Annotated in this window: 41 protein-coding genes; 20 read left to right on the forward strand and 21 right to left on the reverse strand. The window is 74.1% G+C overall.

Annotated features, from left to right (window positions below):
* From ACZ4XX_RS33695 to ptsP, 3 genes are all read left to right on the forward strand, one after another.
* Positions 1–204: hypothetical protein (locus ACZ4XX_RS33695; RefSeq protein WP_361408731.1), on the forward strand; the 204-nt coding region annotated here is incomplete at its 5' end.
* A 311-nt stretch (positions 205–515) separates the two neighbouring features.
* Positions 516–965, forward strand: coding sequence for a PTS sugar transporter subunit IIA (locus ACZ4XX_RS33700; protein ID WP_468511660.1), 450 nt, complete (start codon positions 516–518; stop codon positions 963–965).
* Between the two features lie 80 nt (positions 966–1,045).
* Positions 1,046–2,716, forward strand: coding sequence for a phosphoenolpyruvate--protein phosphotransferase (gene ptsP, locus ACZ4XX_RS33705; RefSeq protein WP_468511661.1), 1,671 nt, complete (start codon positions 1,046–1,048; stop codon positions 2,714–2,716).
* Positions 2,717–2,787: 71 nt separating this feature from the next.
* Here ptsP and ACZ4XX_RS33710 read toward each other — a convergent pair whose 3' ends face one another.
* Positions 2,788–3,687 carry a hypothetical protein gene (locus ACZ4XX_RS33710; RefSeq protein ID WP_468511662.1) on the reverse strand — a complete coding sequence of 300 codons (900 nt, stop codon included), beginning with the start codon at positions 3,685–3,687 and terminating at the stop codon, positions 2,788–2,790.
* A gap of 24 nt (positions 3,688–3,711) precedes the next feature.
* Entirely contained in the window at positions 3,712–4,998 is a 1,287-nt protein-coding gene (locus tag ACZ4XX_RS33715) for an MFS transporter (RefSeq protein ID WP_468511663.1), read from the reverse strand.
* Between the two features lie 46 nt (positions 4,999–5,044).
* Here ACZ4XX_RS33715 and ACZ4XX_RS33720 point away from each other — a divergent pair, with 46 nt between their 5' ends.
* A complete protein-coding gene (locus ACZ4XX_RS33720) occupies positions 5,045–6,364 on the forward strand; it encodes an aminotransferase class I/II-fold pyridoxal phosphate-dependent enzyme (RefSeq protein ID WP_468511664.1) in 1,320 nt (439 codons plus the stop codon).
* Positions 6,365–6,478: 114 nt separating this feature from the next.
* Here ACZ4XX_RS33720 and ACZ4XX_RS33725 read toward each other — a convergent pair whose 3' ends face one another.
* Entirely contained in the window at positions 6,479–8,089 is a 1,611-nt protein-coding gene (locus tag ACZ4XX_RS33725; protein WP_468511665.1) for a serine protease, read from the reverse strand.
* Positions 8,090–8,232: 143 nt separating this feature from the next.
* Here ACZ4XX_RS33725 and ACZ4XX_RS33730 point away from each other — a divergent pair, with 143 nt between their 5' ends.
* Together ACZ4XX_RS33730 and ACZ4XX_RS33735 are read left to right on the forward strand one after the other, a co-directional pair.
* A complete protein-coding gene (locus ACZ4XX_RS33730; RefSeq protein ID WP_468511666.1) occupies positions 8,233–9,069 on the forward strand; it encodes an RNA polymerase sigma factor in 837 nt (278 codons plus the stop codon).
* The gene (locus ACZ4XX_RS33735; protein WP_468511667.1) at positions 9,066–10,169 is read left to right on the forward strand and encodes a CU044_5270 family protein; all 1,104 of its coding nucleotides are present in this window, start codon (positions 9,066–9,068) and stop codon (positions 10,167–10,169) included. Before ACZ4XX_RS33730 ends, ACZ4XX_RS33735 begins: the two co-directional genes overlap by 4 nt.
* Positions 10,170–10,300: 131 nt before the next feature.
* Here ACZ4XX_RS33735 and ACZ4XX_RS33740 read toward each other — a convergent pair whose 3' ends face one another.
* Positions 10,301–12,271: an acetoacetate--CoA ligase gene (locus ACZ4XX_RS33740; protein ID WP_468511668.1), complete on the reverse strand. Its 1,971-nt coding sequence runs from the start codon at positions 12,269–12,271 to the stop codon at positions 10,301–10,303.
* A gap of 215 nt (positions 12,272–12,486) precedes the next feature.
* Between ACZ4XX_RS33740 and ACZ4XX_RS33745 the strand changes: the two genes are divergently transcribed.
* Complete coding sequence (locus ACZ4XX_RS33745) at positions 12,487–14,922, forward strand: glycoside hydrolase family 31 protein (RefSeq protein WP_468511669.1); 2,436 nt, start codon at positions 12,487–12,489, stop codon at positions 14,920–14,922.
* Between the two features lie 238 nt (positions 14,923–15,160).
* Here ACZ4XX_RS33745 and ACZ4XX_RS33750 read toward each other — a convergent pair whose 3' ends face one another.
* Positions 15,161–15,721, reverse strand: coding sequence for an NUDIX domain-containing protein (locus tag ACZ4XX_RS33750; RefSeq protein WP_468511670.1), 561 nt, complete (start codon positions 15,719–15,721; stop codon positions 15,161–15,163).
* Between ACZ4XX_RS33750 and ACZ4XX_RS33755 the strand changes: the two genes are divergently transcribed.
* The 3 genes from ACZ4XX_RS33755 (at position 15,720) to ACZ4XX_RS33765 (ending at position 18,279) form a co-directional block, all read left to right on the forward strand.
* Positions 15,720–16,547 (forward strand): M15 family metallopeptidase, encoded by an 828-nt coding sequence (locus tag ACZ4XX_RS33755; RefSeq protein WP_468511671.1) that lies wholly within the window; start codon positions 15,720–15,722, stop codon positions 16,545–16,547. The two genes, ACZ4XX_RS33750 and ACZ4XX_RS33755, sit on opposite strands and share 2 nt — an antisense overlap.
* Positions 16,548–16,630: 83 nt before the next feature.
* Complete coding sequence (locus ACZ4XX_RS33760) at positions 16,631–17,095, forward strand: Zn-ribbon domain-containing OB-fold protein (protein WP_468511672.1); 465 nt, start codon at positions 16,631–16,633, stop codon at positions 17,093–17,095.
* Positions 17,092–18,279 (forward strand): lipid-transfer protein, encoded by a 1,188-nt coding sequence (locus ACZ4XX_RS33765; protein WP_468511673.1) that lies wholly within the window; start codon positions 17,092–17,094, stop codon positions 18,277–18,279. The genes ACZ4XX_RS33760 and ACZ4XX_RS33765 overlap by 4 nt, the downstream gene beginning before the upstream one ends.
* A 169-nt stretch (positions 18,280–18,448) precedes the next feature.
* Here ACZ4XX_RS33765 and ACZ4XX_RS33770 read toward each other — a convergent pair whose 3' ends face one another.
* From ACZ4XX_RS33770 to ACZ4XX_RS33785, 4 genes are read right to left on the reverse strand one after another with little or no spacing between them, the layout of a single operon-like run.
* Positions 18,449–19,054, reverse strand: a complete 606-nt coding sequence (locus tag ACZ4XX_RS33770; protein ID WP_468511674.1) for a GTP-binding protein — start codon at positions 19,052–19,054, stop codon at positions 18,449–18,451.
* On the reverse strand, positions 19,035–19,487 hold the full coding sequence (locus ACZ4XX_RS33775; RefSeq protein WP_468511675.1) for a DUF742 domain-containing protein: 453 nt from the start codon (positions 19,485–19,487) through the stop codon (positions 19,035–19,037). Before ACZ4XX_RS33775 ends, ACZ4XX_RS33770 begins: the two co-directional genes overlap by 20 nt.
* 11 nt (positions 19,488–19,498) lie before the next feature.
* Entirely contained in the window at positions 19,499–19,948 is a 450-nt protein-coding gene (locus ACZ4XX_RS33780; RefSeq protein ID WP_389034921.1) for a roadblock/LC7 domain-containing protein, read from the reverse strand.
* Positions 19,945–22,989: a sensor histidine kinase gene (locus ACZ4XX_RS33785; protein WP_468511676.1), complete on the reverse strand. Its 3,045-nt coding sequence runs from the start codon at positions 22,987–22,989 to the stop codon at positions 19,945–19,947. The genes ACZ4XX_RS33780 and ACZ4XX_RS33785 overlap by 4 nt, the downstream gene beginning before the upstream one ends.
* Before the next feature lie 435 nt (positions 22,990–23,424).
* Here ACZ4XX_RS33785 and ACZ4XX_RS33790 point away from each other — a divergent pair, with 435 nt between their 5' ends.
* Positions 23,425–23,793 carry a hypothetical protein gene (locus ACZ4XX_RS33790; protein WP_468511677.1) on the forward strand — a complete coding sequence of 123 codons (369 nt, stop codon included), beginning with the start codon at positions 23,425–23,427 and terminating at the stop codon, positions 23,791–23,793.
* A gap of 112 nt (positions 23,794–23,905) precedes the next feature.
* Here ACZ4XX_RS33790 and ACZ4XX_RS33795 read toward each other — a convergent pair whose 3' ends face one another.
* From ACZ4XX_RS33795 to ACZ4XX_RS33815, 5 genes are all read right to left on the reverse strand, one after another.
* On the reverse strand, positions 23,906–28,597 hold the full coding sequence (locus ACZ4XX_RS33795; RefSeq protein WP_468511678.1) for a hypothetical protein: 4,692 nt from the start codon (positions 28,595–28,597) through the stop codon (positions 23,906–23,908).
* A 94-nt stretch (positions 28,598–28,691) separates the two neighbouring features.
* Positions 28,692–29,618 carry a hypothetical protein gene (locus ACZ4XX_RS33800; RefSeq protein WP_468511679.1) on the reverse strand — a complete coding sequence of 309 codons (927 nt, stop codon included), beginning with the start codon at positions 29,616–29,618 and terminating at the stop codon, positions 28,692–28,694.
* Positions 29,615–30,412, reverse strand: a complete 798-nt coding sequence (locus ACZ4XX_RS33805; protein WP_468511680.1) for a hypothetical protein — start codon at positions 30,410–30,412, stop codon at positions 29,615–29,617. The genes ACZ4XX_RS33800 and ACZ4XX_RS33805 overlap by 4 nt, the downstream gene beginning before the upstream one ends.
* Complete coding sequence (locus ACZ4XX_RS33810; protein ID WP_468511681.1) at positions 30,409–31,953, reverse strand: hypothetical protein; 1,545 nt, start codon at positions 31,951–31,953, stop codon at positions 30,409–30,411. The genes ACZ4XX_RS33805 and ACZ4XX_RS33810 overlap by 4 nt, the downstream gene beginning before the upstream one ends.
* 80 nt (positions 31,954–32,033) lie before the next feature.
* Positions 32,034–32,744, reverse strand: a complete 711-nt coding sequence (locus ACZ4XX_RS33815; protein WP_468511682.1) for a GntR family transcriptional regulator — start codon at positions 32,742–32,744, stop codon at positions 32,034–32,036.
* Positions 32,745–32,854: 110 nt separating this feature from the next.
* On the opposite strand from ACZ4XX_RS33815, the gene ACZ4XX_RS33820 reads away from it, so the two are divergent.
* From ACZ4XX_RS33820 to ACZ4XX_RS33830, 3 genes are read left to right on the forward strand one after another with little or no spacing between them, the layout of a single operon-like run.
* Positions 32,855–33,643 carry a LamB/YcsF family protein gene (locus ACZ4XX_RS33820; RefSeq protein WP_468511683.1) on the forward strand — a complete coding sequence of 263 codons (789 nt, stop codon included), beginning with the start codon at positions 32,855–32,857 and terminating at the stop codon, positions 33,641–33,643.
* On the forward strand, positions 33,640–34,290 hold the full coding sequence (locus ACZ4XX_RS33825; protein ID WP_468511684.1) for a 5-oxoprolinase subunit B family protein: 651 nt from the start codon (positions 33,640–33,642) through the stop codon (positions 34,288–34,290). Before ACZ4XX_RS33820 ends, ACZ4XX_RS33825 begins: the two co-directional genes overlap by 4 nt.
* The gene (locus ACZ4XX_RS33830) at positions 34,287–35,162 is read left to right on the forward strand and encodes a 5-oxoprolinase subunit C family protein (RefSeq protein ID WP_468511685.1); all 876 of its coding nucleotides are present in this window, start codon (positions 34,287–34,289) and stop codon (positions 35,160–35,162) included. The genes ACZ4XX_RS33825 and ACZ4XX_RS33830 overlap by 4 nt, the downstream gene beginning before the upstream one ends.
* Before the next feature lie 55 nt (positions 35,163–35,217).
* On the opposite strand, the gene ACZ4XX_RS33835 is transcribed toward ACZ4XX_RS33830, so the two are convergent.
* From ACZ4XX_RS33835 to ACZ4XX_RS33860, 6 genes are all read right to left on the reverse strand, one after another.
* A complete protein-coding gene (locus tag ACZ4XX_RS33835; protein WP_468511686.1) occupies positions 35,218–38,877 on the reverse strand; it encodes a hydantoinase B/oxoprolinase family protein in 3,660 nt (1,219 codons plus the stop codon).
* Positions 38,874–39,935 carry an SGNH/GDSL hydrolase family protein gene (locus ACZ4XX_RS33840; RefSeq protein WP_468511687.1) on the reverse strand — a complete coding sequence of 354 codons (1,062 nt, stop codon included), beginning with the start codon at positions 39,933–39,935 and terminating at the stop codon, positions 38,874–38,876. The genes ACZ4XX_RS33835 and ACZ4XX_RS33840 overlap by 4 nt, the downstream gene beginning before the upstream one ends.
* Complete coding sequence (locus ACZ4XX_RS33845; protein WP_468511688.1) at positions 39,932–41,110, reverse strand: glycosyltransferase; 1,179 nt, start codon at positions 41,108–41,110, stop codon at positions 39,932–39,934. Before ACZ4XX_RS33845 ends, ACZ4XX_RS33840 begins: the two co-directional genes overlap by 4 nt.
* On the reverse strand, positions 41,107–42,228 hold the full coding sequence (locus tag ACZ4XX_RS33850; protein ID WP_468511689.1) for a glycosyltransferase family 4 protein: 1,122 nt from the start codon (positions 42,226–42,228) through the stop codon (positions 41,107–41,109). Before ACZ4XX_RS33850 ends, ACZ4XX_RS33845 begins: the two co-directional genes overlap by 4 nt.
* Before the next feature lie 320 nt (positions 42,229–42,548).
* The gene (locus tag ACZ4XX_RS33855; RefSeq protein ID WP_468511690.1) at positions 42,549–43,964 is read right to left on the reverse strand and encodes a HEAT repeat domain-containing protein; all 1,416 of its coding nucleotides are present in this window, start codon (positions 43,962–43,964) and stop codon (positions 42,549–42,551) included.
* 256 nt (positions 43,965–44,220) lie between these two features.
* Complete coding sequence (locus ACZ4XX_RS33860; RefSeq protein WP_073919086.1) at positions 44,221–44,613, reverse strand: ankyrin repeat domain-containing protein; 393 nt, start codon at positions 44,611–44,613, stop codon at positions 44,221–44,223.
* A 308-nt stretch (positions 44,614–44,921) separates the two neighbouring features.
* Between ACZ4XX_RS33860 and ACZ4XX_RS33865 the strand changes: the two genes are divergently transcribed.
* Both ACZ4XX_RS33865 and ACZ4XX_RS33870 read left to right on the forward strand, forming a co-directional pair.
* A complete protein-coding gene (locus tag ACZ4XX_RS33865) occupies positions 44,922–45,116 on the forward strand; it encodes a hypothetical protein (protein WP_015032212.1) in 195 nt (64 codons plus the stop codon).
* 37 nt (positions 45,117–45,153) lie between these two features.
* On the forward strand, positions 45,154–46,800 hold the full coding sequence (locus ACZ4XX_RS33870; RefSeq protein ID WP_468511691.1) for a hypothetical protein: 1,647 nt from the start codon (positions 45,154–45,156) through the stop codon (positions 46,798–46,800).
* A gap of 78 nt (positions 46,801–46,878) precedes the next feature.
* Here the strand turns inward: ACZ4XX_RS33870 and ACZ4XX_RS33875 are convergent, their stop codons facing one another.
* A complete protein-coding gene (locus ACZ4XX_RS33875; protein WP_468511692.1) occupies positions 46,879–48,378 on the reverse strand; it encodes an SCO1417 family PLP biosynthesis transcription factor in 1,500 nt (499 codons plus the stop codon).
* Between the two features lie 64 nt (positions 48,379–48,442).
* On the opposite strand from ACZ4XX_RS33875, the gene yczE reads away from it, so the two are divergent.
* The 4 genes from yczE (at position 48,443) to ACZ4XX_RS33895 (ending at position 51,973) form a co-directional block, all read left to right on the forward strand.
* Positions 48,443–49,150, forward strand: a complete 708-nt coding sequence (gene yczE / locus ACZ4XX_RS33880) for a membrane protein YczE (RefSeq protein WP_468511693.1) — start codon at positions 48,443–48,445, stop codon at positions 49,148–49,150.
* Positions 49,147–49,911, forward strand: a complete 765-nt coding sequence (locus tag ACZ4XX_RS33885) for a glycerophosphodiester phosphodiesterase (protein WP_468511694.1) — start codon at positions 49,147–49,149, stop codon at positions 49,909–49,911. The genes yczE and ACZ4XX_RS33885 overlap by 4 nt, the downstream gene beginning before the upstream one ends.
* Positions 49,912–49,981: 70 nt before the next feature.
* Complete coding sequence (locus ACZ4XX_RS33890; protein WP_468511695.1) at positions 49,982–51,343, forward strand: MFS transporter; 1,362 nt, start codon at positions 49,982–49,984, stop codon at positions 51,341–51,343.
* 255 nt (positions 51,344–51,598) lie between these two features.
* Positions 51,599–51,973, forward strand: a complete 375-nt coding sequence (locus tag ACZ4XX_RS33895) for an RNA polymerase-binding protein RbpA (protein WP_015032218.1) — start codon at positions 51,599–51,601, stop codon at positions 51,971–51,973.
* Positions 51,974–52,172 lie beyond the last annotated feature (199 nt).

Genomic DNA, 52,172 nt, shown 5'->3' on the forward strand with positions numbered 1-52,172 from the left:
CTGGCGTTGATTTTTGGCACGCTGTTGAGTTCTCAAGGAACGGACGCTTCCTTTGTACTCACCCTCTCGGGCTTTCCTCCGGGCTTCCCTTCGGTATTTCGTGTTTCCAGCCTAGCAGATCCGATTTCCCGTTTCTGCCACCCGCTGGAGCGGGTTCGCTGGGCAGGAATTCACTTTCGTGTTTTCCGTTCCCGGCGGGGTTGAACATTACCAGGCTTTCTCGGTCCCCCCGACCACATCCCTGCGAGCATGCAGAGGTGTAGACCACTGGGGTTAGGATCTGGCTTGATAGGTGCTGCCGACCCGCGACTCAAGGCCGCGTTGGGGTCAAGCAGGAGTACGACAGTACATCCCACCGTCAGCTGAGGCAAATCGTTTCCGGTAGTCCCTAGCTCCGCCCAACTGGTACGTCTCGTGCGGAACTAGGACTTCTTATGACTTACGCTTCTGAACAGTACGCCGTCCAGGACAGGTAGTGACGGCGCCACACAATCTCCGCCCCTGGGAGGCTTCCCATGACAACCGTGACGTCGCCGCTTGCCGGACGCGCCATCGGTCTCGCCGCAGTTCCCGACCCGGTCTTCTCCGGTGCGATGGTCGGGCCCGGCACCGCCATCGATCCCGTACGTGAGCCCTCGGAGGCCGTCTCCCCCATCGACGGGGTCATCGTCTCCATGCACCCGCACGCCTTCGTCGTCGTCGACGGTGAGGGCCACGGTGTGCTGACCCACCTCGGTATCGACACCGTTCAGCTCAACGGAGAGGGCTTCGAGCTCCTCGTGAGCAAGGGCGACACCGTCCAGCGCGGACAGGCTGTCGTGCGTTGGGACCCCGCCGCGGTCGAGGCCGCCGGCAAGTCCCCCATCTGTCCCATCGTGGCCCTCGAGGCCACTGCGGACTCGCTCTCCCAGGTCGTCGAGGACGGCGAAGTGAAGGCCGGCGACCAGCTCTTCGGCTGGAGCTGAGCCGGATCGTCCCCGTGACGACCGCGAGTTCGACATTCAACGCGGCGGCAGGTGCCGCCGCTCTATCGGAGACGGGTGAGATGGAGACAACGCTGCGAGGCGTCGGCGTCAGCCACGGTGTGGCGATCGGCGAGGTCCGGCACATGGGCACGGCGGTTCTCGAGCCGCCGGCCAAGCAGATTCCGGCGGACGAGGCGGAGCGCGAACAGGGGCGCGCCCGTCAGGCCGTCGAGGCTGTCGCCGCCGACCTCAATGCACGCGGCAACCTGGCCGGCGGCGAGGCTCAGCACGTGCTCGAGGCCCAGGCGATGATCGCCCAGGACCCGGAGCTCATCGCCGATGTGGACCGCCGTATCGCCGTGGGCAGCACGGCCGAGCGCGGCATCTACGACGCGTTCTCGCACTACCGCGAGCTGCTCGCCGGTGCCGGTGAGTACATGGCCGGGCGGGTCGCCGACCTCGACGACGTGCGGAACCGGATCGTGGCGCGCCTCCTCGGCGTGCCGATGCCGGGTGTGCCGGACAGCGACGAGCCGTACGTGCTGATCGCGCGGGACCTGGCGCCCGCCGACACGGCGCTGCTCGACCCGACCCTGGTCCTCGGCTTCGTGACCGAGGAGGGCGGGCCGACCAGCCACAGCGCGATCCTCGCGCGGGCGCTGGGTGTGCCGGCCATCGTCGCGCTGCCGGGTGCGGGTGAGCTCGCCGAGGGTACAATGATCGCGGTCGACGGTTCGACCGGCGAGATCTTCGTGGACCCGAGCGAGGAGAAGAAGGCGGAGCTGACCAAGGCCGCCGCCGCGCGCAAGGCGGCGCTGGCGACGTCCAGCGGTCCGGGCGCCACCTCGGACGGGCACAAGGTGCCGCTGCTCGCCAACGTCGGTGGTCCGGCGGACGTGCCGGCGGCGGTGGAGGCCGGTGCCGAGGGTGTCGGTCTGTTCCGTACGGAGTTCCTCTTCCTGGACGACAGCGCGAAGGCTCCGTCCGAGGAGAAGCAGGTCGAGGCCTACCGCAAGGTGCTCGAGGCGTTCCCCGAGGGCCGTGTGGTCGTGCGGGTGCTCGACGCCGGTGCGGACAAGCCGCTGGACTTCCTGACCCCGGCGGACGAGCCGAACCCGGCGCTCGGTGTGCGGGGTCTGCGGTCGCTCCTGGATCACCCGGAGGTGCTGCGGACCCAGCTGACCGCGCTGGCGAAGGCGGCCGAGGGGCTGCCGGTCTACCTCGAGGTCATGGCGCCGATGGTGGCCGACCGTACGGACGCGAAGGCCTTCGCCGACGCGTGCCGTGAGGCGGGGCTGCGGGCGAAGTTCGGTGCGATGGTCGAGATTCCCTCGGCCGCGCTGCGGGCGCGCTCGATCCTCCAGGAGGTCGAGTTCCTCTCGCTCGGCACCAACGACCTGGCGCAGTACACCTTCGCGGCCGACCGTCAGGTCGGTGCGGTGTCGCGGCTCCAGGACCCGTGGCAGCCCGCGCTCCTCGACCTGGTGGCGCTGTCCGCCGAGGCGGCGAAGGCCGAGGGCAAGAGCTGTGGTGTCTGTGGTGAGGCAGCCGCCGACCCGCTGCTCGCCTGTGTGCTGACGGGTCTGGGGGTCACCTCCCTCTCCATGGGTGCTGCCTCGATTCCGTATGTGCGGGCGACGCTGGCCAAGTACACGCTGGCGCAGTGCGAGCGTGCCGCGGCCGCGGCACGTGCCGCGGACACGGCGCACGAGGCGCGCGTGGCCGCGCAGGCGGTGCTGTCCGGGGAGTGATTCCCGGGCGTGCTTGACGAAGGGGCTCTCCGTCACCGAGGTGGCGGGGAGCCCCTTCGGCGTGTGCGGGGTCAGTGGTGGGTGGTCCAGTCGTCGTCGGGGTCGGGGGTGAGGGGGAAGCCGGCCCGGTGGTCGACGCCCGGTTCCGGGGAGAGGGGTTCGCCGGTGCGGGCGTCGGTGCAGTAGGCGGCGAAGACCTCGGCCTCGGTGAGGGGGGTGAGGGTGCCGGCGGTGAGGCGCCAGCCGTGGAGTCGGTCGCGGGCGCCGGGGGTGGAGGTGCGCAGGACGAGTCCGCCGGGTGCTCCGAGGGCGATGCCCGCGGCGAGGACGGCGGTGAACTCGGCGGCTGCGGTGTCCTCGACGTCCGTGGGTGAGGTCGTGGCGTCGGCGTGGAGGACGGCGAGGAGGTGGTCGTCGGCGGCCGGGACGCTGCAGACGAGGTGGTGGGTGCCGGGGCCGGCGGCGTCCAGGAGCCGGGCGAGGAGCCGGGCGGCGCGCTCGAAGGCGGCCCTGCCGATGTCCTTGCCGCAGGTGGCGCAGTCGCCCGCGGTGGCGAGGACGGTCGTGGCGTACTCCCAGGTGGCGTGGCGGACTGCGGTGTCGACCAGTTCGGGGAGGAGGGTGCTGAGCGGTTGGCCGGTGTAGGTGACCCGGGCGCCGGTGGCGGCGAGGTGGGCGGTGAAGCGGCTGCGGCTGGCGGGGTGGTCCGGGTCGAGGGCGGTTTCGGCGCAATAGGCCGCGTACTCCTCGGGGTCGAAGAGGGTGACGGTGGTGTGGCCGCCCTGGGTGGCGAGGGACCTGAGGAGGGCCTCCACCTGGCGGAGATAGGTGGTGTGGTCGTCGAAGGCGAAGGTGCGGTACCGGCGCATGGCCGTGAAGTCGTGCTCGTCGGCGAGGAGGCCGACGGTGCTGGGGACTTCGCGGCGCAGGGCGCGGCGGAGGTTCGCCGGGGTGGTGTCGGTCCGTGTCATGTCTCCCCCTGGAATGCGTTCCGATCAATGCTCACTCACCGTAACCTTCGCCACTGACAGTGACGGTTCGGGGAGGCGTCGACGGACGAGGCGGTTCTGGGCGGCGCTGGTGGCGACGAGCGCCGCGCCGAGGAAGGGCCAGGCCAGGGGGCCGGCGGAGACGAGGCCGGTCATGAGGAGGGGGCCGACGAAGCGCTGGGTGGACTGGGCGAGGCCGTGGACGCCGAGGTAGGCGCCCTGCGCGTCGTCGGGGGCGAGGGCGACGGAGATCTCCCAGGACGCGATGGTGTGGATCATCTCGGCGAAGGTGAGGACGACGGCCGCGGTGATCAGGGCGGCGATGGCGAGGGGCCGGCCGCCGAGGGCGGAGACGGTCAGGGCGAGCGTGCCGACGGCGAAGAGGACCGCGAGGGGCGCGAGCAGGCGGCGGGCGGCTTCGGTGGAGGAGCCGAAGCGCGAGAGCGGGACCTGGAAGATCACGACGAGCGCGCTGTTGGCGACCATCAGGAGCGGGGCGAGGCCGACCGGGGCGTCGGTGGCGTGGACGATCCAGAGCGGCAGGGCGACCTGGAGGATCGAGTCATGGAGGAAGAAGACCGATTCCGCGGCGGTGAAGCCGAGGAAGCCGCGGTCTCGCCAAGGACTGGAGGGCTTGGCCGCGGGCGTGGTGTCGGTGGAGGCGGCGGCGATCCGGGAGGTGGTGGGGGCCGGGGGTTCGGCGCAGCGGAGGGTGAGCGCCGCCATCACGAGGTAGGAGAGGGCGTCTCCGACGAGGAGGAGCTGGAAGGCGGTGGTGCTGCCGACGGCGAGGGCGCCCGCGGCGCCGAGGCCGCCGAGGGTCCAGCCGATGTTGGAGGTGGTGCGGTTGATGGCCTGGTAGCGGACGCGGTCGGGGCCGGCGACCCGGGCGGCGTAGAGCTTGGTGAGGACGTTGGTGGCGCGGTCGGGGAGGGCGCCTGCGGCCGAGAAGAGGACGAGCAGCAGGTAGTCGTCGGTGGTGAGGAGGGCGAGGAGGGCTGCCGAGCGGAGGAGTTGGGTGCAGATGATGACGCGGACGAGGGGGAAGCGGTCGGCGAGTCGGCCGCCGAGGGGGGCGCCGGCGATGCCGGCGGCGCCGGAGACGGCGATGAGGAGTCCGACCTGGCCGAGGTCGAGGCCGGTGACGAACGTGAAGTAGAGGGCCATGGCCGTGGACCAGAGTCCGGTGCCGCACTTGTCGATGAAGCCGATGACGAGCATGCGGCGGCCGTCCCGGCCGCCGGGGACGCGGTCCCTGAGGGCTGTTCGGGTGGAGTGGGTGGAGCGGCTCAATGGGTCCCCCTTGCGAACTGCTTTGTATTGATACATAATTGATTACGTGGCAGCACAATATTCGATCGAAGGCACGACGGCCAAGGGGATTGCCGCGTCCGTGGAGCGGGGCGTCACCGAGGGCGGGCTCTCCCCCGGTGACGCACTGCCGCCCGTGCGGCGGCTCGCCGACGAGCTGGGAGTCAGTCCGGGGACGGTCGCGACGGCCTACAAGGAGCTGCGACAGCGCGGCCTGATCGTCACGCGGGGCCGGGGCGGGACCGTCGTCGCGGAGGCGCCGTCGGTGGCCTCCCGCCGACCGCCGCGGGTCCCCCAGGGCCTGGTGGACCTGGCAGGCGGCCATCCCGACCCGGCCTTCCTCCCCGTGCTGCGTCCCCCGTCGTCGGTCACGCCGGTGTACGGGTCCCATCGCGCGGCCCCTCGGCTCGCGGCGCTCGAAGAACTGACCCGGCAGTGGTTCGGGCGCGACGGGGTGCCGACACGGCACGTGACCTTCGCCCACGGGGCACTCGACTGCATCGCACGGCTCCTCTCGACGGAGCTGCGGCCCGGTGACGCGGTGGCCGTGGAGGACCCCGGTTTCCACCATCTGCTCGATCTCGTGCCGGCGTTGGGGCTGCGGATGGTCCCGGTGTCCGTGGACGACGAGGGGCTCGTACCGGAGTCGCTGCGGGCGGCGCTGCGGGGCGGGGTGCGCGCGGTGGTGTGCAGCCCGCGGGGACAGTGCCCCACCGGCGGATTCTTCACCCGGTCGCGGCGGGACCAACTGGTGACGGTGCTGCGGGACTTCCCCGACGTGCTGGTCGTGGAGGACGACCACAACGCGGACATCGGCGGCGCCGCGGCGTACACACTGGCGGCGGCCGGGCTCGAACGGTGGGCGCAGGTGCGGACCGCGTCGAAGCACCTCGGGATCGACCTGCGCTGGGCCGGGGTGGCGTGTGACGCGATCACCCTCGCGCGGCACGACGGACGGATGCTGATGACCTCGGGCTGGGTCAGTCACGTCCTGCAGGAGACGGTGGTCGGCCTGTTCCGCGACAGCGCGGTGCGCGCGCTCGTGGCCGACGGCGAGGCGGCGTACACGGAGCGGCGCGCGGCCCTGATCCACGCGCTCGGGGCGCACCGGATCCGGGCGGTCGGGGCGAGCGGGCTGAACGTGTGGGTGCCGGTGCGGGACGAGTCCGCGGTCGTCAACGGGCTGCGGACGCAGGGCTGGTGGGTGGCCGCGGGGGCGCGGTTCCGGATCGCCGCCCCGCCGGCAGTGCGGATCACCACGTCGGCGCTCGCGCCCGAGGACGCGCCGCGTCTGGCGGCGGACTTCGCGGAGGTCCTGGGGGACGCGCAGGCGACGTACGGCGGTTGACGGCGTCGGGGGTTCGCCGCCGGAGGGCGGCCTCAGGGGCGGGTGGCGGCGGGCACGCGTGAGCGCTCCGGGGAGGGTGGTCCCTTCCCCGGAGCGCTCACGCGTGCGGTCAGGTCATCGGGTCCGGAAGGCGTTCGTCAGGGTCTGCGTGACGGTGTCGCCCCGGGTGTCGGTGAGTGCGGCGCGCAGCGAGACGGACCCGCCGGGGCCGGGGGTACGAAAGCCTGCCCGGCCGTTCACGACGGGGACGCGGGTCCAGGTCGTGCCGTCGTCCGTCGACAGGGACACGGTGAGGGAGCGGACTCCGGTCTCGGCGGCCGCACCCTGGACGGTGACCGGTACGCGCACCGGGGTCCCCGCCGGGGCGGTGCCGTCGAGGTCGAGGGCCGGGGCGAAGCGGACGGTGCTGAGGGGCAGGGCGGCCGGACGGGACGCGGCGGCCGAGGGGAAGGTCCAGGCGGCGGTGACCCGTCCGCGCGCTGGTCCCTCGCCGTGGGTCGCGGTGGCGGTCAGCCGGTACGAGGCCCGCCCGGGGGTGGTGGTGAACATCGCGCGGCCGGGGTCGCCCTGCCGGGTGCCGATCAGGACCCCGTCGCGGTGGAGCGTGGTGGTGGCGCCGTGGAAGCGCGGGGCGGTCGGGGCGTGGCCCTCGCCGTCGGCGAGCAGGGGGATGTCGAGGGCGATCCGGTCGCCGTCGCGGACGCCTGCGGGGCGGGCACCGGGTGCCGTGTCGAGCGCGGGACCGAAGACGGCGTTGTCGAAGGTGTGGGTGGTGGTCGCACCCGCGCGGACCGCGATTCCGTCGGCGGAGTAGCGGTTGGGCGGGGTCTCGGGGGCCGCGGGTCCGGCGTAGCCGACGTCCCAGAGGCCGCGTTCCGGGGTGACGAGGAAGGTGGCGGTGCCGGGCAGCGGGAGCGGCCGGACGAGGCCGACGGTGGGGCCCGCGCCGGGCTGGATGTCGACGAACCCGCTTCCGGCCGTGCCCTCTGGGGCGGCTGCGCGGACCTTGACGGTGGCCAGGGAGGTGGCGGCGGGGTGACGGACGAGGCCGGTCAGGGCGCGCGCGGAGGTGAACACGTAGCCGAGCGCGTAGTCGGCGCGGGCGCCGGACCAGTAGGTGTCGATCCACTGCTTGACGGAACCGGACTCGGCGGCGGGTCCGAGGTGGGCCACGCGCAGGTCCGCGCTCGACATCATGATGTTCGCGGAACGGGTCGTGCCCGCGTGGCCGGCCTCGACGTACGCCATGCTGTGCAGGTAGCGGGCGCCGGACTCCGGCGGGCGGACGTCCACGGGCTCGGTCGTACGGGCGTCGACGGTGACCGTCGTGTCGTGGTCGAGGTCCAGCCGGGGCTGGACGACCCAGTCGGTTCCGCCGGCCTTGTCCCGGTCGGCGCCCGTCAGGGTGGAGTCGAGCAGGTAGCGGCCCTTGGGCAGGCGGACGGTGACCGTGCCGGACGCGTCGTAGGGCGTGGCGGAGGTGTCGGCGCCGGGGCCAGAGATGCCGGTGACGTTCGTCCGGTAGTCGCCGGTGGCGGCGCCCGCGCGATCGAGATGGCGGATGGTCAGCGTGTACGTCTCCGGTGCCGCGGCCGCCGCGGTCGCCGTCGGGGGCAGGGCGGAGAGGGCCGTGCTCGCGAGGACGGCGGCCACGGCCAGGGTGCGGAGGGCCGTGCGGCGGGTTGCGCCCCGGGGCGTACCGCCGGGTGTCGAGGATGCGTTCATGTCCAGCACTGCACATCGCGGGCCCGGCGTTCCGGTGACCTGGGCCACACCGGCGGTCGCCGGGGGCAGGGCCCGTTCGCGGTGTGGTGCGGGTCACGGGAACGCGGACGAACCGCCGCCCAGTGCCTTGTGTGGAATCACCTATGAGAGATCGTTTCCGCGCCGGGGATCCCTCCGCGCTCGGTGAGGCGTACGACGAGCACGCACGCGTGCTGTACCACTACGCCTTCCGGGTGTGCGGGGACCGGGCGACGGCCGAGGACGTCGTCTCCGCCGCGTTCCTCGAAGCCTGGCGCTGTCGCGGGAAGGTGCACGCCGAGGGCGGCAGTCTGCGCCCCTGGCTGCTCGGCATCGCGACCAACATCATGCGCGGGTCCGCCCGCGAGGCACGGCGGCGGGACGCGGCGCTGGCCCGGATGCCCGAGCGGGGTGTCCTGCCGGACTTCGCCGACGACGTCCTCGCCCGGATGGCCGACGGGGAGCAGATCCGGGCCGCCCGCGCCGCCCTCGGCAAGCTCCGGCGGCGTGAGCGGGAGGTCTTCACGCTCGTCGTGTGGGCCGGGCTCGACTACGCGGCCGCCGGGGAGGCGTTGGGCGTCCCGGTCGGGACGGTTCGGTCGCGGTTGTCGCGGGCGCGTGAACGACTCCGGAAGCTCGCCGAGGCCGAACTGCGGACGGCGCGCAGGGAGGAGCGGGCGGCGGCCGCCGCGGTGCGGTCGTCCGGCCGAGTGGCGGGGCCTGCCGCGGGGCCCGGCGCCGGCACCCGTTCCCGTACGGCCACCGCGTCCGACGCGATACGCCCGGCCGCCGGCTCCGAAGCGCTGCGCCCGGTCACCGGCTCTGAACCCTTGCGCCAGGTCGCCTCGCCCGATGCCGTGAGCCGGCCCGCCGCATCCGATGCCGCAAGCCGAGCCGACGCGGCGTCGTCCCCCGTCCGTCCCGCCCTCGTGCCCCGACCGATCCCGGAGAACCAGGCATGAACGCCTTCGCCCCTCGTACACCGCATCACCGCAAGGCCGACGCGCACGCGGACGCCCTGCTGCGGGCCGAGCTCACCGCACTGCTGCCCCCGCCGCCGGTGCCCGAGCTCGCGCCGGAGCAGGACCGCGAGCTGCGGCACACCGTCCTGCGGACCGCCCTCGCCGCAGGTGACGGCTCCGTGTCCCACCCGGCTCGTGAACGCCGTTCGCGCGGCGGGCTGCCGTTCGGCTGGATCGCCGCGCCGGTGGCCGCCTGCGCGGTCGTGGCCGGTGTCGTCGTGGTCGCACCCCAGGAGGGACCGGCCGGGTCTCCGGGCCGCGTCTCGACCGGGCGGCCCGCGGCCCCGGAGGCCGTGCGCATCCTGTCCGGTGCCGCGCTGGCCGCCGCCGCCGCTCCCGCGCCGGATGCCCGGCCCGGCGGGTACGTCTACGTCAGGAGCCTCGTCGCCCACGCGGGGCGCGACGCGGCCGGCGGCCCCGCCACCCTGCCGCCCGCGCACCGGCGCGAGGTGTGGCTCTCCGTCGACGGCAGCCGCCCGGGGCTGTTGCGCGAGCCCGGTGCCGCCGACACGGAACTCGGCGCCGAGCTGCCCGTGTACGAGCTGGACGGGCCCGGGGCCGCCCCCCGGAAGACCACCCTCGCGACGGCTGCGCCCTCCGTCACGAACCCGACCCACACGTACGTGGCCGCGCTCCCCACCGATCAGGACGCGCTGCTGCGCCTCGTCCGGGAGCAGACGCGGACGGGCGAGGGCGACGCCGATCAGCGGGCGTTCACGGCGATCGGGACGCTGCTCGCCGAGACCTGGGCCCCGCCTAAGGTCACCGCCGCGCTGTACGGGGCGGCGGCGCGGATCCCCGGGGTGACCGTCCTGCCGTCCGCGAAGGACGCGGCCGGCCGGGAGGGCGTCGCTGTGGCCCGTACCGCCCACGGCGAGCAGACGCAGTGGATCTTCGACCGGTCGACGTCGGCGTTCCTGGGCGAGCGCACCGTCCTCGCCGAGACCACCTCGGCAGGCCGGGCCGGCACGGTCCTCGGGGTCTCGGCGGTGCTCGCCAAGGCGTCCGCCCCGGCGCCCGGCGTGCTGCCGACGGGCTGAACCGGGAGGCGTGCGCCGAGTACGTACGAAGGGCTGACGGGAACGGGGGGGGGGGGGGGGGGGGGAGGGGGGGGGGGGGGGGGGGGGGGGCCCCCCCCCCCCCCACCCCCCCCCCCTCCCCTGCCGTGCGCTCAGCGGCGGCGGTCGGCCGCCAGCGTCTCGTAGAAGCGCAGGAGGCCGAGGTCGTCGACCGAGCCGGCGTTGACGGCCTTGGCCAGGGGGGTGCCCTGGAGGAGGCGCTTCACCGGGACCTCGATGCGCTTGCCCGTGAGGGTGTGCGGGACGCCCGGGACCTCGATGATCTCGTCCGGTACGTGACGCGGGGAGAGTTCGGAGCGGATCGTCCGCTTGATGCGGGCGACCAGCTCGTCGTCGAGGGCCACGCCCTCGACGAGGTGGACGAAGAGCGGCATCCAGTAGCCGCCGTCCGGCTCCTCCAGACCGATCACGAGGGATTCGCGGATCTCCGGAAGGCGTTCGACGGCCTCGTAGATGTCGGCGCTCCCCATCCTGACGCCCTGACGGTTCAGGGTGGAGTCGGAGCGGCCGTGGATGACGACCGAGCCGTGATCGGTGATCGTGATCCAGTCCCCGTGGCGCCAGACGCCGGGGAACATCTCGAAGTAGCTGTCGCGGTAGCGGCTGCCGTCCGGGTCGTTCCAGAAGCGGATCGGCATGGACGGCATGGGGTTGGTGACGACGAGTTCGCCGACCTCGCCGATCACGGGCTTGCCGGAGGGGTCCCAGGCCTGGAGGTCGGTGCCGAGGCCGGCCGCCTGGAGTTCGCCGATGTGGACCGGGAGGGTGGGGACGGCGCCCGCGAAGCAGGAGCACACGTCGGTGCCGCCGCTGACGGAGGCGATCCAGAGGTTCTCGCGGACCTCGTCGTGGAGCCAGCGGAAGCCGTCGGGCGGCAGCGGGGAGCCGGTGGTGGCGACGCACTTCACCGCCGAGAGGTCGAAGTCGCGGCCGGGGTGCACGTCCCCCTTCGCGCAGGCCATCACGTACGCGGCTGAGGTGCCGTACAGGGTGGCGCGGGTGCGCTCGGCGATGCGCCACTGGGCGGCGGTGTCGGGGTAGCCGGGGCTGCCGTCGTACAGGACGACGGTCGTGCCGGTGAGCAGGCCGGAGACGAGGAAGTTCCACATCATCCAGCCGGTGGAGGTGTACCAGAAGAACACGTCCTCGGGGCCCAGGTCGCAGTGCAGGCCCAGCTGCTTGACGTGCTCGACGAGGATGCCGCCCTGGGACTGGACGATCGCCTTCGGCAGGCCGGTGGTACCGGAGGAGTACAGGACCCACAGCGGGTGTGAGAACGGGACCTGCTCATAGACCGGCTCGACGTCCGCGGCGACGAGATCGGCCCAGGCGAGGGTGCCCTCGGGGGCCGGGGTGCCGAGCAGCGGGATGTGGACGACGGCGCGGACGGTCGGGAGCTCGGCGCGCAGTTCGGCGACCGTGTCCCGGCGGTCGTGCTCCTTGCCGCCGTAACGGTAGCCGTCGACGGTGAAGAGGACGACGGGCTCGACCTGCTGGAAGCGGTCGAGGACGCTGCGGGCGCCGAAGTCGGGGGCGCAGGAGGTCCACACGCCGCCGACCGCCGCGGTGGCGAGGAGGGCCACGACGGACTGCGGGACGTTGGGCAGGTAGCCGCTGATCCGGTCACCGGGCCGGACGCCGAGGGCTCGGAGTTCGGCGGCGAGGGAGCCGACCTGGCGGCGGAGCTCGGCCCAGGTGATCGGCGTGGGCTCATGTGTTTCGTCCACATGGAGCAGGGCCGTGTCATGGGGGCGCTCGTCGGCGGCGCGCAGGGCGTGCTCGGCGTAGTTGAGGGTGGCCCCCGGGAACCAGTCGGCGCCGGGCATCGAGCGGTCGCCGAGGACGCGCTCGTACGGGGTGGAGAAGCGGATGTCGAACCACTCGACGACCGCCTTCCAGAAGGCTTCGAGCTCGTCGACGGACCAGCGGTGGAGCGCCGGGTATCCGCCCTCGGCCGGGGCGCCGTGGTGTTCGGCCGCCCACGTCTGGAAGCGGGTCACGGCGGCCGTGGCGATGCGTTCCTCGTCCGGCTGCCAGAGCGGCTCGGTCTGCGCTGATGTCATGGGGGCTGCTCCCTGGCTGTACGCGGGGTCGGCGTGTGTCCCGCGCACGTGCTGGGGTGTGCGCGTGACGCGGCTGACAGGACGATGCCATGTGATCGTCTTTCGCACCAGGTCTGACCGCCCATGGTCGGGCAGTTGAATATGTGCTCCCACCACGGGTGAACGCCAGTTGAACGGAGCCTTTTCCGCCCCGGCCGGGTGGCAGTCTGAGCTGCATGGACGGTCGTGAACTGGTGCGTTCGATGAAGGTGTTCGGCTCGGTGCGGGGATTGCGGACGGTGCGTGCGGCGTGGCGGCAGCGTCGTACGGACACCTGGGCACTGCCGCCGAAGGGCGCGGAGCGGGCCCGGGTGCCGGGGTCGGCGACGGGCGCGGAGGCCGCGCCCGGTGGGGGGACCATCAGGTTCGCGCGGTCGTCGTTGCGGATCCGTGTCTCCTCGGGCGGCACCGTGTTCTGGGGGTGGGACGGGGCCGAGCCGCTTCCCTCGTACGCCCTGGCGGGTGAGGCGCCGGAGCTTGATCTCCGGGCCTCCCTCGAGCCGGACACGGACGGCGGCTGGCGGATCGTGTCGGAGCGGGTGACGGTGGCGGTCTCCCGGCACGGGGCGGTGGAGATCCGGACGCCGGGCGGGGTGATGCTGCGCCGGGACCTGCCGCCGCGCTGGTGGGAGCCGGTGGCGCAGGTCGTGGCTCCGGGTGCGAAGCCGGCTTCGGGTGCTCGGCCGGTCGACGGTGCTCGGCCGCCGGCGGCGGGCGAAGGGGTGTCCGGTGGGTCGGCGCGCTGGGTGCAGCGCAGCGAGGTGCCGGCGGACGCGCGGTTCTTCGGGCTGGGCGGCCGGTCGGCGGGGCCCCGGCTGCGGGACGGCTCGTACCGGCTCTGGAACACCGACCCCAAGGGGAGCTTCGGTCCCGGGGACGATCCGCTCTACCTCACCATGCCCGTGCAGTTCGTCGTCTCGGACGCGGGGACGCATCTGGCCTTCCACGACAACTCCTGGGACGGCCGGGTCACCCTGGCCGAGGGCGAGGAGGGCGCGGGGTCCGGGCACGACCGGCCGGGGACCAGCGAGGTCCGGATGGGCGGCGGTCCGCTGCGCTGCTGGGTGGTGGTCGGCACCCCCGCGCGCGTGCTCCACGGCTGGGCGGCGCTGACCGGCGCTCCGGCGCTGCCGCCGGACTGGGCGCTCGGACCGCAGCACGCGCGCTGGGGGTTCGGCAGCGAGCGCGAGGTGCGGCGGATCGTGGCCGGATACCGGGAGCGGGGTCTGCCGCTGTCCGCCGTCCATCTGGACATCGACCACTACGACGGGCACCGGGTGTTCACCGTCGACCGGGAGCGTTTCCCCGATCTGCCGGGCCTCGCGAAGGAGCTGCGGGAGCAAGGCGTGCGGCTGGTGTCGATCGTGGACCCGGCGGTGAAGGTCGAACCGGGGAACGCGGTCTACGACAGCGGGCGGGCGGCGGGGGCCTTCGTGCGGGACGCGCGGGGCCACGAGGTCCACGGGGTGGTGTGGCCGGGCGAGTGCGCCTACCCGGACTTCACCGATCCGGCGGTACGGGAGTGGTGGGGCGAGCTGTACGAGGAGCGGCTCGGGCAGGGCTTCGCGGGGGTGTGGCACGACATGAACGAGCCCGTGTCCTTCGCGCCCTTCGGTGACACGACGCTGCCGCGCTCGGCACGGCACGACCTGGACGGCCGGGGCGGCGACCACCGCGAGGCGCACAACGTGTACGGCCTCACGATGGCGCGGGCCGGATACGAGGGGCTGCGCCGGCTGCGGCCCGACGAGCGGCCCTTCCTCTTCTCGCGTTCCGGCTGGGCGGGGATGCAGCGGTACGGGGGCACCTGGTCGGGCGATGTGTCGACCGGGTGGCCGGGGCTGCGGGCCTCGCTCTCCCTGGTCCTGGGGCTCGGGCTGTGCGGGGTGCCGTACTCGGGGCCCGACGTGGGAGGTTTCGACGGCAGTCCGACACCGGAGCTGTTCCTGCGCTGGTACCAGCTGGGGGCGTGGCTGCCGCTGTTCCGCACCCACGCGGCGATCGGCGCGGGACGGCGCGAACCGTGGGAGTTCGGTCCGGAGGTCCTGGAGCACGCACGCGTGGCTCTGGCCGAACGGGAACGGCTGCGGCCGTACTTCACGACCCTGGCCCGGCTCGCCCGGATGACGGGCGCGCCGTACGTGCGCCCGCTGTGGTGGGGGACGCCCGAGGACCGGGTGCTGCGCGACTGCGAGGACGCGTTCCTGCTCGGCGACGCGCTGCTCGTCGCGCCGGTCCTGACCCGGGGCGCCGACCGGCGGGCGGTGCGGCTGCCGCGCGGTCGCTGGTACGACACGACGACGGAGCAGGCGTACGAGGGTCCCGGGCAGGTGCTGCTCGACGCGCCGCTCTCCCGGGTGCCGGTCCTGGCGCGGGCGGGGGCGGTGCTCGCGGTCCGGGGCGACGACGGGGAGCCGGCCCTGGAGGTGTGGGCGCCCGCCGCCGGGCGGACGGGTGGCGGGCTCGTCGTACGGGATACGGGCGACGGCTGGGAGACGGCCGAGATCGAGCGGTACCAGTCGCGGCTCGTGGACGGCCGGGTGGTCGTGGAGCGTGTGACGGACGACGGGGTGGAGGAGGCGGGGCTGCCGGTGCAGGTGCGGGGGGTGTGATCCGCTCGGGCCGGGCCGGTCCGCCCCCGTCGGTCCGGCCCGGGCTGGTCCGCCCTCGTCGGTCCGGCCCGGGCTGGTCGCCGCGGTTCTTCGGGATGTTGTCCACGCCCAGGCCGCCGGCCGCCAGGAGGGACACGATCTGCGGCCAGACGGGGCGCTCTCCCGTCTGCCGGCGTCTCCTGTGGCGCCGGCACGACAGGCATCCCCACGACTCGGCCGCGGGACACCTCAGGCGATCTCACCCGTAGGCGCCGGCGAACCACTTCCGTACCGCCTCCGTGTGGAGCGGGAAGGCGAGTTCCCCGCACGAGTGGAGCACGTGGTGGCCGCTCGTCTCGTCCGTGGGGACCGAGGGCGGGAGCGCGGCCGCCGGGCGGGGCGGGAGGAGACCGAAGAGGAGGAGGTGGCCCGCCGGGGAGCTCAGCGCGTCGGCGAGGAGCACCTCGTCGGCGGAGGCCACGATCCCGGTCTCCTCGCGCAGTTCGCGGGCAACGGCGGCGCGCCAGTCCTCGCCGTGGTCGATGAAGCCGCCGGGCAGGGCCACTCCGCCGCGCGCGGGTTCGATGGTGCGGGTGATGACGACGAGGCCCGTGTCCTTTCCGTCCGTGACGGGGAGCAGGGCGACGGCGACGGGCAGCGGGTTGCGGTAGGCGGTCCGGCCGCAGGCCGGGCAGGTGCGGGGCCAGCCGGCGTCGGCCGAGTGGGCGGCGCCGCAGAACGTGCAGTGGGAGTCCTTCACGAGCCGACCGTATGCGATCACCCTTTCCCGGCGCTGCCGGAACTGATAGACGGTCCGCATGACAGGACTTGCTTCCGCCTTCCGTACCCTCGCCGTCGCGGGCGCGGCCGCGGCCGGGCTGCTCGCCGTCACGGGCACCGTCGCCGCTCCCGCTCCCCCGGTCTCCGCAGCGCCGGAGCCGAAGGCGCCGCGGGAGTTCGTGGCGCTCGGCTCGGTGGACCGGACGATCATTCAGGAGATGCGCTACACGACGGAGCACAACTTCGTGGGCGTGCCGGTGGACGGCTACCGGCAGCCGCTGTGCATCCTGACCCGGCCGGCCGCCGAGGCCCTGCACCGCGCGCAGGTGCGTCTCCTGGCCCGCGGCTACACGCTCAAGGTGTACGACTGCTACCGGCCGCAGCGGGCCGTGGACCACTTCGTGCGCTGGGCGAAGGATCTGGAGGACGAGCGGATGAAGGGGGAGTTCTATCCGCTCGTCGACAAGTCGAGGCTGTTCGCGGACGGTTACATCGCGGAGAAGTCCGGGCACAGCCGTGGCTCGACGGTGGACCTGACGATCGTCCGGCTGCCGGCGGCGCGCACGCGCGCGTACGTGCCGGGCGAGCCGCTGACGGAGTGCTACGCGCCGCGCGCGGAGCGGTTCCCGGACAACTCCGTGGACATGGGGACCGGGTACGACTGCTTCGACACGCTCTCGCACACCGACGATCCGCGGGTCCAGGGCGCGCAGCGGGCCCATCGGCAGCTGCTCAGGAGCACGCTCGTCGAGCAGGGCTTCGTGAACCTGCCGGAGGAGTGGTGGCACTTCACCTTCAAGCCGGAGCCGTTCCCGAGCACGTTCTTCGACTTCCCGGTGGCGCGGAGGTCGGTGGCGGGTCACTGAGCCTTTCGCCCGCGGGGCTCCCGTGCCACACTCCTGACGGATCGTCAGATCAGGGTGGTCGACGGTAGGCACGGGAGGCCGCGATGGCACGGACACGCACACCGGTGGTGGCCGGGTGGTTCACCGACGACTCCGTGCCGGAGGCGGAGTTCCGGCTTCTCGGAAGCCGCTGCACGGCCTGCGCCTCGGTCTTCTTCCCGCGCGCGGACGACGGCTGCCGCAATCCGGTCTGCCCCGGGGGCGGGGAGCTCGCCGAGTTCCCGCTCTCCCGGCGCGGCCGGGTCTGGTCGTACACCGACGGGCGCTACCGTCCGCCCGCCCCTTACGTCTCCGATCCGGACACGCCCTGGGAGCCGTACACCCTCGTCGCCGTCGAGCTGGCGGCCGAGGCGATGGTGGTCCTCGGGCAGGCCGCGCCGGGGGTGACGACCGCCGATCTGGCGATCGGGGCGGAGGTCGAGGTGGTGCCCGGGGTCCTCGACGAGGACGACGAGCACATCTGGACCACCTGGAACTGGCGGCCCGTCGGACAGGAGGAGCGGTCGTGAACGACATCGCCGTCATCGGGGCGGGCATGCATCCCTGGGGCAAGTGGGGCCGGAGTTTCATCAGTTACGGGACGGCCGCCGCCCGCGCCGCCATCGCCGACGCCGGCCTGGACTGGTCGGACGTCGGTTCCGTCGTCGGCGCGAACACCATGCGCTGCGGATACCCGGGGTACGTGGCCGGGGCGACGTTCGCGCAGGCCCTCGGGTGGCAGGGGGCGCGCGTCAGCAGCGTGTACGCGGCCTGTGCCTCGGGCGCCCAGGCGATCGCGACCGCACGGGCCCAGATCCTCGCCGGGCTCGCGGACGTGGTCCTGGTCGTCGGCGCGGACGCGACCCCCAAGGGCTTCCTCGCCCCGGCGGGCGGCGAGCGTCCCGACGACCCGGACTGGCTGCGGTTCCGGATCCTCGGAGCCACCAATCCCGCCTACTTCGCGCTCTACGCGCGCCGCAGGATGGCCCTTTACGGGGACACGCCCGAGGACTTCGCCCAGGTGAAGGTGAAGAACGCGGCGGCAGGGGCGCTCAACCCGCTCGCCCGCTACCGCGCGCGCGTGAGCGCCGAGCAGGTCGCCGCCTCGGCGGTCGTCGCCGATCCGCTGCGGCTCCTGGACATCTGCGCCACCTCGGACGGGGGCGCCGCGCTCGTGCTGTCCAGCATGGAGTTCGCCCGCGGCCACGGGCACCCCGACCCGGTGCGGGTCCGTGCCGTGTCGACGGTGTCCCCCACGTACCCCAAGGCGGTGCTCGACCTCCCGGACATCGCGACCGACTCGGCGGTGGCCGTCGCCCCGGCCGCGCACTCCTTCCGCGCCTCCATCGCGCGTGCCGCCTACGAGGAGGCGGGGATCGGGCCCGAGGACCTGTCCCTCGCGGAGGTCTACGATCTGTCCACCGCTCTGGAGCTGGAGTGGTACGAGGACATCGGGCTGTGCGCGGCCGGCGAGGGCGCCAAGCTGCTGCGGGACGGGGCGACGGCGCTCGGCGGACGTCTGCCCGTCAACACCAGCGGCGGACTGGCCTCGTTCGGGGAAGCCGTGCCCGCCCAGGCGATCGCCCAGGTCTGCGAGCTGACCTGGCAGCTTCGGGGCACGGCGGGCGACCGGCAGGTGCCGGGGGCGCGGGTCGGCATCACCGCGAACCAGGGGCTGTTCGGGCACGGTTCGGCGGTGGTGGCGGTGCGCTGAGGATGCTCGGAGAGGGGAGGGGCCTCCTCGGGCGGAGACGGGCCGCCTCAGGGCGTCGCCTGGAGGGGGCGCCCTGAGGCGGGTCGCCTTGAGGGGTCACCTGCGGCGGGTCGCCTTGAGGGGTCACCTGCGGCGGGTCGCCTTGAGTGGTCGCCTGAGGCGGGTCGCCTCAGGGGCCCACCGTCGCGTGGCTCCGGTCCGCGAGGACGAGCGCGTGCTCGACGACGGCGACAAGGACGTTCTTCACGGACTCCCGGTCCCTGGCGTCGCACATCAGGAGCTCGACCTCCGGGTCCAGGTCCAGCGCCCCGCGCACGCTCTCCGCGGGGAACCGCTGCGCGCCCTCGAAGCAGTTGACGGCCACCGTGAACGGGATGCCGCGCCGCTCGAAGTAGTCGATGGCCGCGAAGCTGTCCTCCAGGCGGCGGGTGTCCGCCAGGACGACCGCGCCGAGCGCGCCCTGCGCCAGCTCGTCCCAGAGGAACCAGAAGCGGTCCTGGCCGGGGGTGCCGAACAAGTACAGGACGAGGTCCTCGCGCAGGGTGATCCGGCCGAAGTCCATGGCGACCGTGGTGGTCGTCTTGGTCTCGACGCCGTGCAGGTCGTCGACGGGCCGCCCCGCCTCACTGAGGATCTCCTCGGTCCGCAGGGGCCGGATCTCGCTGACCGCGCTCACCAGCGTCGTCTTGCCGACCCCGAACCCGCCCGCGACGAGGATCTTCAGGGTCACCGGCTCGACGTACGGCTTCTTGCGGCTAGAGCGCCCGAAGGCCATTGATCACCTCGCGGAGAATGCTCACGTCCGGCAGCTCGGCCGGCGGAACGGGGCGGGTCACATGGACGAGTTCGTCCTCGACGAGGTCACCGACGAGCACCCGGACCACCCCGACGGGGAGGTCGAGTCCTGCGGCGAGCTCGGCGATCGACTGGGGCTGCTCGGAGCAGCGTTCGACGATCTCCACGTGTTCGGGAGAGAGCGTCTGGTCCCGGCCGGGGTCGTCGGCGGCGGGTTCGGGCACGACCACCGCGATCAGGTCGAGCCGGTGGCGGGTCGCGGCGCTCGTCCGGCCGCGGGTCATCGCGTACGGACGGACCACCGGCCCGGCCTCGTCGTCGAACCAGTGGTGGTGCGCCGCGGTGGGGCTCGGGTCCGGCTCCGTGCGCCGGTCCGCCCGGTTCAGCTGGTTCCGCTCGACTGCGTCACTCATGCCGTCCCCACTCACCCTCCCGCGGGCAGACCGGTCCGGGGCGCCGTCGCGAGGTGGACCCCGACCCGCTTCACCATCAGCGTCATCTCGTAGGCGACCTGGCCGACGTCGGAGTCCGCGTCGGCGAGCACGGCCAGGCAGCTGCCGTCGCCCGCGGCCGTGACGAAGAGGAACGCGTCCTCCAGCTCGACGACGGTCTGGCGGACCTTGCCCGCCTCGAAGTGCCGGCCGACGCCCTTGGCGAGGCTGTGGAAGCCGGAGGCCACGGCGGCCAGGTGCTCGCCGTCCTCCCGGGTCAGGTCCTGGGACGCGCCGGTGGGGAGGCCGTCGCTGGAGAGCACCAGGGCCTTCCGGATGGACGCGACGCGCTGTACGAGCTCGTCCAGGAGCCAGTTCAGCTCGCCGTTGCCGTTTCCGTGGCCGGAGGTGGTGCTGGATGCTGCGGCGTTCGGTGCGGTCATCGACCGTCCCCCTCGGGTGTCGTTCCAGGTGCTGTCGGGTCGTCAGGGTCGGCGTTGTGCTGTCGTCCGCGCTGCCAGCCACGCTGCATGGCGGCCATGCGCGCGCGTACTTCCTCGGCGTCGCGCTCGAAGGAGTCGGCGTCCGCGGGCGCGGCGCCACCGCTCGTAAGGGCGTCGGCGCGCCCGCCCGTACCGCGCTCGGCCGGGCCGTCGGTCGCGCGCAGCTGGGGCGCGAGGCTGGCCTGCCGGACGCGGCGGGGCAGTCCGCCGAACGGTTCGGGGCTCGCCGGCGGCGGTACGGGCCCGTCCGGTGGTACGGGGACGAGGGTGGGGCCGGTTCCCCGCGGGGTGATGGGCAGACCGTGCTGCCTGCCGGTGCCGCGCGGGGGTACGGGCCGGCCGCCGGGCCTGCCGGTTCCGCCGGGGGGCACCGGCCGCTCGTCCGGCCCGGTGCCGTAGGCGTGGTGGTCCGCGACGCCGGGGCCGTCCGTCACCCGGCCGGGGGCGGGGTGCGCCCGGCCGGTGAGCGGCTGGTCCAGGCCGGGAAGCGCGTGGGTACGGTCGGGCTCCTCGGTACCCCGGCTCCGGTCCGGTCCGTCGAGGCCAGGACCCCGGCCCGGCTCGTCGACCCCACGGCCGCGGTCCGGCTCGTCGAGACGGCGGCTTCCGCCCGGCTCGTCCGCGCCGCGGCCGCGGTCCGGCTCGTCGAGGCGACGGCCGTGGTCCACGACGAGGGTCGGAGTGCGGCGGCGCGGCAGCGGTACGGGGCCGAGGACGCCCGCGTCGGCGGGCTTCTCCTCCTCGCTGTGGCCGTTCGTCCGGTCCGAGGCCTGCTGGTGCTGTTCGCCCGCCGGCGCGAGTCCGGCGCGACGCCGGCCACGGGGCAGGAAGAGGCCGCCCCGCTCGCTCTCGGTGTCGAGGAGGTCCGCCGCTCCGTCGAGGAGCACGTCGAACTCCTCGCTGCCGAGCGGCCCCTCGAGCTCGACGGGCCCGTCGAGCGGACCGGGTGCCTCGGTCACGTCCGGGACCCTGGCGAGAGCCGGGCGACGGCTCGGCAGGACACCGTCGTCGGCGGTCCCGCCGTCGGCCGGGCCGGGGCGCTCCAGGGTCTTGCGGTCCAGGCGGAAGCCGGCGCCCTGGGTCTCGGGCGCGTCGGTGAGGAGGGCGGCCGGGATGAAGACGACCGCGGTGGTCCCGCCGTACGGGGAGGTCTGGAGCGAGACACGGACGTTCTGGCGCTGGGCGAGCCGGCTGACCACGAAGAGGCCGAGCCGGTCGGTGTCGGAGAGCTCGAACTCGGGGGTCTCGGCGAGCCGGAGGTTGGCGTCGAGCAGGGCGTCGGGGTTCATGCCGAGGCCGCGGTCGTGGATCTCCAGGGTGAAGCCGTTGGCGACCCGCTCGCCGAGCACCTGGACGGCGGTGTGCGGGGGCGAGAACACCGTGGCGTTCTCGAGGAGTTCGGCGATGAGGTGGGTGAGGTCCGCGACGGCGGGGCCGCCCACGCCGAGGCGCGGGAGCCGGCGGACCTCGATGCGCTCGTAGTCCTCCACCTCGGCGACGGCGGCGCGGACCACGTCCATGAGCTGGACGGGCTTGCGCCACTGACGGGAGGGCGCGGCGCCGGAGAGGATGACGAGGCCCTCGGCGTGCCGTCGCATGCGGGTGGTGAGGTGGTCGAGCCGGAAGAGGTCGGCGAGTTCGTCGGTGTCCTCGGTGCGCCGTTCCATGGTGTCGAGGAGGGTGAGCTGGCGGTGGAGGAGGACCTGGTTGCGGCGGGCGAGGTTGACGAACACCTCGGAGACGCCGCGCCGGAGCTCGGACTGCTTCACGGCGGCTTCGACGGCTGCGCGCTGGAGGGTGTTGAGGGCCTGGCCGACCTGGCCGACCTCGTCCTGTCCGTATCCCAGGTGCGGGACCTCGGTACCGACGTCGACCTGTTCGCCAGCGGCGAGTCGCCGCATCACGCTGGGCAGGCGTACGCCGGAGACCTCCTGGGCCTCCTTCTGGAGGCGGCGCAGGTCGCGGACGAGCTCGCGGCCGATGCGGACGGAGATGACGATCGAGGCGAGCAGGGCGAGGAAGCCGAGGACTCCGGCGACGCCGACCTTGAGGAGGACGCTGTACGCGGCGGGCTGGACGCGGTCCTGGTAGCGGTCGCCGGCCGCGGTGTTCTCCCTGGCCAGGTCGTCGAGGACGGGGCTGGCGTTGTCCTGCCAGTAGACGGGGGTGACGGCGCGCGGGCTGTCGGTGGGGCCCTGTTCGATGATCGCGTTCTCGGCGGTGCGCAGCGGCTGGGTGTCGGGGCTGCGCCAGTACTTCTCGAAGCGGCTGCGCTCGGCGGTGGGCAGGAGTTCGAGGTTGACCTCGTAGAACTGCTTGCGGTTGGCGACGAGGTCGGATATCGCGCGGATCTCCTGTGCGGTGACCCGGTCCGCGACGAGCGCGGAGAGGACGAGCGCGTCCTCCCGGGAGAGCAGCTCACGCGCGCGGGTGATGCCGACCAGGGCGCGGCCCTGTTTGTCCATCTCCACGTTCTCGAGGGCGTGGAGGGTGACGAGGAAGCTGTAGCAGGGGTCGACGAGCCGGTTGTAGAACTCGAGGGCCTGCATCCGGCCGATGTCACGCTTCTCCACCGAGCGGCGCAGCGAGGCGATGCCTTCGAGCGCTTCCAGGAGGGAGGTGAGCCGCTGGGCGGTGACGGGTCGCATCTCCTCGCGTACGCCGGGGTCGGCGGCGTTGGCGCGGATGCGGGCGATCTGACGGTCGGTCGCCCGGCGGGTCTCGTTGAGGGAGCCGAGGGTGTCGGAGCCCCGGGGGTCGGCGAGATAGATGAGGGACTGGCGCCGTTCGAGCTGGATGACCCGGGCGGTGTCCTCGAGGGGGTAGCCGACCTTGTCGACGATGTAACCGACGTCGAGGAGCTGGTCGGCCTCGCGTCCGGTGAGGACCGTGGCGAAACCCCACAGGCACGTCAGGGAGACGAGCGGTACGAGCAGCAACGCCACGATCTTCCGGCGGATGGACTTCCCGCGAAAGCGCATGGCCTCCCCCAGCTCGACCTCCGTGGCCCCGGAGGTCCTTCACGTTCGTGACGTCCAGCGTCAACACGCGGCGTCAACCTTGAGATTCAACAAACGGCGGCGTGAGCCTACTACTGCATCGCGGCCATCCCGAAGGCATGTCCGGGCTATTTTCAGCCTGTCGAGTGAGTCTTGATCATGAGATGTCCTGGTATTCGGGGAGTTGGGGTTGGTCAATGTGGCGTAGGACACCTGACGATGCGCCATTTCTCCGGCCTGCGGAGATGGCTGGAATTGTTCGTTCCGGTCCCATCCCGCTCACGTTCATCCCAGGTCGGGCGAAACCTTTTCCCTCACTCGTGCGTCAATAAGTACGGGGCGGGTTCTGTCCGTGTATAGGCGCTCAAGACGGGCAACCGTTCCTGAAGACGGTCAGTGGTGGGGAGTGACGGGACAATGGAACACGAGGCGCGGTCGGCGCGGCAGTTGTGGGTGGAGGACGAGCGGGCGCGACGGCGGATGCCGGACGCGGTGCGCACCTCCGCCGTCAGGGCCGTGATGATCACATCGGTGACGCTCGTCCAGGCGGTCGTGGCGTTCTTCAGCTCCGTGACGGGTTCATGGCTGGCGTTCCCGGTGACCGTCAGCGCGGTGGTCTTCACCGTCGTGGCGACCTGGAGTGTGCTCGACATCTGGATCACCCGTCAGGTGTGGCGCCAGCGCAACGGTGTGGTGTCGGAGCCGAGCAGCACGGCGCGTCCGCCGCTCCGTGCGAAGCGCGAGGAGGACCGGGCGGAGGCGGCGTCGCTGTCCGAGGCGGCCTGACCCGGCGGCACGGAAGCGGAGCGAAGGCCGGACAAGGGCAGAACGAGGACAGAAGGAAAGCGAGCGGCCCGGCACCCCCTGGAGAGGGGTGCCGGGCCGCTCGCCTGTTGCGCTAGTGGGCCGCCGGCCGGCTCGGGTCGTCGGACGTGTGCCGGCGGAACATCCGCGTCGCCGTGATCTCGCCGTGGATCGTCTCGCCCTCCGCCGCGGTCTGCGGCAGACCCGGACGCAGGTGCTCCTCCACGCTGATGTACTTGAGACCGGCCCGCAGGTCGGCGTCGTTGCGCAGCCGGATCACCAGGGGGAACTCGGCGAGCGCGGTCGTGTCGAACAGACCCGTCGTGTACAGGAGCTGCACGCCGAGGGCGTCCGACACGGCCCGCTGGAGCTCCAGGAGGTACGTGGCGTTGGCGCGGCCGATCGGGTTGTCCAGGAACAGGGTGCCCGCGTGCCGGTGCTTGTCGCGGCCCCGGTCGTTGGAGCGGAGCGCCGCCATCGTGCAGTACAGGGCGATGGCCGCGGTGAGCAGCTGACCGCCGGAGAAGACGTCGCCCATCTGCCCGACGGGCACCCGCTCGGCGCGCAGCACGGCGTCCGGCTTGAGGATCTCGACGGAGACGCCCTTGGGTTCGAGCGCCGCCTGGACTCCGCGGAGCAGCAGGGACATGCCGTCGCGGCGCAGGTCGGAGTTCTTCCTGACGGCGGCGCGGGTCGCCTCGTCGACGACCTCGCCGAGCCGCTCCGCGAGGGTGGCCTGGTCGGGCTCCTCGAAGCGGATCCGCAGGAACTCCTGGCCCGACCACTCTCCGAGGCCCTCGGGGAGCCGGGAGAGCCGCTGTGCCGAGCGGAGCGTCGCGAGCGAGGACTCGACCAGGCCGCGCAGCCGGTCGACGATCGAGTCGCGGTTGCGCTCCAGCTGTTCCAGCTCGTCGGTGAGGACCCGCAGGCGGGGAGCGAAGGCCTCGGCCCACTTGGCGGCGTGCTCGGGCAGCGCCGACGCCGGGAGTTCGCGGATCTGCTGGCGTGCCGGGGTGCGGACCTGCTCGTAGCGGGTGGAGTTGGCGTGCCGTACGAGGATGTCGCTCGCCTCGCGCACGGCGGCGTCGGCCGCCGAGAGATCGGCCGTGAACGAGCGCAGCGAGCGGCGCGCCTCGGCGGCCGTCGTACGGGCCTCCTCCAGGCTGCCGGGGTACGGCTCGGTCTCCTCCCGCTCCTCGTCGGTGTGGTCGCGGAGCAGGTCGCGCAGGAGGGCGGCGGTCTCGTCGAAGCCGCCCGCCGCGTCCTCGGCGGCCCGGTGGTCCCGGAGCAGTCCGGTGTGGGCGGCGCGTGCCGCCTCCAGGGCGTCGGTGCGGGAGGCGAGTTCGGCGGTGGCGGTACGGAGCAGGACCTGGGCGCGCTCGGCGTCGGCGGGGACGAGGTCCTCGGGCAGCTCGGTGTGCTCCTCGCCGTCCTCGGGGGCGAGCCGCTCGGCCTCGCCGCGCAGGCGGCCGAGCTTCTCGCTGGCCTCCGACGCGCGGGTCTCCAACATCTGCACCAGGGACTCGGCGCGGGCGGCGGCGGCCTGCCGGGACGGGCCGTCGGCGCCGTCCGTGGACTCCAGGAGCTGCTCGGCGCGGGTGCGGACCTTGTTGGTGAGGCGGTCGAGCTCGGCGAGGGCGGCGGACTCGTCGCCCTCGGCGCGGGCCTGCTCGGCGCGCAGGTCGGCGCCGACGCCGACCTTCTCGTACAGCTGGGACGCGGCCCGGTAGGCCTCGCGCAGGGTGGGCAGCGCGGCGCGGGGCGCGGGTGCGTCGCCTTCGGGGAGGGTGTCGGGGGCGCCGGCGATCTCGGCGCGCTCGGCCCGCAGGGCGCGGGCGGTGCGGTGGGCGTCGTCGGCGGAGCGCTGGGTCGCGCGGCGGTCCTCGTCGGCGGCACGCGCGCGTTCCAGACAGGTCTGGGCGCGGGCCTCGGCCTCGGCGGCGTCGTCGGCGAGTTCACGGAGCTTGGCCTGCCAGGCGGACCGCTCGCGCAGCCGGAACGCGAGACCCGCCAGGGCGTCGGCGACCCGGCGGGCGCGCTGGGCCGCCTCCTGGCGCTCGTCCCGTACCCGGGCGGCTTCGGCGGCGGCCTCGTCGGCCTCCGCGCGCGCGGTGCGGGCCTCGTCGAGGGTGGCGGTCGCGGCCTCGGCGGTCTCTCGCGCGGTCGCGGCGACGGCCGCGAGTTCGGCGAGCATGCCGGGCGGGCAGTCGGCGCGCCACGCCCCGATCCGGGCCGCGAGGGAGCGGTCGCCGGCGAGGCGGGCGGCGAGGGTACGGATCTCCTCGTCACGGGCGGCGGCGCGGGCACGCAGGGCGTGCCGTTCCTCGTCGGCCGCGTGCTCGTCGTGCATGGCCGGGTTCGGCGGGACGAGGAAGACGCCGGTGTCGTCCGCGCTGTCCTGCGCCGGTACGGGGGCGAGCAGGGCGGCGGCAGTGCCGACGGCCACGGCGGAGCGCGGCAGCAGGGCCGCGGTGCCGAGGACCTCGCGGGCGCGGCCGTAGGAGACGGGGTCGGTGATCACGACGCCGTCGACCAGCTCGGGGCGGGCGGTGAGCACGCGCGCGTGGTCGGCGGGGTCGACGGCCTGGGCGAGGTAGCGCCAGCCGGGGAGGGCGGGGATGCCGTGCTCGCCGAGGTACTCGACGGTGGCGAGGACGTCGGGGCCCGGCGGCAGCAGGCCGCCGTCGCCGAGGGCGCCGAGGATGCGGGAGTCGTCGGCAGCGGCGGTGCGCAGCTCGAAGAGCTGGCGCTCGGCGGAGGTGACGGCCTGGTCGAGCATGCCGCGCAGTTCGTCGGCGTAGCGGTCGAACTCGGTGACGGTGAGCGGGCCGTGGGGCTCGCCGCAGGTGTCCGTCCGGGCGGCTTCCTCGGAGTCGGCGCCGGGGGTGGCGGCGCGCTGCCCGGGCAGGGGCGAGCCGCCGGCCGGGAGGTGCGAGCCGGTGGCCGGGAGGCTCAGGAGTTCGGCGAGGCGCTCCTCGCCGGCGAGGAGTTCGGCGGCGCGGCGCTCCGCGTCGTAGGCGTTCCCCGCGGCCTCGGCGGCGTCCGCGGCGCGGGCCGCGGCGAGCTCGGCGCGGGCCTCGGCCCCGGCGGTCTCACGCGCGCGGTCCGCCGTCGTACGGGCGGCCTCGCGCGCGGTGTCCCAGGCGGCGACCGTCGTCTTCTCGGCGTCGCTGGCGGCGAGCGCGGCGCGGGCGGGGTCGGCGTCGGGCGCGGTGTCGTCGAGCCAGCCGGCCCGTACGGCCTCGGCGGTCTCCTGCTCGACCTCGGCGAGACGCTGGCGCAGGTGCCCGGCCTCGCTGCGGGCCCGCTGGGCCTCGGTCGCGGCGGCCGTGGCGTCGCGGTGAGCGGTCTCGCCGGCTTCCTGGAGGGCGGTGGAGCGTTCCTCCTCTTCGGCCGCGTGCCGCTCGCCCTCCTCGGCTGCGGCGGAGAGGGCCCGCACGAGGTCGGCGGCGGCCTCGGCGCGGGCCGCGAGGGCCGGTGCGGCGTCCCGCTCGGCCTCGCGGATGGCGGCGGCCACCCGCGCGGAGCGGTCGCCGGCGGCGCGGTGGCGGAGGACGACCTCGGCCGCCTGCCAGGCGGAGTGCATGGTGCGGGCGTCGGTGAGTTCGCGGCGCTGGGACGCGGCGCCCTTCTCCGCGGCGGTCAGCGCCAGGGAGGCGTGCCGGTAGGCGAGTTCGGCGGCGATGAGGGCGGCGCGCCCGCGCGCGGTCTCGGCTTCGGCGACGGCGTGTCCGGCGGAGGTGACCTGCTGGGCGAGTTCGGCTCCACGCGCGCGTTCCACGGCGGCGCGGGCCGAGAGCCGGCGGGCCAGGGTACGGGTGCGGCGCTCGGCCGCCGTGTGGAGCTCTCGCGCGGAGGCGCGGGTCCCGGCGGCCTCGACGATCCGGTTGAGGAGGTCCACGGAACCGGCCGTGAACTCACGCTCGGCGGTCAGCTCGGCGCGGCGCCCGAGCTTGTTGCCGAAGCCCCCGACGAGGTCGGCGAGACCGTCGGTGTCCCGGGTGTCGGTGACGGCCCGCAGCAGCAGGTCGGTGAAGTCGGAGTCCTTCTTGACCGCGAAGAGGCCGGCCGCCTCGCCCTCGTCGGCGTTCATCTCGCGCTGGTAGCGGAAGAGTTCCGGGTCGAGTCCGAGCTCGCCGAGGTGCTCGTTCCAGCGGTCGTGGATCTCCTCCCAGTAGACCTCCAGGTGCGGGTACGCCTTGCCCGCCTCGGTGATCGCGTCGCGGAAGCCCTTCATGGTGCGGCGGCGGCCGGTCGCGCCGGAGGCGCCCTCGACGGGCGCGCGGACGGAGGTCGCCTCGGCGACGGGGAGGTTGTCCAGGCTGAGTCCGGGGCCGGGACGGAACGAGTACCAGGCCTCGGCGAACTTCCTCGGGTCGGAGGAGACCTGCCGGCCGCGCCACTCGCTGGCCTTCCCGACGACGACCAGTTCACCGGTGAGGGTGTGCTGCCACTCCAGGGCGACGTGACCGCAGTCGTCGGCGAGGAGGAACTTGCGCAGTACGCCGGAGCTGGCGCCGCCGAGGGTGTTGCGGTGGCCCGGGAGCATGACCGAGAAGATCAGCTTGAGGAGGACGGACTTGCCGCCGCCGTTCTCCAGGAAGAGCACGCCCGCGGGGGCGGGCCGGCGCGGCGGGCCGACCGGCTCCTCCTCGAAGAACTCCGCCTGGGTGGGGGCGGGGTGGGGCACGGGTGCGCCGACCCCCCGCAGGTCCAGGACGGTGTCGGCGTAACGCGCACCGGCGGGACCGATGGAGTACAGGCGGACCCGGGACAGCTCGTACATGGCGAGGGACTCTCGTGCTCTCGTGCTCGGGAAGAACGGTTACGCGGGGTGGGCGGTTGCGCCGACGGTCGCGCGGGGCGATTGCGCGGGGCGGTTACGCCGACGGTGGCGCGTGGAAGGGCAGGCCCGCGTCGGCCGCGATCTCCAGATCGTCGCCCTCGGGCGGCGGCAGGAGGGTGGCGGAGCCGTCGCTGACGGGGACGACGCCGAGTTCGAGGAGCTCGGCCATGGCGGCGGAGCCTGCCATGTCGCGGACCTGGAGCTGATAGCGGGCGGTGGTGCGGTAGGAGCCGCCGCCCTCGTCCCCGGTGCGCTGGAGGAAGCCGGAGTCGGTGAGGAAGGCGGCCGCCTTGCCGACGATGCCGGTGGTGGATCCGGCGAGACGGCGGGCGTCCTTGGTGGCGCCGGTGGCGCTGCGGCGGGCGTAGATCCGCCAGGCGGCCTCCAGGCCGGGGGCGTCGGACGCCGGGTCGGTGTTCTCGCCCTCCTCCTCCGCGCGCTGCTCCAGACGCAGACACGCCTGCCGTACGAACGCGTCGACGCCGTTCACGGTGAGACGGCCGATGTACGCGTCGTCCGCGAGGTCCTCGGGGCGCGGGAAGGCCATGGCGGCGACGGCGAGATGGGCCAGACCGTGCAGGAAGCGGTCGGCGGAGTCGGTGGAGGCGCGGCGCGCGTAGTCACCCATGCGGACGGCGAAGACGGAGTCCTCGCCGGCGGTGACGGCCATCCCCGCGCGCGGGGAGACCTCCAGGACGATGAGCCCGAGACCGGTCGCGACGGCATCGGCGAGGCGCGCGAAGGCGGGGTTCTCGCGGTAGCGCCGGAGCAGTTCCGCGTACTCGGCGTCGCGGGCGGGGAGCAGCTTGGGCTGCAGCCCGAAGGCGACGAGGCGGGCCGCGTCGGAGGCGTCGGCGGGGGTGACGGCGGGCGCGGCACCGACGCCCGTGGAGGCGGCCGGGGGCTGCGGGGGCTCCTGCTCGCCCCACGCGTCGGCGTACTCGGCGTGGGTTTCGCTCACGGCTGGGGCTCCTCGGTACGGCTCTCGGTCGATGGGGGGACGGCGGGGGTGACGGTGCCGGTGTGGCCGGCGGGCGTGACCGTGTCGGCGGGCGTGACGGGTGTGATCGGCGTGACGGGTGTGATGGGCGTGACGGGTGTGATGGGCGTGACGGGTGTGATGGGCGTGGCGGGGCGGGGTACGGGCAGCGGGACCGGGGTGACGGCCGCGGGGCGCTCGGTGCCGCCGGGGAGGCCGACCGGTGCGGCCGTGGTGTCCGTGAGGCGCACGGGACGCACGGACGGGGTGCCGTTCCGCCGGTCGGACGTCGTGCGGGACGGCCGGGGCACCGCCACGACCCCGAGGCGGGGCGGCGTTCCGGGGACCCGCGTCAAAGGATCGTCCGCCTCGCCCCGGGTGCCGGCCGGGGGGTCGATCCGGACGTGGCGGAGGCGGGGGGTGGGTTCCGGGGTGGGGGCGGGGCTGATCGACTCGGGGGCGCGCTCCGGGGTGAGGGCGGGAACCGGCTCCTGCCCCTGATCCGGCTGCTCCTGATCCGGCTGCTGCAGCTCCTGCGCCGGCTCCTGGCCTTGTTCCGTGTCGGCCGGGCGGGGCGGGGGGACCGGAAGGCCGGTAGGGACGGGCGCGGCCTCACGTACGCCGGTCTCCGGCCGGTCCGCGGCGGTGCTGTCGACAGCGGTGCCGTCCGGGGCAGCGCTGACCACGACCGCGGCGTCCACGGCAACGTGGTCCGGGGCCACGGTCACAGTCGGGGAGACGGGAACGGGAACGGGAACGGGCGGGACGAGGGTCACGAGGCCTCCGTGCGGCCGGCGGCCATGCCCGCGGCGTCGAGCAGCGCCGTACCGACGATGAGGTCGGCGCCGCCGAACTCCGGGTCGTCGAGCGGAGTGCCGTCGTCGACCGCGAAGAGCAGGCGCTCCTCGCCCTGACGGTAGGCCGTGCCGACCGGGGGGCTCGCCGCGTGGACGGCGAGCAGGGCCACGAGGTACGGCAGATCGCCGTCGAGCTCACGGGCCTCGGCCAGCAGACCGGAGAGGCGCCGCGGGGCGTCGTGCTCCAGGTCGAGCAGCCGCATGGCGCTCGCGAGCTGCTCCTCGCTGAAGCGGGAGTCGTCCGGGGTGGCGATGAGATCGGGTTCGGGCATCTCGGCGCCCAGGTGCTCGCGCTCCACGGGCGGGGTGAGCAGCAGGTCGACGAGATCGCCGAGCCGGACGGACGCGGGGGTGCGCGGACCGGTGCCGCGCGCGAAGAACGCGGCGGTGACTCTGGCGGCCTGCTCGACGGGGAGCGGCAGGGTCGGCGCCACGAGCTGCCCGTACAGGTCGAGGCCGGTGTACGACGTGGGTGCGGCGAAGGCCTGCCGGTCCTGCTCGGCGCGGAAGAGCGGCCCCGCGTCCAGGAGGCGGGACTGGAGCTGGGTGTGGCGCCGGATGCAGTCCTTCACTATGTCGACGAGCTCGGCGGCGCGCCGCTTGTGCTCGGCCGTCTTCGCGTCGGACGTGGCCTCGGCCTCGTCGCGGGCCCTGCGGATGTTGGTGAGGATCGCGTTCTCGTGGCGATAGCGGTCGGCGACGTGGTCGAGCGCCTCGGCGATCATGTCCGGCACGGTGTTGAGCCAGTCCACCGCGCGCACGTTGCGCCGGGTGGCGTCCAGGGTCTTGCGGAGGGTCTCGGCGTACTGCACGGTCCGGTACCGCGCCTGCTCGGCGGCGAGCTGGGCGTCGGCCAGGCGGCCCCGGTTGATCAGGACCTCCAGCTTCACCTCGGCGGCGATCTGGGCGCTCGTGACGTCGGTGTCGAGTGCGCCGACCAGGACGTTGACCGCCTCGTCGGTGGTCCGGAGGTAGACACCGCCGCCGTACCCCGGGACCTCCTCGATGAGCTTGAAGTCGTAGTCCCTGCGGACGTACACGCCGTCGGTGCCGAAGGTGCCGTAGACGGCGCGGAAGCCGCGGTCGACGCTGCCGACGTTGATCAGGTTCTCCAGGACCCAGCGCGCCACGCGCTCGTGCTCGGCGGCGGGGCGGCTCGGTGCCTGGGCGGCGACGCGGGGCAGCAGGCGGGCGACGATCTGCTCGTGGTCGGCGCCGGTGTCGAAGTCCATGTTCAGCGTGATGAGGTCGATCGCCGAGAGGGCCACCTCGGCCATCGCGTAGACCGTGTACTCACCCGCCAGATTCGCCTTGCGCGCGTCCAGGTCGTGCAGCGGGGCGGTGCACGCGAGCGCGCGGAGGCGCCGCGCGAGCCCTTCGTCGGCGGCCGGACCCAGCGCGGGCCGCGGCCCCGCGCTGAGCTGGGGCGGAACGAGGTCCGTCGAGGCAGGCGAAGTCACGGTGGACAGATTAGGTCCTCGAACTGACAACGGTCGAAACGGCGCAGATGCGACCGGCCTCGACCGGGGCCTCGGGGCGGTCAGTCCGCCGGTCCCGCCGGGGGGTCGACGGCCCGCGCGTAGGCGGCGGCGACGCGGGTGCGGGAGTCGTCGAGGTAGCGGACGAGGAGCCTTTCGGCCGTGGCCCGCTCCCCGGCTCGCAGGGCGTCCAGGATCTCGCGGTTCCGCGCCAGGTACGGCTCGTGCAGCACGCGCGGGTCGTCGACGACGTGGAACGCGAGCCGGAGCTCGGCGAGGACGCCCCGCATCAGCTCGTCGGTACGGGCGCTGCCCGCGAGGGCGACGAGTTCGCGGTGGAAGTGGATGTTGGCCGTGGAGACGCCCTGCCAGTCGCCCGCGCGAGCGGCGGTCTCGCCCGCCGTCACGGCCACGGCGAGCGCGTCGAGGGCGTACGGGGGCTGTCCGAGACCGCGTACGACGGCGCACTCGACGAGCCGGCGGGTCCGGTAGATGTCGTCCACGTCGTCGACCGCCAGGACCCGGACGAAGACCCCGCGGTTGAGCTCGTGGACGAGCAGCCGCTCGTGGGTGAGAAGCCGGAAGGCCTCCCGCAGAGTGTTGCGGGACACACCGAGCGCGCCGCCGATGCCCTCCTCGGAGAGCCGGGTGCCGGGCGGGAAGTAGCCCTCGGCGACCCGGGTCCGCAGGATGTCCGCGACGCGTTCCGCCGTGCTCGTGCGGCCGAGCAGCACGCGGTCGTCGGTGAGGTCCCCGGCGGCACTCCCTGCCATGGCGCTCCCTGTCATCATTCTGTCGGATCGTTCAACAATCCTCTACGTTGACGGCATCGTACGGTCCCCGCGCCACCCCGGCACGGGCTCCCCCCTTCTGCGAGGTGCAGATGCCCACGCCCCCGGACCAGAGCCCGGCCGAGCCCGTGATCGACCTCAACGCCGATCTCGGTGAGGGCTTCGGCCGCTGGACGCTCACCGACGACGAGCAGCTGCTGTCCGTCGTGACCAGCGCCAACGTGGCCTGCGGCTTCCACGCGGGGGACGCGGCCACCATGCGGCGGGTCTGCGAGCTCGCCGCCGCGCGCGGGGTACGGATCGGGGCCCAGGTCTCGTACCGGGACCTGGCCGGGTTCGGGCGGCGCTCGATGGACGTGCCGGCCGCGGAGCTGGCGGCCGAGGTGGCGTACCAGATCGGCGCCCTCGAGGTCTTCGCACGGGCGGCCGGCGCGCGCGTGGCGTACGTGAAGCCGCACGGCGCGCTCTACAACCGGGTGGTCCGGGACGCGGAGCAGGCGGCCGCGGTCGTCGAGGGGGTCCTGCTCGCGGACCGCACGCTGCCGGTCCTGGGACTGCCGGGGTCACGCCTGCACGAGGCCGCGACGAAGGCCGGGCTGCCGGTCGTCCCCGAGGCCTTCGGAGACCGGGCCTACCGGGCGGACGGCACCCTGGTGCCGCGCGGGCAGCCGGGGGCGGTCGTCAGCGACCCGGACGCCGTGGTGGAGCGGTCGGTGGCCATGGCCCGGTTCGGGGTGGTCACGGCGCACTGCGGCAGTTCCGTCGCGGTGCGGCCGCGGTCGCTGTGTCTGCACGGCGACACCCCGGGCGCGGTGGACCTCGCCCGGCGGGTCCGTGAACGCCTGCGGGGTTCGGGTGTACGGGTGGAGGCCTTCGCGTGAGCCCCACCGCCCCGCGCGCGTTGCGCGTGGGCGACCGGGCGCTCCTGGTGGAGCTGTCCGGCGGCGAGGAGACGGAGGCGTTCCACGCGGAGCTGCTGCGGCGTCGGGCGGCCGGCGCTCTGCCCGCCGTCCGGGAGATCGTGCCGGCCGCGCGGACGGTGCTGCTCGACGGGGTGACGGACCCGGACCGGCTCGCGGCCGAGCTGATGGGCTGGGAGGTGGGGCCACTCCCCGCGCGCGTGGGCGGGGCGATCGAGATACCGGTCCGCTACGACGGGCCGGATCTCGCCGAGGTCGCCGCGCTGTGGGGCGTGTCCGTCGAGGCGGCGGTGCGGATCCACACGTCGGCCGAGTTCCGGGTCGCGTTCTGCGGGTTCGCCCCGGGCTTCGGCTATCTGACGGGACTCGACGAGCGGTACGGGGTGCCTCGGCGAGCCACTCCGCGTACGGCCGTCCCGGCGGGTTCGGTCGCCCTGGGAGGGCCGTACACGGGCGTGTACCCACGCTCCTCCCCCGGTGGCTGGCAGCTGATCGGCACCACGGACGTGGTGCTCTGGGACACCGGTCGGGAGCCGGCCGCGCTGCTGGCTCCGGGCACACGGGTCCGCTTCACGGCGGGGAGCGCCACGCCAGGGGGTGGACGATGACCGACCGCGCCGTCGTCGTGGTCCGGGCCGGGGCGCTGACCACCGTGCAGGACCTGGGGCGCACCGGGTACGCGCACCTCGGGGTGCCCCGCTCCGGCGCGCTCGACCCGGCGGCCGTACGCCTCGCCAACCGGCTCGTCGGCAACCCGGAGACCGCGGCTGTCCTGGAGACCACCGTCGACGGCTGCGCCCTGCGGCCCCGTTGCGCGGTGACCGTGGCGGTGGGCGGCGCGCCCTGCTCGGTACGGGTGGGCGGGCGCCCGGCCGCATGGGGAACCGCGGTCCGCGTGCCCGCCGGGTCCGTCCTGGAGGTCGGCGCGGCCACGCGCGGGCTGCGCGCGTACGTGGCGATCGGCGGCGGGATCGACGTCGAACCGGTGCTGGGCAGCCGGTCCGCGGACCTGCTGTCCGGTCTGGGCCCACCGCCGGCCGCCGAGGAGACGGTCCTGCCACTGGGACCGGACACCAGCACGGCGACGGCGGCACGGGGTGCGGTCGACGCTCCCCCGTGGCCCGGCCCGCCCGGCGAACTCGTCCTGCGGCTCCGGCTCGGGCCGCGCGAGGACTGGTTCACGGCCGCTGCGCTCCGGACCCTCGTCACGCGCGCGTACCGGGTGTCGTCGGCGAGCAACCGCATCGGGCTGCGTCTCGACGGCCCGGCCCTCGAACGGGCTCTGCACGGCGAGCCGGCGAGCGAGGGCATGGTCCTGGGCGCGGTCCAGGTCCCGCCGGACGGGCGGCCCGTGGTGTTCCTCGCCGACCACCCGACGACCGGGGGCTATCCGGTGGTCGGGGTGGTGCGGGAGGCGGACCTGGGCGCGGTGGCGCAGGCGGTGCCGGGCACCCCGGTGCGGTTCACGCCGGTGCGCTGAGGGTGTCCGGTCGGAGCGCCGGGGCCGGCCGGACCGGGCGGAGGCGCGTCGGTCGTCACTCCTCCTCGGGTGGCGGGCCGTAGCCACCGCCGCCGGGGGTGCGGAGGACCAGGACGTCGTCGGGGCCGACCTCCGTGGTGGCCGCGCCGCCGAGGTGCTCGACGGTGCCGTCCGCGCGTTCCACGAGGTTCTCGCCGAGGGCGCCCGGTTCGCCGCCCGCCATGCCGTACGGCGGGACCCTGCGGTGTCCGGTGAGGAGGGCCACCGTCATCGGCTCCAGGAACCGGATGCGGCGCTCGACCCCGTGTCCGCCCCGCCAGCGGCCGCGCCCGCCGTCGTCCTCCCGTACGGCGAAGGCGTCGACCCTGACCGGGTGGCGCCACTCCAGGATCTCGGGGTCGGTGAGCCGGGAGTTGGTCATGTGGGTCTGGACGGCGTCGGCCCCGTCGAAACCCTCGCCCGCGCCGGAGCCGCTGGCGACCGTCTCGTAGTACTGCACGCGCGCGTTGCCGAAGGTGACGTTGTTCATCGTGCCCGAGCCCTCGGCCTGGACGCCGAGGGCCGCGTAGAGAGCGCCCGTGACGGCCTGGGAGGTCTCGACGTTCCCGGCGACGGTGGCGGCCGGCGGTTCCGGCGCGAGCATGGAGCCGGGCGGGACGCGGACCTCCAGCGGCTCCAGGCAGCCGCTGTTGAGCGGGATGTCCTCGTCGACGAGGGTGCGGAAGACGTACAGGACGGCGGCCATGACGACGGCGGTGGGCGCGTTGGCGTTCCCGGGCAGCTGCGGGGAGGTCCCGGCGAAGTCGATGACGGCGGAGCGTCGTTCACGGTCGACGCGGACGGCCACCTGGATGACCGCGCCGCCGTCGGTCTCGTAGCGGTACGCGCCGTCGTCCAGGCGGGCGACGATGCGGCGCACGGACTCCTCGGCGTTGGCGCGGACGTGCCGCATGTAGGCCCGCACGACGTCGAGCCCGAACTCGTCGACGGTTCGGCGCAGCTCCTCGATGCCCTTCTCGTTGGCGGCGATCTGGGCGCGGAGGTCGGCGAGGTTGGTGTCCGGGTCACGGGAGGGGTGGGAGGCGCCGGTGAGCAGGGCCCGTGTCTCGGCCTCGCGCAGGTGTCCGTCGCGTACGAGCAGCCAGTTGTCGAAGAGGACGCCCTCCTCGTCGACGGTCCGGCTGAAGGCGGGCATGGAGCCGGGGGTGATCCCGCCGATCTCGGCGTGGTGGCCGCGTGAGGCGACGAGGAAGCGGAGTTCGGCCCCGGACGCGTCGAAGACCGGGGACACGACCGTGACATCGGGCAGATGGGTGCCGCCGTGGTACGGGTCGTTGATCGCGTACACGTCGCCGGGTCGCAGGTCGTCGCCGCGTCGCCGCAGGACCTCCTTGATGGACTCGCCCATGGAACCCAGGTGGACGGGGATGTGGGGCGCGTTCGCGATGAGGTTGCCCTCGGCGTCGAAGAGCGCGCAGGAGAAGTCGAGGCGTTCCTTGATGTTGACGGACTGGGAGGTGTTCTCCAGCCGGACACCCATCTGCTCGGCGATGGCCATGAAGAGGTTGTTGAAGACCTCCAGGAGGACGGGGTCCACGTCCGTGCCCGCCGCCACGCGCGCGGGGCGGGGGGTGACCCGGTGCAGGAGGAGGTGTCCGGTGTCGGTCGCGGTGGCCCGCCAGCCGCTGTCGACGACGGTCGTGGCGTCGGCCTCGGCGACGATCGCCGGCCCGTCCACGGCGCTGCCCGGCCGCAGTTCCGCGCGCCGGTGGAGGGGAGCGTCATGGGGGGCGCCGGCGCTGAACATCCGTACGGTCGCGTGCGGGGCGGGCCTGCCGACGCGGCCCTCCGGGTGCCCGTCCGCGTCGGCGGAGGGATCGGCGGCGGAACCGGCTGCGGGGTCGGCGGTGGGGTCGGTGTGGACGGGTCCGTGCGGCCCCGCCCGGCCGACCGCCTCCACGGAGACCGCCTCCACGACCAGCGGCCGGTCCATGGTGAAGGCGTACCGCGCGCGGTGCACCGCCGTGAACGCGGCTTTCAGGTCGTCCGGGGAGGCGAGGTCGACCTGGAGGCTCGCATCGGTGCCCGCGTACCGCAGGAGTACGCGCGCGTGGATGGTGACCGCCTCGTCCGGCAGGCCGTCGGCACGGAGCTCCGCGCGCGTGCGGTCGGCGAGTTCGGCGCAGAGGGCCGTCACGCGCGCGGGGGTGCCGGGCGCGTCGAGCTCCGCCTCGACGGACCGTTCCCGCATGGCGGTGGCGTCGGCGAGCCCGATGCCGTACGCGGAGAGCACTCCGGCGAGCGGGGGGACGAGCACGGTGTCGACGCCCAGGGCGTCGGCGACGGCGCACGCGTGCTGACCGCCCGCGCCGCCGAAGCTCGTGAGGGCGTAGCGGGTGATGTCGTGTCCGCGCTGGACGGAGATCTTCTTGACGGCGTTGGCCATGTTGAGGACGGCGATCTCCAGGAAGCCCGCGGCGACCTCCTCGGGGGTGCGGCCGCCGCCGACCTCCTCCGCGAGGGCCGTGAACCGCTCCCGTACGACGTCGGCGTCCAGGGGCAGGTCGCCGCTCTCGCCGAACACGGCGGGGAAATGGGCGGGCTGGACGCGGCCGAGCATGACGTTGGCGTCGGTGACCGTGAGCGGTCCGCCCCGCCGGTAGCAGGCGGGGCCGGGGACGGCGCCCGCCGAGTCGGGGCCCACGCGGTAGCGGCGTCCGTCGAAGTGCAGCACCGACCCGCCGCCCGCCGCGACCGTGTGGATGCTCATCATCGGCGCCCGCATCCGCACCCCGGCCACCTGTGTACCGAGTGCACGCTCGAAGGCGCCAGCGTAGTGCGACACATCGGTGGAGGTGCCGCCCATGTCGAAGCCGATGACCCGGTCGTGGCCCGCCTGCGCCGAGGTGCGGGCCATGCCGACGACGCCGCCGGCGGGTCCGGACAGGACGGCGTCCTTGCCCCGGAAGTGCGCCGCCTCGCGCAGTCCGCCGTTGGACTGCATGAACATGAGGCGGATTCCGGCGAGTTCGTGGGCGACCTCGTCGACGTACCTGCGGAGGATCGGTGAGAGGTAGGCGTCGACGACGGTGGTGTCCCCGCGCGGGACGAGTTTGATCAGCGGGCTGACCTCGTGCGATGAGCTGACCTGGGTGAAGCCCGCGTCGCGTGCGATCGCCGCGATCCGGGCCTCGTGCTCCGGATGGCGGTAGCCGTGCAGGAGGACGACGGCGGCCGAGCGGAGTCCGCCGCGGTGGGCGGCGGCGAGCGCCTCGGCGACGGCCGGTTCGTCCAGCGGCCGGAGGACGTGACCGTGGGCGTCGACCCGTTCGGGGGCCTCGATCACGCGCGCGTAGACCGCTTCGGGGAGCACGATGCGGCGGTCGAAGAGCCGGGGCCGGTTCTGGTAGGCGATGCGGAGTGCGTCCCGGAAGCCTTGAGTGACGACGAGGACGGTCGGCTCGCCGCGCCGCTCCAGGAGGGCGTTGGTGGCGACGGTGGTGCCCATCTTGACGACGGCGATCCGGGCGGCCGGGACGGGTTCGCCGGGCCCGAGGCCGAGGAGGAGGCGAATCCCGGCGACGGCGGCGTCGTCCTGCCGGGCCGGGTCGTGGGAGAGCACCTTGCGCGTGACGAGCCGGCCGTCGGGACGTCGGCCCACGATGTCGGTGAAGGTGCCACCCCGGTCGATCCAGAACTCCCAGCGCCCGTTCATCTCCCCATTGTGGCCGCGAGAGCCGCGGCGAGGGCGTCGTCCGCGCGCGCGTCGAGGGGCGCCGTGCCGGTGCGGTCGGCCCAGTGGCGCAGTTCCGCGCCGGCGAGCAGCAGCAGCTGCGGGAGCAGGTCGTGGCTGCGCCGGAGGAGCCAGCCGGTGCCTTCGGTGGCGAGCCAGAACGCGGCCTTCGCGCGGCTCGGCGGCCGCTGCGTCGGCTCCCGCGCGGGAGCGGCGCCGTGGGCGAGTCCCCGGCCGGCGAGCAGCCGGTGGAAGCCCTCGGCGACGGCCCGGTGCCCCCGCTCGCCGGGGTGCAGCCGGTCGGCGCTCCACAGCGTGCGGTCCTCGGTCCAGGTGTCGTCGGCGAGGTGCAGATGGACGGCTCCGTACCGGGCGGACAGGGCGTGCACGACGGCGTTGACGGACCGCTGGCGGCGGGCGAGCGGGCGCGCCAGCGGGGGCGGCAGGCCGAGCATCCGGCCCGGGTCGGGCAGACAGGCGGTCAGGAGTACGGCTCCGGCGGCGTCGAGGTCGGCGCAGACGCGGCCCAGATGGCGGGCGAGCACGGCGATGTCGAAGGTGCGGCGCAGGGTGTCGTTGACCCCGACGACGACGGAGGCGAGGTGCGGCCGGAAGGCGAGGGCGCGGGGCGCCTGCCGGTCGGCGACGTCGCCGCTGAGGGCGCCGCTCACGGCGAGGTTCAGGAACGCCGTGTCCTGTCCCTCGGCCGCGAGCCCGTCGGCGAGCAGCTGCGCCCACCCCCGCCAGGCACCGTCCACCCGGTCGCCGACGCCCTCGCTGAGCGAGTCCCCGAGCACGACGAACCTGAGGGCGCCGGCGGGAGCCGTACGGGGGCGCGGCGGGGGTACGCGCGCGGGGGCGGGCGGAGCGTCCGGGGCGGCGCACGGGACGAGACCGCCCGGGCCGTCCGGGCCGTCTGCGGCGGCGCACGGGACGAGCCCGCCCCGGACGGACGCGTGGTTCGCATCCACGACCGCGGCGGACGCCGGGCCGGGAACCGCGACCGGGACGGGCGCCCGGTCAGGTGTCATCGCTGTCATCGCCGCACCTCCGCGGGGAGGCGCGACTCCACGACCGGGAGGGCGTCATGGGCCCGGAGGAAGGCGGTGACCGAGCGCTCCCAGGTGAAGACCTCCGCACGCGCGCGTGCGGCCCGACGGCGGGTGGTCTCCGGCGCCGCGAGGAGACCCCGTACGGCGGAGGCGAAGGCTCCCGGGGTGTCCACGGCGGCTGCCCCCGCCGTGCCGACGACCTCCGGGAGCGCGGAGGAGGCGCTGACGACGACGGGGGTCCCGCAGGCGAGGGCCTCGAGGGCGGAGAGACCGAACGTTTCGGCAGGCCCCGGCGCCAGGCACACGTCGGCCGCCGCCTGGAGGTCCGCCAGGGCCTCGCGGTCGGCGACGTGTCCGAGGAAGCGCACCGGGAGCCGCCGCTCGCGCGCCCGCCGCTCCAGGGCGCCCTTCAGCGGCCCGTCGCCCGCGACCACCAGCGCCGCCTCGATGCCGGCGTCCCGCAGCTCGGTGAGGGCGTCCAGGGCGGTCCCGGGCCGCTTCTCGACGGAGAGGCGCGAGCAGAGCAGCAGAAGCACCCGCTCCCCGTCCGCGTGCCGGGCGCGGAGCGCGGCGCTGCGGCGGTCGGGCCGGCAGCGCTCCAGATCCACGCCGAGCGGGGCCCGTACGACGTTGCGCGCCCCGATCCGTACGAACTCCCGCTCCGCCCACTCGGTCGTGCAGACGATCCGCGCGAACGCCCAGGCCGTGCGGCGGTTCAGCCGGTCGGCCGCGCGGGCGGCGAGGACGGGCGGCACGCCCCAGGTGCGCAGCACGCCGTCGGCGGTCTCGTGGGAGACCATCACCGAGGGCACGCGGGCGCGTCGCGCCCACTCCCCCGTCCACCGCAGGGTCGTACGGTCCGAGACCTCGATCCGGTCCGGCGCGAGGTCGTCGAGGAGGCGGCGGACGCGTCGCCTGTCGGCGAGGACCCGGTAGCCGCCGGTGCCGGGAAGCAGCGGTCCCGGGAGGGTGACGACCCGGCCCTGTGCGGTGTGGACATCGCTCTCGACGTCGCCGGGGACGATGAGGACGGGTTCGTGCCCGGCCTCCCGGTATCCCCGGCCGAGCCGGTCGAGGGCGGTGCGGAGGCCGCCCGACGTGGGTGTCACGAAGTTGGCGAGCCGCACGATGCGGAGCCCGCCGCCGTTTCCGTCGCCGCTCATGCCGCCACCGCCGTCCGCTCGCGCAGGACCTCCAGGTAGTGCCCGATCAGCTCGTCGCCGAGGGCCTCCCAGGTGCGGCCCTCGACGGTGGCCCTGCCGGCCCGGCCGTACGCGGCGCGGAGGCCGGGTGACGCCGCGAGCGCGGCCACGGCCTCGCGCAGCGCCTCCGGGTCACCCGGCGGTACGAGCTGTCCGGTCCGCCCGTGGTCGACCAGGTCCAGGGGGCCGCCGGCGGCCGGGGCGATGACGGGGACACCGCTCGCCATCGCCTCCTGGACGGTCTGGCAGAAGGTCTCGAACGGGCCGGTGTGGGCGAAGACGTCGAGCGAGGCGAAGATCCGGGCGAGGTCGTCGCCGGTGCGGCGGCCGAGGAACCGGGCGTCCGGCAGGGCGCTGCGCAGCGCAGGCCCGCTCGGGCCGTCGCCGACGACCACCAGGCGCACGCCGGGGAGCCTTCCGGCTCCGGCGAGGAGATCCACGCGCTTCTCGGGGGCGAGGCGGCCCACGTAGCCGACGAGGAGCTCTCCGTTCGGGGCGAGTTCCTCGCGCAGGGCGTCGTCGCGCAGCTCGGGGCGGAAGCGGACGGTGTCGACCCCGCGGCCCCAGAGCCGTATGCGGCCGATGCCGTGGGCCTCCAGGTCGCGGACGGCGGCGGAGGACGGGGCGAGGGTGCGGTCGGCCGCCCCGTGGACGGCGCGGAGGCGGCGCCAGGCGGCACCCTCGCCGGTTCCCACGTAGGTACGGGCGTAGCCGGCGAGATCGGTCTGGTAGACGGCGACGGCGGGGATGCCGAGACGGGTGGCGGCCGTCATCCCGCGCACCCCGAGGACGAAGGGTCCGGCGAGGTGGACGAGGTCGGCGCGGTGGGCGGCGATGGCCGCGGCGACACGACGGCTGGGCAGGGCGACGCGTACCTGCGGATAGCCGGGCAGGGGAAGGGAGGGCACCCGGACGACGGCGCAGGGGGCGTCGGAGTCCGCGGCCGGGTCGGCGACGGCGGGGGCGATGACGAGCGGGGTGTGGCCCCGCCGGACGAGGTGGCGCGCGGTCTGCAGGGCGCAGTGCGCCACACCGTTGACGTCGGGAGGGAAGGATTCGGTGACGATGACGACACGCATACGGGTGTTGTCGTCGCGCTCGGCGTGCCCCCGCCGACGTCGATCTGGACGGGGAGGGAACGTCCCATGAGCGTTTCGCGCGGGGCGTGCGCCGGGCCGGGAACGATCAAGCGCGGGGGGCTGCCGCCGGGCTCACGGAGGACGGACGGCACCGGTCACGCACGAGGCGCCCGGCGGCCCGGTTCGCCACGGACCTCGGCCGGTCCTCCGGGGCGGGGCCTCGCGCGGCGGGTTCTCCGCCGGGGGCCGCGCCGCCCCGGAGCCGGGTGGCGGGGGACGACCGGGTCCGACCGGTGGGGCCGGACCTCGACCGGGCCGCTTCAGACCTGGAGGTCCGGCCCTATGCGGTTGCGTACCGCGGTCTGGACCTCGACCTCCTCGGCCGGGTCCGCCGCGAGGCGGCGCAATCGTTCGGCGACGCGCACGTCACCGGTCTCGGCGTGCTGGGCCGCGACCTCGCGGGTGGTCTCCTCGCAGTCCCAGAGGCATTCGACGGCGAAGCCGGTCGCGAAGGTGGGGTCGGTGGCGGCGAGGGCGCGGGCCACGCGCCCGCGGAGCTGGGACGAGGCCGTCTCGCGGTAGACGTGGCGCAGCACGGGGGCCGCGCAGGCGATGCCGAGGCGGCCCGCGCCGTCCACGAGCCCGCCGAGCGCGGGCGCGTCGGGGCCTTCGGAGCGGATGGTGTCGCGGAGCGCGCCGAGGACGGAGGGGGAGTCCTGGGCGGTGCCACGGCAGGCGAGTACGTCGGCGGCGGCCGCGCCGAGGGCGTCTGTCCGGCGGACCCACGCGCGGGCGCGGGCGACGGCGTCCTCTCCGCACATGCGGCGGTACGCGGCGACGGCGGCCTCGGCGACCTCGCTCGAGTCGCCGTCGGCGGCGGCCTCGACGAGGTCGAGGACGGCGGGGTCCCGTGACTCGGCGAGGTGGTGCAGGGCCGCGCCCCGGGCTCCCACCGAGCCGTGCCGGGCCGCGGCGAGGAGTTCGGGCCGGTCCTCGGGGCCTGCGACGGCGGTGAGGCAGCGGGCGGCCGGGCCGTACAGCACGGCTCCGCGCTCGTATCCCTCCTGCGCCCAGTCGAGGACGGCGCGCACGCTCCAGCCGGGGCGGGGACCGGCGGGGCGCATCTGGCGCTGCCAGCGGTCGAAGGAGCCCTGTTCCTGGGCGGCCCTGACCCGGGCGCCGACGGCGTCGCGCTGGTCCTCGGCCCACAGTCGCCAGGGGCGGGGCTCGAAGGCGTCGCGTACGACACCGGCCAGCTCGGCGTCGCCCTCGGCGTCGGCCGGGAAGCGGGCCAGCACGGGGACGGCGAGCGCGCGGAGGCCGGCGTCGTCGTCGCGGAGCGCCAGCTCGTCGAGGGCCCAGGCCCAGTTGGTGCCGGTCGCCGCGTACCGCCGGAGCAGCAGCAGGGCGTCCTGGCGTCCGTAGGAGGCGAGGTGCCCGAGGACGGCGAGCGCGAGCCCGGTCCTGGACTCCTCGGTGTCGAGGATGTCCTCGGCGCCGAAGAGGTGCGCCTCGATCTCGTCGAGACCTCCGTGGAGGTCCAGGTAGAGACGGGCGTAGTAGAGGGAGCGGTTCTCGACCTGCCAGTCGTGGCGGGGGTCGTCGAGAACGCAGTGGTTGAGGGCCGCGAGGGCCTCGGCGCGTGGCGCGGCGAGCGCGTGCAGGGTGCCGTCGCCGCGGCCCCGCTGCAGCAGGCCGAGCAGGGTGCCGCTCGGCGCTATGACTGGATCGAACATGGGGAGACGCCTCACATCAAGCTGTCGACACGACCGGGGGATACCGGGAAGACCCGGGTCGGGCGGTACATCGCCCGTACGCCTAGGCCGTGCGGCAACATGTCGGGCCGCTCGTCGTCCATCGCCTGCCAGTGACCATCTTCCTCAGCCTCTCGTCGGTGGCCCGTTTTGCCGGGCCCGACGTCATGATGACCCACCCATTTCGCCACCGCGACCACATTTACGACGCCGCTCTCACCTGGGGTTCAGCGCTCGTTCACCGGGATCCGAAGAGCTCGACGAGTTCTGCCTTGCCGAACATCCGCGCGGTGTCGAGGGCGGACGGAGTCCCGGCCTCCGGATTTGCGCCGCCGTCGAGGAGGGCCCGGACGACGGCGTCCTCGCCCTTGAAGACGGCTCCGGCGAGCGGGGTCTGGCCGCGGTCGTTGGCGCGGTCGGCGTCGGCACCGCGCGCGAGGAGGGCGGAGACCGCGGCGGCGTGGCCGTGGTAGGCGGCGAGCATGACGAGGGAGTCGCCCTTGTCGTTGGTGAGGTTCGCGGGGACCCCCGCGTCGACGTAGGCGGCCAGCGCGTCGGCGTCCCCGGTGCGGGCGAGGTCGAAGACCTTGGACGCCAGCTCGATGACCTCGGGGTCCGGAGTCTCGCTCATCGGGTGGGCCCGCCTTTCTCCTGCGTTGTCGGCCTGTGCACGGCAAGGGCGGCCGTACGAGTGAATCGACAGGGTACTGCCCGTCCGGTGACATGACCGCGCCCGGCCGAGGCAAAGATCAGGGCAGTCCGCCGTCGGCCGCTCCTCTAGCGCACGCCGGGCATTTCGCCACTCGACAGCCCGTTCGACGTCCGCCGGTCAAGTGAAATCGCCCGCTTTTCACTCTAATGCACCTTTAGTCACATAGATACTTGCTGTGAACTTGGAAGGACTCATGGTGACTGTCCCCTCAACCAGGAGAACAACCAATGATCCTGTCCATCTCAGGCGTGGTCCTGCTCGGCATCATCTGCTTCCTGTTCTTCAAGAAGGACGGGATGAAGGCCTCGCACGCCCTCGTCAGCGCGCTGTTCGGCTTCTACCTCGCGGGTACGGCCATCGCCCCGAGCATCACGGCAGGCGGGCAGAGCCTCGCCGGCCTCCTGGGCGGGATCAAGTTCTGACGCCCTTCCGTCCCTTCCACCACCTCAGGAGTACTTCGTGGCCCGGCGACCACTCCCCCGCATTCTGAGCAGCGGCAGCGCACAGATCGCTCGAAGTCGAGAGATCGCGCGCACGGCCGCCGACAGTGCCACCGACGTGCTCCATCCACTGATCACGGTCTCCCGTGGTCTGCGGAAGCTGGCCGCGTCCGCGCGAGCCAAGTGGGCCGCGACCCCCAAGGAACGGCGTGGACCGACGCTGCTCCTGGTCGCGGCCTGCGTCCTGGTCGTCGCGCTCATGCCGTACGGGCCGCTCCTCGCGCTCGTCACGCTCATGGCCGCGGCCGCGTGGAAGGGACGCGAGCGTCGGGTCGTCAAGACCGGGCCCGACGACTCCGAGGTCGCCCGGCTCAAGGGCCTGTACGAGGCCCTCGTGCCGTACTTCTCCGTCCCCGACGACCCGGCCCCGCTCTTCGCCCACGGCGGCGACTGGAGCGGCGCCTTCACGGAGTACGCCTTCGACGAGGACGGGCGTCCCACCCGACTGAAGATCGCCTACCCTGCGTACTTCACCGACGGCGAGCCCGCCGCACGCGCGCGCATCGAGCAGCTGCTGCACGCCAAGTCCGGGCGCGGCCGCGAGTACCGCTTCGACTGGGACGAGGAGGGCAACCGGCTCGTCATGAGCGTGCTGCCCGCCCTGCCCACCACCATCGCCGCCCAGCGCTTCGTCACCGTGCCGGGCGAGACCGTCCTGGGCTTCACCGACGCGGACGCCGTGCAGCGGACCGTGCCCGTGGTCGCCTCCGACGGCACGGAGGACGCCCCGGCCGTCGTCTGGCGCACCGGCCCCCGCTCCACCGAGCCGCACCTGCTGGTCGTCGGCCAGCCGGGCAGCGGCACCACGTCCCTGCTGCGCTCGATCGCACTCCAGGCCCTCCCCCACGGCGACGTACTGATCGTCGAGGGCGGTGGCACCGGCGAGTACGCGTGCCTCACCGGCCGCGACGGCGTCCTGGCCGTCGAGTGCGGGCTCTCCGGCGCGCTGGCCACCCTGGAATGGGCGGCGCACGAGACGGAACGACGGCTGATCGCCGCCAACCGGGCCCGGCAGGCGGGCCACCCGGCCCCGGAAGACACCCGACGACCGCTCTGGATCCTGCTCGACCGGCCGGGCGTCCTCGGCGACCTGGCGGCCGCCGACGGCCGTCCCGACCCTCAGGAACTGCTCCAGGTGCCGCTGCGGCACGGCCGCGCGGCCCAGGTCACGGTGGTGGTCGCCGAGCAGTTCGACAGCGTGGACACCCTGAGCGAGGCGGTACGGAGCCACACCAGGGCCCGGATCGTGCTCGGCCCCGCCGCCCCCGACCAGATCGCCGCCGTCCTCGGCACCGAGCCGCACACCACCCCGACGTCCCAGGTCCCCGCGGGCCGCGGCTACGCGCGGCTGGGCACCGGACCGGTCCTGCGCCTCCAGGTGCCGGCGACCCCCGACCCGTACGACGACGCGACGAGCGAGGCCCACCGCCAGGCGGTGCTCGAACTCCTCCCGGAGCGCCGGACGGCGACGACCATGCCGATCGAGACGGTCACCGTGCCGATCGAGAAGGCCACCGTGAAGAGCCCCGAACCGGCCCCGGCACCCCGCGCCGAGCCGGACCCGGGCCCCGCCCCGCTGCACGCCCCCGTCCCCGCGGAGGGCTGAGCGCCACGCGGGCGAGGAGGCCGGTACGGACCCAGGTCCGTACCGGCCTCCTCGTGTGACGCACGGTCGCGCGGGCGGCTACGCCACGAACGAGCGCGGCGGTTCCGTCCCCCCGCCCGCGCCCGACTCCACCAGCCGCGCCGCGGCGGCCAACCGGGCCGCCGCCTCGTCGGCGACCGGCCCGCCGACCGTGAAGGGCAGCCGGACGAAGCCCTCGAAGGCCCCGTCGACGCCGAACCGGGGACCCGAGGGGACCCGGACACCGACCCGCTCCCCCGCCTCCGCGAGCCGGGAGCCGGAGAGGCCACCGGTGCGGACCCAGAGGGTGAGGCCGCCCTGCGGCACCGAGAACTCCCACTCCGGGAGTTCCCTGCGGACCGCGGTGACGAGCGCGTCCCGGTTCTCCCGCGCCTGGTCGCGGCGGAGGGTGACGGCCTCCTCCCAGCCGCCGGTGCGCATGAGCCAGTTCACGCCGAGCTGTTCGAGGACCGGGGTGCCGAGGTCGGCGTACGCGCGCGCGGCCACCAGGGAACGGATGACGTCGGGCGCCGCCCGGACCCAGCCGATGCGCATGCCCGCCCAGAAGGCCTTGCTCGCCGAGCCGACCGTGAGGACGGTGGAGCCGGCCGGGTCGAAGGCGCAGACCGGCCGGGGCATCTCCAGGTCGTCGTCCAGGTGGAGCTCGGCCATGGTCTCGTCGACGACGAGGACGGTGCCGGCCGAGCGGGCGGCGTCCACGAGCTGCCTGCGCTGGTCCTCGTCGGCCAGGGCGCCGGTCGGGTTGTGGAAGTCGGCCACCACGTACGCGAGGCGGGGTGCCGCGTCGCGCAGCACCTGCCGCCAGCGGCCGATGTCCCAGCTGCCGAGTCCCTCGGACATGGCGACGGGCACGAGCCGGGCCCCGGCCTCCCGCATCAGCTGAAGGATGTTGGCGTACGACGGGGACTCGACCGCGATGCGCTCGCCGCGGCCCGCGAACAGGTGGCAGATGGCGTCCATGGCCCCCATGGCGCCGGTCGTGACCATGATCTGCTCGGGCATCGTGGGGATGCCGCGCCGGGTGTACCGGTCGGCGAGCATCTGCCGCAGCGCGGGCAGCCCCGCCGGGTAGTCGCCGTGCGTGTGGGCGTAGGGGGGCAGCTCCTCCAGGGCGCCCTGGACGCCCCGGGTGAGCCAGGGCTCGGGCGCGGGCAGCGCCGCGCAGCCGAGGTCGATCATCGAACCGAGCGCCTCAGGGGGCAGCGGTTCGAGTCCTCGCGCCGGCAGCGGGTTCCCGGCCGGCACGGCGGTCCAGCTACCGGCTCCCCGCCGTGACTCCAAGAAGCCCTCGGCGCGGAGCGCCTCGTAGGCCGCGGCCACCGTCGTGCGGCTCACGGTCAGGGAGAGGGCGAGTTCCCGCTCGGCGGGCAGCCGGGCGGCGACCGGGACCCGGCCCTCCAGGACGAGCAGCCGGATCCCGTCGGCCAGGGCGCGGTAGGCGGGCGGCTTCCGCGTCCCGGGTCCGGCGGGCCGCGGCTGCTGCGCCTGGAGCTGCCGGGCGAGCTGAGCCGGTCCTACCGCCGAAGTCCACTGGGCCATCGAAATCAGTCCACCTTCCTCGAATTGGCCATGGTTGGCACCCGTTCCACCGCCACAGAGTGTCATGAGCCAGTCCACTACCACCACCCTGGGGGGAAGAACCTTGTCCATCGCCTCCGGCCTCCACGGCCGGCACCTCACCCGTCGGCTCGTCCAGCTCTACGCGGGGCTGACGCTGTACGGGGTCAGCTCGGCGCTGCTGGTGCGCAGCGGTCTCGGTCTGGAGCCCTGGGGTGTGCTCCACCAGGGCCTCGCCGAGAAGTCGGGCCTGACCATCGGCGTGGTGTCGATCATCGTCGGGGCCGTGGTGCTGCTGCTGTGGATCCCGATCCGGCAGCGGCCGGGGCTCGGCACGGTCTCCAACGTGTTCGCGATCGGCCTGGCGATGGACGGCACGCTGGCGCTCGTCCCGGACGTCCACGGCATGGCGGGCCGGATCGCGCTGCTCGTGGCCGGCATCGTCCTCAACGGGGTGGCCACCGGCCTGTACATCGCGGCACGGTTCGGCCCCGGCCCCCGCGACGGCCTGATGACCGGGCTGCACCGGCTCACCGGCCGCTCGATCCGGCTGGTACGCACGGCGATCGAGGTCGCGGTGGTCGCCACCGGCTTCCTGCTCGGCGGCTCGGTCGGCGTCGGCACGGTGCTGTACGCGCTGGCCATCGGCCCCCTCGCCCAGTTCTTCCTGCGCTGGTTCGCCGTTCCCGAGCCGGACTCCGGCAGCACCGCGGTCGCCCCCGCGACACCGGAAGGCGCCATACTGCGGCGGTGACTCGCGTACGCCACCCCTACCTCGACCATCCCGCGCCCCTCCCGTTCGCCCACCGAGGCGGTACGGCGAACGGCCTGGAGAACACCGCGGCCGCCTTCCGCCGGGCCGCCGCAGCGGGCTACCGCTACTTCGAGACCGATGTGCACACGACCTCGGACGGGGCCCTCGTCGCCTTCCACGACGCGACCCTCGACCGGGTCACGGACACCTCGGGCCGGATCGCCGACCTGCCGTGGGCGGCGGTGCGGGAGGCCCGCGTCGCGGGCAAGGAACCGCTGCCGCTCTTCGCCGACCTCCTGGACGAGTTCCCGGAGGCCCGCTGGAACGTGGACATCAAGGCCGAGTCGGCGCTGCGTCCGCTGGTGGACCTGATCCGCGAGAGGGACGCCTGGGACCGGATCTGCGTGGGTTCGTTCACCGAGGCCCGGATCGCGCGGGCCCAGCAGATGGCCGGCCCCGGGCTGGCCACCTCGTTCGGGGTGCGCGGGGTGATCGGGCTGCGGCTGCGCTCGTTCGGCATCCCGGCCGCCGTGCGGGCCGGGGCGATCGCCGCGCAGGTCCCCGAGCGGCAGGGCGGCATCCCGGTGGTGGACCGCCGCTTCGTCCGGGAGGCGCACGCGCGCGGGCTCCAGGTCCACGTGTGGACGGTGAACGATCCGGCCCGGATGAACACTCTCCTCGACCTCGGGGTCGATGGCATCATGACCGATCAACTGGAGACGCTGCGCTCGGTGCTGACCGAGCGGGGTGTGTGGGTCTGAGCGCGCGTCCCGTTGCCTCCGGACCCGGATCACCGGGTCCGGTCACGGGGACGAACGAGGGGGCGCGGCCTTGACCGCTGGAACCACCGAACCGGAGGAGTACGCCTCCGATCCCGCCGAGCGAAAGCGGGAACAGCGGGGCTGGTACTTCTACGACTTCGCGTGCTCGGTGTACTCGACGAGCGTGATCACCGTCTTCCTCGGCCCGTACCTGACCTCCGTGGCGCGGGCGGCGGCCGACGCCGAGGGCTTCGTCCACCCGCTGGGCATACCCGTGCGGGCCGGCTCGCTCTTCGCGTACGCCGTGTCCGCCTCGCTCGTGGTCGCCATCCTGGTGATGCCGCTGGCCGGCGCGGTCGCGGACCGTACGGGCCGCAAGAAGCCGCTGCTCGCGACCGCGGCCTACGTGGGGGCCGCGGCGACGGCCTGCATGTTCTTCCTGGCGGGCGACCGGTACCTGCTCGGCACGTTCCTGCTGATCGTGGCGAACGCCTCCCTGTCGGTCTCGATGGTGCTCTACAACGCCTATCTGCCGCAGATCGCGGAGCCGGACGAGCGGGACGCCGTGTCCTCGCGCGGCTGGGCGTTCGGCTACACGTCGGGTGCGCTGGTCCTCGTCCTGAACCTGGTCCTGTACTCGGGCCACGACTCCTTCGGCCTCACGGAGGGCGAGGCGGTCCGGATCTGTCTGGCCTCGGCCGGCGTGTGGTGGGGCGCCTTCACCGTCATTCCGCTGCGGCGGCTGCGGGACCGGCGGCTCGGCCCGGCGGTCCGGGAGGGGGGAGCGGTCGGCAGCGGCTGGCGGCAGCTGCGGGAGACCCTCAAGGACATGCGGCGGCATCCGCTGACGCTCTCCTTCCTGCTCGCGTACCTGGTCTACAACGACGGCGTGCAGACGGTGATCTCACAGGCCTCCGTGTACGGATCGGAGGAGCTGGGGCTCGACCAGACCACGCTCATCACCGCCGTCCTGCTCGTGCAGGTGCTCGCGGTGGCGGGCGCGCTCGGCATGGGGCGACTCGCCCGGTCGTACGGCGCCAAGCGGACGATTCTGGGATCGCTGGCGGTCTGGACGCTGATCCTGGTGGCGGGCTATCTGCTGCCGGCCGGCGCGCCCGTGTTCTTCTTCTGTCTGGCGGCCGCGATCGGCCTGGTACTGGGCGGAAGCCAGGCGCTGTCGCGCTCGTTGTTCTCGCATCTGGTGCCGCGCGGCAAGGAGGCGGAGTACTTCTCGGCGTACGAGATGAGCGACCGGGGGCTCAGTTGGCTTGGTCCGCTGGTGTTCGGTCTCGCGTATCAGCTGACCGGGAGCTACCGGGATGCCATCATCTCCCTGGTGATCTTCTTCGTGGTCGGCTTCGCCCTGCTCGCCAGGGTGCCGGTGCGACGCGCGGTGGAAGCCGCCGGAAACCCGATACCCGACCGTATTTAGACGTGGCAGTGAAAGGGCGGTAGTGTACGCGTTTGGCCTGCCAGGCGGACCGTTACTGCGTGCTGCTTTGGTGAAGACACCGGGTCACATCTGCCGTCAGATGTGACAAAACGGGCACTGGTGGGTACAACAAGGGGCGGCACGACGGGCGACGCATGACCCGGCACGGGAATCTTTACCGCCGACCGGACGTTGACCGGATAACGACGACAGCGACACCTGTCCTGTGGGCGACAAGCCCGGGAGGCACGATTCATGAGTGAGCGAGCTCTTCGCGGCACGCGCCTCGTGGTGACGAGCTACGAGACCGACCGCGGCATCGATCTGGCCCCGCGCCAGGCCGTGGAGTACGCATGCGAGAAGGGCCATCGTTTTGAGATGCCCTTCTCTGTGGAAGCGGAAATTCCGCCGGAGTGGGAGTGCAAGGTCTGCGGAATCCAGGCACTCCTGGTGGACGGGGACGGACCTGAGGAGAAGAAGGGCAAGCCTGCGCGTACGCACTGGGACATGCTCATGGAGCGACGCACCCGCGAGGAGTTGGAGGAGGTCCTCGCCGAGAGGCTGGCCGTCCTGCGTTCCGGCGCGATGAACATCGCCGTACATCCGCGCGACAGCCGCAAGTCCGCGTAGCGGACGCAGCGGTAGCACGAACAACGCCGCGGGGCCTGGTACACGAAGTGTGTACCGGGCCCCGCGGCGTTTCCCTGATGTCGGAGCCGGGGGGGGGGGGGGGGGGCGGAGGGGGGGGGGGGGGAGGGGGGGGGGGGGGGGGAAGGGGAGGGGGGGGGGGGGGGGGGGGAGCGGGGGGGGGGGGGAGGGGGGGGGGGGG

The organism is Streptomyces sp. NPDC029956 (genome assembly GCF_055574655.1).

Bases quoted from the DNA above. Each gene is read 5' to 3' on its own strand.
- ACZ4XX_RS33840 (WP_468511687.1), bottom strand. From the start codon at position 39,935: ATGACAGCGATGACACCTGACCGGGCGCCCGTCCCGGTCGCGGTTCCC.
- ACZ4XX_RS33740 (WP_468511668.1), bottom strand. From the start codon at position 12,271: ATGACATCAGCGCAGACCGAGCCGCTCTGGCAGCCGGACGAGGAACGC.
- ACZ4XX_RS33830 (WP_468511685.1), top strand. From the start codon at position 34,287: ATGACCGACCGCGCCGTCGTCGTGGTCCGGGCCGGGGCGCTGACCACC.
- ACZ4XX_RS33790 (WP_468511677.1), top strand. From the start codon at position 23,425: ATGGAACACGAGGCGCGGTCGGCGCGGCAGTTGTGGGTGGAGGACGAG.
- ACZ4XX_RS33795 (WP_468511678.1), bottom strand. From the start codon at position 28,597: ATGTACGAGCTGTCCCGGGTCCGCCTGTACTCCATCGGTCCCGCCGGT.
- ACZ4XX_RS33860 (WP_073919086.1), bottom strand. From the start codon at position 44,613: ATGAGCGAGACTCCGGACCCCGAGGTCATCGAGCTGGCGTCCAAGGTC.
- ACZ4XX_RS33780 (WP_389034921.1), bottom strand. From the start codon at position 19,948: ATGACCGCACCGAACGCCGCAGCATCCAGCACCACCTCCGGCCACGGA.
- ACZ4XX_RS33745 (WP_468511669.1), top strand. From the start codon at position 12,487: ATGGACGGTCGTGAACTGGTGCGTTCGATGAAGGTGTTCGGCTCGGTG.
- ACZ4XX_RS33820 (WP_468511683.1), top strand. From the start codon at position 32,855: ATGCCCACGCCCCCGGACCAGAGCCCGGCCGAGCCCGTGATCGACCTC.
- ACZ4XX_RS33855 (WP_468511690.1), bottom strand. From the start codon at position 43,964: ATGTTCGATCCAGTCATAGCGCCGAGCGGCACCCTGCTCGGCCTGCTG.
- ACZ4XX_RS33700 (WP_468511660.1), top strand. From the start codon at position 516: ATGACAACCGTGACGTCGCCGCTTGCCGGACGCGCCATCGGTCTCGCC.
- ACZ4XX_RS33770 (WP_468511674.1), bottom strand. From the start codon at position 19,054: ATGGCCTTCGGGCGCTCTAGCCGCAAGAAGCCGTACGTCGAGCCGGTG.
- ACZ4XX_RS33755 (WP_468511671.1), top strand. From the start codon at position 15,720: ATGACAGGACTTGCTTCCGCCTTCCGTACCCTCGCCGTCGCGGGCGCG.
- ACZ4XX_RS33895 (WP_015032218.1), top strand. From the start codon at position 51,599: ATGAGTGAGCGAGCTCTTCGCGGCACGCGCCTCGTGGTGACGAGCTAC.
- ACZ4XX_RS33835 (WP_468511686.1), bottom strand. From the start codon at position 38,877: ATGAACGGGCGCTGGGAGTTCTGGATCGACCGGGGTGGCACCTTCACC.
- ACZ4XX_RS33785 (WP_468511676.1), bottom strand. From the start codon at position 22,989: ATGCGCTTTCGCGGGAAGTCCATCCGCCGGAAGATCGTGGCGTTGCTG.
- ACZ4XX_RS33850 (WP_468511689.1), bottom strand. From the start codon at position 42,228: ATGCGTGTCGTCATCGTCACCGAATCCTTCCCTCCCGACGTCAACGGT.
- ptsP (WP_468511661.1), top strand. From the start codon at position 1,046: ATGGAGACAACGCTGCGAGGCGTCGGCGTCAGCCACGGTGTGGCGATC.
- ACZ4XX_RS33730 (WP_468511666.1), top strand. From the start codon at position 8,233: ATGAGAGATCGTTTCCGCGCCGGGGATCCCTCCGCGCTCGGTGAGGCG.
- ACZ4XX_RS33710 (WP_468511662.1), bottom strand. From the start codon at position 3,687: ATGACACGGACCGACACCACCCCGGCGAACCTCCGCCGCGCCCTGCGC.
- ACZ4XX_RS33865 (WP_015032212.1), top strand. From the start codon at position 44,922: ATGATCCTGTCCATCTCAGGCGTGGTCCTGCTCGGCATCATCTGCTTC.
- ACZ4XX_RS33775 (WP_468511675.1), bottom strand. From the start codon at position 19,487: ATGAGTGACGCAGTCGAGCGGAACCAGCTGAACCGGGCGGACCGGCGC.
- ACZ4XX_RS33815 (WP_468511682.1), bottom strand. From the start codon at position 32,744: ATGGCAGGGAGTGCCGCCGGGGACCTCACCGACGACCGCGTGCTGCTC.
- ACZ4XX_RS33725 (WP_468511665.1), bottom strand. From the start codon at position 8,089: ATGAACGCATCCTCGACACCCGGCGGTACGCCCCGGGGCGCAACCCGC.
- yczE (WP_468511693.1), top strand. From the start codon at position 48,443: ATGAGCCAGTCCACTACCACCACCCTGGGGGGAAGAACCTTGTCCATC.
- ACZ4XX_RS33750 (WP_468511670.1), bottom strand. From the start codon at position 15,721: ATGCGGACCGTCTATCAGTTCCGGCAGCGCCGGGAAAGGGTGATCGCA.
- ACZ4XX_RS33875 (WP_468511692.1), bottom strand. From the start codon at position 48,378: ATGGCCCAGTGGACTTCGGCGGTAGGACCGGCTCAGCTCGCCCGGCAG.
- ACZ4XX_RS33735 (WP_468511667.1), top strand. From the start codon at position 9,066: ATGAACGCCTTCGCCCCTCGTACACCGCATCACCGCAAGGCCGACGCG.
- ACZ4XX_RS33845 (WP_468511688.1), bottom strand. From the start codon at position 41,110: ATGAGCGGCGACGGAAACGGCGGCGGGCTCCGCATCGTGCGGCTCGCC.
- ACZ4XX_RS33760 (WP_468511672.1), top strand. From the start codon at position 16,631: ATGGCACGGACACGCACACCGGTGGTGGCCGGGTGGTTCACCGACGAC.